We start from the raw sequence: 55,436 nt of genomic DNA, 5'->3' as shown, positions 1-55,436 counted from the left end.
CCCTGTCTCGAGGAGTACGAGGCAGTGCATGCCGCGGTATCTGCCGGTGCCGGACGCAGGGCTGGCGGACAACCATGCACGCTCAACTCACTGCTCGCGCGGTGGAGTGCTGTCGTGACAGAGCTGGAAGAGGGCTATTCATGGTGCGCGCCAGAGCTCAACAACGACACACGCGGTCGTGGACGGTCGAAGTACCCGTCAGCTGACCCGAAGACCGACCGCCAGCGTCAGTTCAAGGACCCGGTGTGGCGATGCGAGATCCGGAAACAGCTCCCGCAGCTGCGACATCCGGTACCGGACTGTCTGGGGATGGACGAACAACGCCGCCGCCACCTCGTCCCGCCTGCCCTGGTGCAGCAGCCACGCCCGCAACGTCTCCTCCAGCCGCCGTGCGGTCGCGACAGGCAAGGTCCGCAACGGTGCGAGGGCTCGGGCACGCAGGTCTGCGAACGCGTCCACGTCGGCGCTCAGCACCAGCTCGGGCAGGTGGTCCTCGGTGTCGCGAATATCAGAGGAGAGCGAGCGCGCGCGTATGGCTCGTGCGTACGAGGCGGACGCACGAGTCCATGGCCGGGCCGGGCCGACCACGGCGGTGCGGTCGGTCAGCTGCCGCAAGAGATGTGATCGGTCGGCATCGGGGACAAGCAGCACACCGGTGGCGTCCGGCAGATCGTCGAGGACGAGGGTGCTCGGGTCGAGCACGCGGTAGGCCGGCCGGGCCTGGGCGGCGGGCAGCAGGACCGCGGTCAGTGAAACCGGAGGCTGCCACCCGGCCCGTTGAACAGAGGCCAGCAGCACGTCCGGGCTCGCGCCGGCGAGGAGGTCGCGGGCCAGGTGTTCCAGGTGGCGCTCGTGGGCCCTGCCCCGGGCGGCCAGTTCGTCGGCGTGGCCCGCGGCGCTCGCGGCGGAGAGCTCGTCGATGTAGGCGAAGGTCAGCTCGGCGAACTTGGCGACCTCGGCGGCGGGCAGACCTGCGGGTACGGCACCCGCTGCCAGGCATCGCCAGGCCACGCGGGCGCCGACGCGGTAGGCGCTGAGGAGGGCGTCCATCGAACGGCCGTCGCGCACCTCGCCACGGCCCAGCTCGTAGGCTGCGTCACCGGCGTCGCCGCCTGTGGCGTTCCCGCTCGCGAGGTCCAGGTAGTGCCCCAGGGCGGTACGGACGGCTCGGCGGATGGTGCCGCCCATGCGGCCCGAAAGGGCGTTGGCGTAGGGAGGGACCTCGTCGATGATCGCCTGGACGACCTCGTCGGCGGTGGTCTTCAGCGCGGCCCGAAGTGCGGTGACCGTCGTCTCATCCAGGGCCAGTTCGCTGGCCCTCCGGATTGCATGGCTCACGTTTTGTTCCCTGCGAACAATTCAGCCGACCAGATTTACGTCCTGCGGTCAGGACTTTACGCCTTGAGGCGCAGCAAGCTGGAGTCATGACGAGTGCAGCCCTCCGCAGCAGGGCGTGGAAACTGCTGGAGATGGTCACGACGCCGCTGCTGCCGTCGGACTACCTCGACCTGGTCAGCCCGCTGCGTGCGGGCGCTGACCTGCGTGGGCGCATCGAGGCCGTGCACCCCGAGACGGGTGACGCCGCGACTATCGTGATCAGGCCGGGACGGGGCTGGCGCGGCCACACAGCCGGTCAGTACGTGCGGATCGGGGTCGACGTCGACGGGGTGCGCCTGTGGCGTGCCTACTCCATCACCTCGCCGACAAACCGCCAGGACGGCCGCGTCACGATCACCGTGAAGGCGATCCCGGACGGCAAGGTCAGCAACCACCTTGTCTGCAGGGCGAAACCGGGCACGCTGATCCAGCTCGACCAGCCGACCGGTGACTTCGTGCTGCCGCAGGCCAAGCCCGCCAAGGTGCTCTACCTGACGGCCGGCAGCGGCATCACGCCCGTGATGGGCATGCTGCGCGACATCGAGTTCGACGACGTCGTCATGGTCCACTGCGCGCCACAGCCGCAAGACGTGATCTTCCGCAACGAACTGCACGACCTGGTCGCCGACAAGAAGCTGCGGCTCACCGAGGTGCACACCGACACAGACGGCATGCTCGACATCGCCCGTCTCGACGAACTCGTCCCCGACTGGGCCGAGCGCGAGACCTGGGCTTGCGGGCCCGCAGGCCTGCTCGACGCCGCCGAAGAGCACTGGACCGAGCACGCCGTACAAGAGCGCCTGCACACCGAACGCTTCCGCCCCAGCATCGTCGTCGCCGGCGACGGCGGCGAGGTCACGTTCAGCACCACCGGCAAGACCGTCGACGCGGACGGCGCCACGCCGTTGCTGGACATCGGCGAGGAGGCCGGCGTGCTCATGCCCTCCGGGTGCCGCATGGGCATCTGCTTCGGCTGCATCACGCCGCTCAAGGCCGGCGCCATCCGCGACCTGCGCACCGGCGAGATCACCGAGGCCGAGCCGGGCGTCCTCATCCAGACCTGCGTGTCCGCCGCGGCGGGCCCCTGCGACATCGAACGGTAGGAGCACCTTGACCGCCATCGACCCCACCGCCCACCTGACCGCGGAGCAGATCGAGGAGCTTGGCCGCGAGCTGGACGCGATCCGCGACGAGGTGATCGCCAGCCGCGGCGAGAAAGACGCCGCCTATATCCGTAAGGTCATCTCGGCGCAGCGCAAGCTCGAGCTGGTCAGCAGGGGCGTGCTGCTGTTCTCGATCTTCCCGCCCGCGTGGCTGCTCGGCACCGCCGGTCTGTCCGTGGCGAAGATCATGGACAACATGGAGATCGGCCACAACGTCCTGCACGGCCAGTGGGACTGGATGCGAGACCCGAAGATTCACTCCACCACCTGGGAGTGGGATCACGTCTCGCCGTCCGAGCAGTGGAAGCACTCGCACAACGAGCTGCACCACACGTACACCAACGTGATCGGCAAGGACAACGACCTCGGCTACGGCATCATGCGCGTCGACGAGGACCAGAAGTGGCACCCGTTCCACCTCGGCCAGCCGCTGTGGAACTTCATCAACGCCTGCTTCTTCGAGTACGGCATCGCAGCGTACGACCTGGAGCTCGGCAAGAACCTGCACAAGCGCCGCAGCAAGAACCCGGAGTTCCGCGCGCGGGCCAGGGCCGTGGGCCGCAAGATCCGCAAGCAGGTGCTCAAGGACTACGTGATCCACCCGCTGCTGTCGGGCCCGTCGTTCCTCACCACGCTCGCCGCCACGTTCACCGCGAACCTGGTCCGCAACATCTGGTCCCACTCGGTGATCATGTGCGGGCACTTCCCCGAGGGCGTGCAGGTCTTCGAGCGCCGGTCGATCAAGGGCGAGACGCGCGGCCAGTGGTACCTGCGCCAGATGATGGGCTCGGCGAACATCAGCGGCAGCAGGGCCATGCACTTCATGACCGGCAACCTGTCGCACCAGATCGAGCACCACCTGTTCCCGGACCTGCCGAGCAACCGATACGCCGAGGTCGCGGTGAAGGTGCGCGCGCTGTTCGAAAAGTACGAGCTGGAGTACGTCACCGGGCCGCTGCCCAAGCAGGTGTTCTCCGCGTGGCGCAAGGTCTTCCGGCTCTCGCTGCCGAACAAGAAGCCCAAGGTCAAGACGCCGGACCGCGAGCAGGAGCTCGTCGCGGCCTGATTCCCGGTATTGGTTCAGGTCTTTCGGCCGTACCGGCGGCACCGCCGGTTTCGGTGAGATCCGTTGCGGACGGTGGGCGGCCGCGACATCAGACCGTACGACACGGGATCCGGGCAGCCCGGTGTCCGGCTGCGCTGCCTGGACGTGCGCCAAGAGCTCAAAGCGTTCCGGGTAACGTGCGTGAGCGGCAGCGACGAAGCTGCCGGGAAAACCGCAGGTCTCCGCCGTCTCAGGCTGCGGCCGTCGGGTTCGCTGATTCGGCGGCGCGGCGGTATTCGGCGTTGATGCGCTGGGCTTCTTCAAGTTGGTCTTCGAGGATGACGATGCGGCAGGCGGCCTCGATGGGCGTGCCCTGGTCGACGAGTTCGCGGGCGCGGGCCGCGATGCGCAGCTGGTAGCGGGAGTAGCGGCGGTGTCCGCCCGCGGAGCGCAGCGGGGTGATGAGGCGGGCTTCGCCGAGGGCGCGGAGGAAGCCCTGGGTGGTGCCGAGCATTTCGGCGGCGCGGCCCATGGTGTAGGCGGGGTAGTCGTCGTCATCGAGACGGCTGAACGAGTCGTCTGCTGTCATTGCACCTCTCTGTGGAACGCGTGGAGGGGCCCTGGTGCCATATGGCACCAGGGCCCCGAAGGAACTGCTACACCATCTGCCGGCCCTGGTACTGCACCGGCCTTCTGTTTCCGCAGACCCGACCGAGATGCTGTCGGGAGCGCGGGGATCGCGGTTGCCTGACCGGAGACCACCTCACTATCGATGTCCTGCGGTACCCGGGCTCAAGAATTCCGCCCGGGCGATCCTGATGGCGCGGGGCTCCTCCGTTCTTCCCTCTTGATCAACTGCTTACCAACGGGGGACTGCGTACTGCTGGTGATGCGAACTGCTCAGTGGCCTGCGACAGCACCACTCTTCGGCAGCCAGCCCCGTCACCCATCCTGCGTCTGCTCTGGCTTAGAACCCCACTGCCGAACCTCCCGATGCGCGCGCCCGCAGCCGACGCCTTCACCGAGGTGCTGCTCACTCACTTCACTGCTGGGTGCACTTACCGAACTGCGGTACTGCTCACGGCGGCCCCTGATCACTGCGGGCCACCTGGTCCGGTCGTCAGTCCCGTCGCCGTCCTGCAACAACCCTGGCTTCGGAACTCCACCACCGCACCGTCCTGCGAACTGCAACTGCGGGTACTGCTGCCCGGAAGTTCGTCTCTACCGGGTCCTGCTGATCTCGGTTACGAGAGAAACCATAACCACACCACCGCCCAATGTCTACTCCGGTCAACATAGATTTCCGCGCGTTTGGCAGTGAGGTAATCGACCTCGAACAGCGATGGAGGCGGGAGCGAGGCCGTCACCAAGCCGGGTTAGCGGCCGCAGGCCCGGGCACAAGCACCGGGCAGGCAGGACCGGGCATTGACGATCCAGAGATCAGGGGGACCTGATGGACATGATGAGCGTCAGCGTCGCAACCGCCCGCTCCGCGGCGCTCGTCGCCGACGCACGCGACAGCGCCCGCGATTTCCTTGAAGGTCTCGTACCGGCGATTGCATCCGAGGCTGCCGACACGGTGGTCCTGGTCGTTTCGGAGCTCGTCACCAACGCCCTGCGCCACGGCGGCGGCACCTGCACCCTGAACCTGACCGCGCACCCGGACAGCATCGAAGTGGCCGTGCACGACCGCAGCCCGCAGGCCCCGCGCATGCGCACCCCCGACCTGAACGGCGGCACCGGAGGCTTCGGCTGGCCTATGGTCAACCGCCTCGCCGGCGCCACCGCGGTGACCCACCAGGCGGCCGGCGGCAAGACCGTAAGCGTCCTTCTTGCCCGGTAGCGCCAAGGCGTCGGCGTCGACCGGGGCGACCGGCCAGCCTTAGAACTCCTAACGGGAATGACTCTCAAGACCTCGTTGCGACTTGGACGGTGGGTAGCGGCCGCGTGCGAGGATGCTGCTGTGCTGGATGAGATCGACGCGGTGGACTGGGACTCCATACCGGGCCATCCCGACTGCTATGAACCGGATCGTGCCGCCCGTGGTCTACGCGCCCCGGCCGAGGCAATCGAACCTGGTACAGGCGGCGGAGGCTGGCTCGCAGCTCGGCGGCGGTGGAATTGTTCATGGCCACAGCGCCGCGGTGTTCCCAGCGGCTGTGGTTGCGACCCCGCTGCTCCTGGACATCGCCCAGCGGGGTCACCCGGCGGCACAGGACACCGCGTTGGGGCTGCTCGATGAGGCTTTGTCGTGCTATCCGCATACCGGGTACACGCGGGTGGCGGCTCCTGACGGCACCGCGATCCCCATCTGCTGTGCCATCGCCCACCATCTGCGAGATCGCACCGATTTCCTTGTTGGGCTGGGCAAGAGGGGCAAGTCATTGCTGGCCGACGCGGCCGCGCACTGGCGCTTCGAGATCCGCGAGTGCGTCGCCGACAGCGGCGACACGGCCGCCTTCGGCATCTTGGCCGGCTGTCTCCCCGACGGCGTGCACGCGGTGGAAATGCATCTCGCTGGTGCCATCACCGTGCTGAGTGAACTCACCCTTGGGTACCGTCCGCGGAAGGCTCTCTCGAAGCATGCCTGCGGGTGTTCGCCCGGCATCCGGGCGAACTGCCGCCAGGTGCCGTGCTGTTTCCGGCGGAGTGCGGGGATCGCGCGCACTGACTGGCTCCAGTGCTTCAAGGACCTTCTGGTGCAGGGACCGGCTGCTGTCGTGACGCGGCAAGACGCCTCCAGCAGATCAGGGCGCATCCGAGGGTGAGGAAGGCTTCGTGGATGTCGTCGCGGATCTCCCAGCGGATCCGCAGGCGGCGAAACCAGTGCAGGTGGGCGAAGGCGCGCTCGACGACCCAGCGTTGAGTGCCCAGCCCGGAGCCGTGATCGGTGCCGCGTCGTGCGATCACGGGCTTCACACCGAGGTCCCAGACAAGGCGGCGGTACTTGTCGTGGTCGTAGCCACGGTCGGCAAGAACGAGGTCCGGGGCGGCGCCGGGGGCGGCCGCGCTTGCCGCGTACCGGTGGCACCGCTTCGAGCAGGGGGATGAGCTGGGTGACGTCGTCGCGGTTGCCGCCGGTCAAGGTGACCGCGAGGGGGATGCCGGTGGCCTCGGTGATCAGGTGATGCTTGCTGCCCGTCCAGCCCCGGTCAACAGGGCTTCGTCCGGTCTTGGCTCCCCCTTTAGCGCCCGGATGTGGGAGCCGTCGACGGCGGCCCGCGAGAAGTCCAGGGCGTTCACGCTGCGGAGCTTGGCGAGGAGGACGTCGTATAGGCGGGGCCACACGCCGGCTTCGGTCCACTCGGCCAGGCGGCGCCAGCAGGTCATGCCCGAGCCGAAACCGAGTTCCTGCGGCAGGTGTTCCCAGGCGATCCCGGTGTGCAGCACGAACAGGATGCCCTGGAACACCAGCCGGTCTGGATGCCGCATGCGTCCCGGATGTCGAACTCGACGCTCGACCTTGGGCAGTAGCGGCGCGATCACCGCCCACAACTCGTCATCCACTTCCCACGGCTTCGGCCGAGCCACCCCACACCCCCGGATCAACGGTCCCGGAGTGATTTAACCCCCTCGAAGATCATTTCGTTAGGAGTTCTTAGTCGTGCCGTTGGGGTGCACCCAACGCGACAGATGTGTCGCAGGCGTGGGGCCCATTTGGATGTGCCGGGTAACGATCACTCCGCTGATCTGGGGTTTTTGCGCTGGTTAGCATTGAAGCGTGCTTTCTTCTGACGATTCCCGCACGTGTTCATGTCACACCATTTGCGGGTGCGACTTTGGCTGGTGTCGAAGAAGGCGGCTTGGCAGGTTGGTGATGCACACAAGGCCAATTTTCCGTCTCGTTCGCCTGCGATGATGCTGATCGCGTCGGCGGCGATCACGCTGAGGGCATCTTCCACGCAGGAAGCCGAGCCAAGTAGCCATCGCCGCTTACCTTCGGGCGTCAGGATCGCTGCGGCCCGACCCTGAGCGCTGCAGTCATTGATGACTTGGACAGCAGATGCAGGGAGAGCGTCCTGGATCGCGGCCGCTGTCGCGGCGGCGTGAATCGACTCCCTCAGTTCCCGAGCGAGGTCGAGCTGGGCAGTGGTGCAGGAGTCCACGGCGAGGCCGTTCACTGCCAGCCAGTCGATGAGTCGGTGCGGCGTGGGAATGCGCTCCACGGCGTCGCCATGACGCTCCGACAGAGTCCCCGTGAAGCTGGTCGCCAGCACGTTACCGAGGCGGAAGTCAGGGAACGCAGCACGCATGGAACCACCTTAGCGGGTTGCGGCGCGGCTCGGAGAACTGCTAGAACCGCCTTAGCCGGTTCCACGATGCCCAGGAGGTCTCATGCCCCGTCTAACCAGCGACGTGCAAGCATTTGAAGCCCACGCAACTGACGCTGACCTCGACGATCTGCGTGCGCGACTAGCCGCGGCGCGACTACCGGAGGCTGAGACGGTCTATCGCGCCGCGCCCGACCCTCGCCGATGGGAACAGGGCGTTCCTCTCGCCGACCTCGTCGGTGTCGTGAACTACTGGCGCGCTGGGTACAACTGGCGGTCGTTCGAAGAGCGCCTAAACCGGATCGGCCAGTTCCGCACGACCATTGATGATCTGGGAATCCACTTCCTGCACCGCCGATCCGCGCGCGCAGATGCCACTCCTCTGATCTTGACGCACGGCTGGCCAGGCAGCATTGCCGAGTTCATCGATGTAGTAGACGAGCTGGCAGATCCGAAAGATGCAGACGCGCCAGCATTCCACGTCGTGGTCCCGTCGCTACCGGGCTTTGGTTACAGCGACAAGCCGGCCACCACCGGGTGGGGAACCGAAAAGATCGCGGCCGCATGGGTGGAACTGATGGGAAGGCTCGGCTACAGCAAGTTCGCAGCCCACGGCGGCGACTGGGGAGGTAATATCACCACGGTTCTCGGCGGCAGGTTCCCGGCGCACGTTCTCGGCATCCACACCACGTTCGCGGAGGCACCACCCGGGTTGACAACGGACGGGCTGACGGCGGTCGAGCGCCAGTGGACCGAGGAAACCCGCGATTTCTGGCGCCACCACGCGGCGTACGCGAAGCAGCAGGCGACCCGGCCGCAGACCATCGGCTACTCGCTCGTCGACTCACCGGTCGGGCTTCTTGCCTGGATCCTCGACAAGTTCGCCGAGTGGTCAGACACCGAAGATAGCCCGTTCGAGACGATTTCCAGAGACCGCGTCCTTGACGACGTCACCCTGTATTGGCTGACGCGGACCGGCGCATCGTCGGCCCGCATTTACTACGAAAGCCACAACTCGCTCGATCCCGAACTTCGGGTCGACGTCCCGTCAGCAATCACTATGTATCCCCGCGACATCGAGAAGTGTCCGCGCCCCTGGGCACAGGAGCGGTACCGAAAAATCGTCCGATGGAGGTCGCCCGAAATCGGGGGACATTTCCCGTCGCTGGAGGTTCCCGAGTATTTCGTCAAAGATCTGCAAGAGGGCCTCGCGGCAGTGCTGGCCGCTAATCGGTGAACGCGGCTGGGTGCCGGCAATCGATCACCGCCTGATCCGGCTCAAGGCGTTGCCGACGGCTTCCAAACCGAGTTCATCGAGACGGCAGAACGTGGTCAGACAGGGCGCGGCAAAGATAGCGTGGAGCATGTCGAGGTCTTTCGGATGGGCAGTGTAGGAAATTCCGTCCTGGAAGACCTCGACGCCTGCCCGCCAACACCCTCAACTGCGAAGAGCCAGTTGACGATCCCTACTAGCATGTGGCATCAGTCACATGGCGGGCGGACTAAAGAGACACAGTGTGGTGTAGGCGCAGTTTGCGAAGAGGGACGATGGCGACAACACCGGCTACCAATCTCTGCTCGTGCGACTCCCCGAGCAGGATGTCGGCATTGTTGTGCTCGCCAACGACGAATGCGCCGACCCGTACGCAACCGTGTCTGGCCTCGTCGCGACCCCAACATTTCTTCAGTAGGCACAGCGCATCCTGAGCGGACAATCAACGCCCTGAAGAACTTCCGGGCTGTGGCCACGAGGTTCGACCAAACGCGCCTACATCTTCCACGGCACCGTCACCGTCGCCTCGCTCCAACTCTGGCTCCGCCCCTGATCCGCCGACTGGCTACTCGTCCGAGCCGGTAGCCGACGGCGGTACCTCAACGACGAAGAACAGGAAGGTGGTTTTGGTCGAAAGTTCATGAAAGTCGTCGGGGAACAGCTCACTGGCGGCCGGGTCGGGCTGCGGCTCGCTGATGACGGCAAGGCGGAAACCGGCGATGGTGAAGGCATCAGTCATCACGTGCAATGGCCTGCGCCAGAACCTCATCGGGACGGACTGTCCGTTGAACGTCCAGTCGAAGGTATAGCTGGTGGTCGCAAAGTAGTCGGGCCGAGGATCCTGGATCGTGTAGGCCACGAAAGGGTGGTCCACCGACGCGATCAGCCGGCCGCCGGGCCTGAGCACTCGCCGCAACTCGGCCAGCGTCGGCCCCCAGTCCTCCAGGTAGTGAAGCACCAGCGACGCGACCACGTCGTCGAACGCACCGTCGGCGAACGGCAGGCGGTCGCTCAGGTCGACCACGTGCAGGGCCACGTCGTCACCGAGCCGCCGCCTTGCCAACGCCAGCATCCCTGCGCTGGCGTCGATGCCGGTGACGACCGCACCGCGGTCGCGTAGTTCAGCGGACAGGGGGCCCGAGCCGCAACCGGCGTCCAGGATCCGACGGCCGGCCACATCTCCGGCGAGGGCTAACATCGCGGGCCGCTCATAATACCCGTTCACGAGGTTGTTCTCGTTCTCCGCCGCGTACGCCTCGGCGAAGCTGTCGTAGTCATTCATCTGGTCCCGATCTGCAGACTGGGCGAGACTCTCAGGCACATCGGTTACTCGGTCCATCGTCGCAGCCTAGTAGTCACATGATCCGCCGGAAATGCCCTAACTACTGAGGGCAGGAAACTGGCACGGCTCGGCGGACGCCGGATTCCTTCGCTGTCCCTCAGGGGTGAAAGTGAACGTCTGGCGGAACGGGCCTTCGCCGTAACGCACGGCGAGAAGGAGCGAATGAACGACGAAGGCCGGTTCAGTCGACCGGCTGTCAGGCACGAGACGCCACGTAGCAGGTGGCCACAGGCTCTGCGCTTGCCTTCCACTCCGCCTCCAGAGGCCAAGACGACCAGTAGTGGTTCCGCGGCACCGCCTCGTCGGTCCAGCGCGTCGGAGCGCGGTCGAACGCTTCCTCACATGCGTCCAACGCCCGGTGCTCGGCCGCCGCCCTGCCCGGGTAGCTGCCGTCGCCGAGCGGCGTCTGCGCGAAGACCCGCGCGTCGTGCGGGCCGCTGCAGGTAACCCACACCACCAGCGCATTCGTGCGTGCGCCGGTGTTGAAGTCGATGCAGTCCCCTAGCTTGGTGTCCTCGTCGGCCATCACGGCCTTCCCCGCGTCCAAGACCATGTCCGACGACGTCGGCATGGCCGGCTTGGCGGACCCATGGGCGGCGAGTGCCAGCTCGGCGCGGATGCTTGTCACCGTGGCCAGCGCGCTTTCTTTTTCTTTGTCTTTCCGCAGGAGCGCCGAGAGGTCGGCCTCCGCCCTGGTGATCCGGCCCTTAGAGTCCACGGTCAGCGTCATAACCGCCGGGGCTCGGGTCGGGTCCACCTTCCAGACGGGAGCCAGCTCTTCCCTGAGGTCCGCCGGGAAAAGGAGACCCCATGCCGCATCGAGCCCGAACTCGGTGCGGTAACTGCGGCCGCCACCGGGCGTGCTCCGCTGCGCCGTGGCCTTCGCTGTGGTCACCGTCTCCAGCAGCGTGCCGCTGAGGGCCGCTTCCGTGCCGCGCAGCTTTGCAATCGAGTCGAGCCCCTCCACGTGATCGCAGTTGACTGCGTACCGCAGCCAGTACTTCGCCGATGCAGAGCGGTAGTGGACGGTCTGCGGGTCCACTGCGATGACCGCGCTCGAGTCCCTGCGCCCTTCCTCCGTCGCCCTTCCCAGCAGGGCATCCTTGACCCTGGCTGGGAGCGTCTTCGGCAGCGTCCAGTCGCGTTTGCCCGCCCCGCGTTTGCCCGCGAAGTTGAGGCTGCCCACAGTCGTCTGGACCGCATCCCCCTGCTTCGAGGTGAACGTCACCTTCTGCGTAAAGCCCGCGCTGCCCGCGTTTTGGGTCTGCTGCAGCGCCGCGTACGGCTGGGTGCCGAGCGGCTTGGAAAACACCGGATGTGCAGACGGCTTCGGTTCGTGGTCCGCCGGGCCGCGGGAGCAGGCGGTGAGCAGCAGCAGTACGGCAGCGGCAATGGCACGGAGGGCGGGGCGTCTGATCACCACGGTTCGACAAGTGAAGATCGCCTATGGTTGCCCGCCCGAAGGTCACAGGAGGATGAACTAAGGCCGGTCTTCAGTCGGGAGGGTGGGCAGGGTCATCCCCGCTCGGGCCGGGGACGTGGGCGCTTGACCTCGCGGTCACGGAGATCCACTGAGGCGTGCGTCACGGTAGGAATGGACCTGCTGCGCCGGGGAGTTGGCGACAAAGGACCGTTCTGCCGACCGAAGGTGATGTCCTCATGTCCAGCAACGCCGCCGCCCGTGCCAGGGACGTGCTCGTCCGCCCGTTCTCCGTCGGGAGCCTCACGATCGACAACCGGATCGCGATGGCGCCGATGACCCGTCAGTGCTCGCCCGGGGGCGTGCCGGGCCAGGACGTGGCGGAGTACTACGCCCGCCGCGCGGCGGGCGGGGTCGGCCTGATCGTCACCGAGGGCACGTACGTCGGCCACGACTCCGCGGGGACGAGCGACCGCGTGCCCCGGTTCCACGGCGGGGACGCGCTGGCGGGCTGGGCGAGGGTCGCGGACGTGGTCCACCGCGCGGGCGGGCGGATCGTGCCGCAGCTGTGGCACGTGGGCCTGGCCCGCAACGTCGGCGAGGCGCCGCGGATGGGCCCGTCGGGCATCCCTGTGGACGGGTCCGAGCCCGGCCGTGCGATGACGTCGCAGGACCTCGACGACGTCATCGAGGCGTTCGCCGCGGGCGGGGCCGCGGCCGAGGCGTACGGGTTCGACGGCATCGAACTCCACGGCGCCCACGGCTACCTCCTCGACCAGTTCCTCTGGGCCCACACCAACCACCGCACCGATGCGTACGGCGGGGACCTCGTGTCCCGCACCCGCTTCGCCGCGGACATCGTGGCGGCCTGCCGCACCGCCGTGTCACCGGACTTTCCGATCATCTTCCGTACGTCCCAGTGGAAGCTGGGCGACTACCAGGCCCGTCTCGCTGAGACCCCGCAGGAGCTCGACGCCCTCCTCACGCCCCTGTCCGAAGCCGGCGTGGACGTCTTCCACTGCTCCACCCGCCGTTACTGGCTGCCCGAGTTCGACGGCTCGGACCTCAACCTCGCGGGCTGGGCGAGGAAGCTCTCGGGCAAGCCCACGATCAGCGTCGGCTCGGTCGGCCTCGACAACGAGTTCACCGGCACACTCAAGGGCGAGACCAGCGGTGTCGCGGGCATCGACGCGCTCCTCGACCGCCTGGAGCGCGAAGAGTTCGACCTGATCGCGGTCGGCCGCGCGCTCCTGGGCGACCCCGACTGGGCGGTGAAGACCCTCACGGGCCGCACGGACGACCTCCGTCCGTTCACCAGGGACGACCTGACCACGCTGCGCTGAGTAGGCGTCCTACGTTTAAGGGGCGGGTCGGAGCCTGTCATTCGTAGGATCGGTGGGGCCCAGGGTGGGGGGTATGGCTCAGTAGGTGTCGCCTCCGCCCAGGGGCACAACTCACCTGGCACACCGACCTCATAGGCGGGTGGAGATGGATGCCGCCGCGCGCATATTCAGCAAGCTGGTGGCCTGGGATGGTCATTTCTGACGAGGCAGCTCAGGCGAGGCCGTACTCCAACCCCAAGGCGCTCGGCGCCGTTCGCGCCTTCTGTCCCGCCGCTTCCGGGGGCATCCTGGCGTGCCTCGCCGGAACCACGTACGGCGTTCTCCTGCGTGAAATTACGTATTCCTGGCCCTGGGCCGGAACTGGTGAAGTTTCGCCCTGAGGGGTCACGCGATTCGCGTGGTCACCGTACTTCCACAAGGAGAAGTCAACGATGAAGTTCAGTCAGGGGCGTGCAACTCGTGTGCTGCCACGGAAGCTCCATCGAGGACGGTCGGGCACCGACGCTGTCTCGATCGGCTCGCGGTCCTCGCGACGCCGCATGGGCGTGACCGTTCTCGCCGTCGCGCTCACCTCGCTGTCTGCCTCCCTTGCGTACCCGTCTCCGGCCTCGGCCTCGGTTGCGAAGACCGGCGCAGCGGCCCGGCACTGCATTGAAGACGTCGACGCCGGCAGAGTCCGCTGCTTCGGCAGCAGCCGAGGAGCTGACGCTGCCATCCCCGCGGACAGGGTGCGGCTGGGCAAGTTCTTCGACGGGAGGGACTACCAAGGGGCGTCCTTCAGCCTCTACGGGGCGAAGACCTGCAGGCACGACAACGGGGACGACTACTCGCCGTACACCCTCTCGAACGAGTGGACCAACCGTATCCGTTCGCTGATCCCCGAAGGCAACTGCTACCTCACCCTGCGCAGCGCACCCGACGGGCAAGGCGGCTCAAGCCCGGCCTACAAGACGGGAGCAGCGTCGCTGGGTGCCTGGGACCGATCCTCCAAGTCGGTCACGATCGGGTAGATGTGCGTGCCCGGGGGTGGGGCCCAGCGTCCTGCAGGTCCCCTTTGCATCGCCTGGGAACCGCGCAGGCTCCACGACCACAGGCCGGGTTCGCACGTCCGAACTGCCGATCATTCACACAGCCTCATCAACCGTGCGACACCCGGGAGTTGTCACCATCACGATCGGCAACGCCTGATCAGGACGCGACCGCAGGCACACGGCGACCACCGTGCCGGATACTGCTGCTTTACGCCGCCGATGGCCACGGGGGTTGACCCCTTCGATGCCCTTCTGCGTCCGACTTGCGCTCCCCCGGCCCGTAGCCGCGGGAGCGCAAGTCAAGCAAGAAAGGGTTTGCCCCCGCCGTGGACAAGTGCCATCAGGCTCGTACGGCTGCCCAAGCCTGTCTTGCGATAAATCTGTTCGAGGTGCTTATGCACTGTGCGACGGCTGATCGCCAGTGCGCGGGCGATCTCATGATCGGTGGCACCGTCGGCCACATGGGCGACGACTTCGCGCTCGCGCGGAGTGAGCGCCGGCAGGCGAGCGATTGCACGGTTGATCTGTTCGGTGCGGCGAGCGGCTGCCCGGCTGACAGCGGTCATCGCCTTCAGGCGCTCAGCGCGTGACACCGCTAGGGACAGGTGCGGGGTCACGAGGCCGACAATCTCACGGTCGCGCAGGGAGAATCCGCGCCGGGACCGGTTGAAGCTCAGCACTGTTACGTGGGATCTGGTCTCGCTGACCCTGCACAGGAGTTGATCGACTGCGGCTCTGGGGAGATAGAAGTCGACGTAGAGCGGCAGTCGGCGAAGGGCGCGCGCGTTGGCAAGGTCACTCAGTGCGGCGGCAGCACCGGGGGCCAGTCGGCCGGACTGATACGCGACCAGGCCCGGGTGCTGGTCGAAGACGGCGTGGAGCCCTGGCACAGTGCTGACATCGGCCTCACGCGGTTCGGTGGCCGACACCAGCAGCCGCCCGGCGGCGTGGTCGACGTGCGTGTAGGACGCCGATTCACACCCCACCAAAGTGCCCAGCGACGCGAGGATTTCGCTGGGCAGACCACCGTCGAAGGAACGCGAGCAATGCTCATGACTTGTGGATCGTCCGCGGGAAGGCATGCGGAGGGCGTACCTTCCCGATGATCCTGTGATGATCACCAAGTCAGGGTCCGCGTTGCAGCGCGGGTCAGGAAGGCACGCCCATGCTCAGCGTAGTCAATGAAGACGGTTCCACGTCCGCCGGATCCCTGATCGACGAGATCGTGCGGGAGGGCGCGAGGCGGATGCTCGCCGCCGCTCTGGAGGCGGAAGTAGACCAGTACATAGCCCATTTGGCCTCGGAGCGGGACGAACGTGGCCGACGTCTGGTGGTGCGTAACGGCCACCACCGCCCCCGCACGGTGACCACGGCCGCCGGCCGGATCGAGGTCCGTGCCCCGCGGGTGGACGACCGCCGCGTCGAGGAGGCGACAGGCGAACGGCAGCGGTTCTCCTCGAAGATCCTTCCGCCGTGGTGTCGCAAGTCCCCGAAGATCAGCGAGGTCCTGCCTCTCCTCTATCTGCACGGCTTGTCCGGCGGTGACTTCGTGCCCGCACTCGAGCAGTTCCTCGGCAGCTCGGCCGGTCTGTCGGCCGCAACGGTCAACCGGCTGACCAAGCAGTGGCAGGACGACCATGCAGCCTTTCAGCGCCGTGACCTGTCCGACAGCGACTACGTCTACGTGTGGGCCGACGGCGTCCATCCCAAGGTCCGCCTCGGACAAGCCCACTCCTGCGTCCTGGTCCTGATGGGCGTGCGCCTGGACGGCAGCAAGGAACTGATCGCGCTGGCCGAGGGGCTGCGGGAGTCCACGGAGTCGTGGGCCGACTTGCTGCGGGATTGCCGCAGACGCGGCATGAAGGATCCCGCGCTGGTCGTCGGGGACGGCGCGATGGGTCTGTGGCGGGCTCTGGCGGAGGTGTTTCCGCAGGCCAGACACCAAAGATGCTGGGTCCACAAAACCAGGAATGTGATCAACTCGCTGCCGAAGTCCGCGCAGCCCGGCGCCAAGAAGGCCCTGCAGGAGATCTGCAACGCCGAGGACCGCGACCATGCCGAGCAAGCGGCCCGCGCGTTCGAGAAGACCTACGGCACGAAATGGCCCAAGGCCGTCAGAAAGATCGCTGACGAACTGGACGAGCTGCTGGCGTTCTACGACTTCCCCGCCGAGCACTGGATCCATCTGCGGACCACGAATCCCATCGAGTCGACCTTCAGCACGGTGAAACTCCGGACGAAGGTGACCCGCGGCGCTGGCAGCCCGGCAGCTGCTCTTGCGATGGTGTTCAAGCTCGCCGAGGCCGCCCAGGCCCGCTGGCGGGCGGTCACCGCACCCCACCTGGTTGCCCTCGTCCGATCCGGCGCCCGCTTTGAAAACGGCCAACTGGTCGAACACTCCGACGAACAGGCAGCGGCCGCCTAGTGATCCGGGGCCGAGTCACGCGGTTCACTGAGAGATGATCCTCCCATGGCGGATGTGGTTTTCTTCGATCTGGACGGCACCCTGGTCGATCACCGAAGCGCGGTCCTGGAAACGATCGGTCAGATCGTCCAGACCGCGCCGAACGCAACGGCTCCACCGGAGGAACTGGTGACGTTGTGGTGGACGCTGGAGGCGCGGCACATGCGGGAATACCTGACTGGTCAGTACTCCTTCGCTGAGCACCATCGACGCAGGCTCCGTTCCTTCCTGCCGATGCTCGGTGAGCCGGTTCCTGACGATCCCGCCCTTCTGGACGCCTGGATCGCCGAGCGCTACCTCACCGTGTTCGAGAAGTCCTGGCGGTGCTATCCCGATGTCCAGCCATGTCTGGAGACCCTGAAACGGCTTCCCCGAGGACCTCGTCTGGCTGTTCTCACCAACGGGGACCCCGACCAGCAGCGCGCCAAACTCGCCCGCTTCGGCCTCCTCGAATACTTCGAAGCCATTCTGACCCCCACCGAGCTCGGAGCGGCCAAGCCCGCCGCCTACGCCGCCGCCTGCCGGCGGATGCAGACGGACCCCGCGCAGGCCGTCAACGTGGGCGACATGCTGAGCAGCGACGTGAACGCAGCCGCCCTTGCCGGGCTGACCGGCATCTGGCTGGACCGCGGCATCGACTTCGTCACCGGTGGACCATCGCCCACGGCAGACGACACGGTCCTTCGCATTGAACGGCTTACCGACCTCCCCGACCACCTATCACCCACGAACGCCTGACCAGCTTCTAAGGGCTTGATCCACAGGTCTTGACTATTACTCAAGGAACGCTCGTGCAGTGCGTAGACGATGTCCAAGGTCTTGCGCAGGTCCTGGGCCCTGAGGTCCGCCATTCCTGGGCACTTCCTCCGATTGCTCCGAATCAAGCCGACCCCGATGAGTACGGGAACTGCTGCAGTGACTTTCGTTTGAGGGGATTCCCGCCGCTCAGGTTTGCGGGTTACGACGGTATGCAGGGTCAAGTCGGTTGGACCAGGATCTATTGAGCCCACTGCCTGGCCTGCAGCACCTGAGGTGACGGCGCGGTCCACGCAAACACATGAGGTCGCTGAGGTTCAGTCGATGACCGATCTACGCCTGGCCCAGGCGACGCACACACTGAGGACACCTGCCCGACAGGACGCTTCGCCGCGTCGACCACGAAGTGGCCGTTGACGCGGGCGCCTGTGGGTGATGTGGGCGCCAGGGTGGATGCGGCCTGTCTCCACAAGCCATTGGTGGACGGCTGCGGTGACGTCCCCGCCTGCGGCGTCGACGCGGTGGGCGAGTCGGCAGCGTTGAAGCCGCCATGCTGGATGTTCTTTCCCAACTGCCGGCCGTACCCTGCACCACATGAGTCACTGACACGAGACAGCAGCGGTGACCGGGATCGAAGGGAATCTCCATGACCACAACAGCGAACACGCCGACGAGCATCACCGCCACAACAGCGTTGCTGGAGGAGGAACTTCCCCGCCTGGAAGAACACCAGCAGATGCTCGAGAAGGAACTCGCCTCGGTCACCGACCGGCTGGGCTCGGTACGGACCGCACTCGCCGCACTGCAGGCCCTGTCCACCACCGCCCACCTGCTCACGCCCGCCTCTGACGCGGAAACGGTGCCCCCGCCCGCCTCCTCGGCCGACGCCGAGACCGTCAGCGATTCTCCCGCACCCCCGGTGACGGCGCAGGAGAGCAACACATCCGACGGCACTCCTGCCGCGCCGGGAGGTTCCGGCACTGGCGCGTCAGCCGCCCGTCGCAAGGCGCCGGCGAAGAAGGCCGCAGCACAGAAGCAGAGCAGGCGTCCCGCGAAGAAATCGGCATCCGCGAAGCCCGCGAAAGCACCCAAGACAGCGAAGCCCGCAAAGACGACCACTGCGAAGAGCACCGCCCGCACTGTGGCCCCTGCAGAGAGCGGAGGCCTGACCGAGCAGGTCATGGCCGTTCTCTCAAAGTCCGGCGGCAAGGCGCTCCGCGCCCGTGATGTCGCCGAAGCCCTGGGCCGCGACGACACACTCAATGACATCAACACCGTCCGCAGCACACTCGACCGCCTCGTCGCCACATCACGGGCCCAGCGCGCCGGCCGAGGCCTCTACCAAGCACCCGCCAACTGATCCCCGACCACCTCATCCCAGTGAGGCGAGACAGGTACCGGGCAGGCTGGCGCAACCCGTCGAGAGGATCGCCGCAGGTTGCCGTGCCATGAAGTCAACGAACGCGGCCGGTGGAGGCCAGCGCCGGGAGCATACGAGACGGCCGCGAGGCAGCCTGCCGGAACAACTGACCGGCAAGGACACCAAGGGACGTTGCGTGACAGCGGCGCTGTGGACAAGCCGCAGCCCGCACCCCCGCGTTAGCTTGCTTTGAATGCGGCGACAGTCTGGGCGACGAAGCGCATGTGTTTATGCTGCCGCGCATCGTGCCCGGCGGGTGTCGGCGGTCTCTGAACCTGGGTTCTGGATCACTTTCCGTGCTCGGGCCACGGAGCGTCACCGAAACCGCGATCATGAACGGCCTCGCGCGCTGAGCAGGACCCGCTTGCGGAGCAGGTCGAAGTTGGCGCGGCCGAACATCTGCCTCTTCAGCATCTTGATCTTGTTGTTGTGGCCTTCGACGGCGCCGGAGCTGTAGCGGAGGCTGAGGCCGGCGACGACGGCGTCGAGGTCCTGGTCGAGTCCGGTGACGAAGGTGTGCAGAGCAGGCAGATCGTCGGCCCGGACGTTCGTGAGCCACTGGTCCAGGTGCTTGCCCTGTCGGTTGTTCATCAGCTCGGCGAACGCGCGAACGTGGTGCGCGGTGCGGTCGAGCGCGGGGCAGCGGACCAGGATTGCCTTGAGCTGCTGGGCCTGGTCGTCGGTGAGGCGGTCGGGATGGCGGGTGAGCCAGCTGGTCACGTTCCGCACGGACGGTGCCTTGCGGGGCGCGTCGTGCGGAAAACTCTCACGGAGCTTGGCCACGTAGACCTTCACGACGTTCTCGCCGCCGGGGTAGCCGCGCTCGCGGACTTCCTCGAACAGCCGGCGGGCGACGGTGCAGCCCTCGACCCACCGCTGGTGAAGGTAGGACTTGTAGGGGTCGAGGATGCTGGCCCGGCCGGCCCACCGGCCGACCAGAAGTTCGTCCGCGCTCCCCGCGTTGGCGAGGCGGCGGATGGTGTTGCGGGCCAGCCCGAGCTGTCGGCCGATCGCGCGCAGTCCGACTCCCTGGTCGAGGAGGGCGTGGACGGCCGCGTGCTGTTCCCGGACCCGATCGGAGAGCCGACCGGTGGTCCGCGGTCCTGCCGAAGAGAGCTGTTCGAGGTTGGTGTTCTTCATGGCTGCGATGACCGGCGCCGTGGTCGAGTGGTGCGGTTCCTGCAGCAGGGCGCGGTGCTGAACGACGGTCTTCTCAACGGCCTCGGCGAGGTTCGACCAGATATGCCACCGATCCGCGACGTGGATGGCGTTCGGGGCACCGAGCCGTCCTGCCTCGGCATAGGCGGCGGAACGATCCCGACAGATCACCTCGACGCCGGGATGATTGGCGAGCCAGCGGGCGACTGTCGACGTCGTCCGGTCCGGCAGCAGATCGACCGGCTGGCGCGTTTCGATGTCGATCAGGATCGTGCCGTAGTTGTGGCCCTTGCGCAGCGCGAACTCGTCCACCCCGAGCACCCGCGGCGTCGAGGTTCCGGGCTCCGGAAGGCGACGGATCAACCGCAGCAGCGTCGACCGGCTCACCCCGGCTGCCAGAGCGTGGGACAGGCGGGCACCGGCCCGGCCGGCCAGCATCACCGCCAGACGCTCCAGCACCGTCTGCAGCCCGGCGCTTCGCCGCCCGTACCGGACGGTCAGCCCGTCGACCTGCTCCACGAACGTCACCTGCCTGCAGAAGGGTTGACCACAGCGGAACCGACGCACCTGTAACTCGATCAGCACCGGGCGCCTGCCGACCGCGCTGTCGGCGAGCCGACGTACGTACCGGCTATGCACCCGAGCCGACAGCGATCCGCACGCCGGACACACTGCCCCCTCCGCGGCTGTCCGGGCCCGCACGGCTATCAACTCACCGTCAGGCACAACGCTTTCGATCACGACACCTTCGACCTGGTGAAACCACAGGTCCTGGAGGAGGACATCACCCACGGCCGTTCATGATCGCGGTTTCGGTGACGCTCCGTGGCCCGAGCACGGAAAGTGATCCAGAACCACGGTTCAACGAACGGCGACAGCGGGCACAAGCGCGCGCAGCATGGCCCACCCTCCGTAGACGAGCCCTGCAGCTGCAGCTGCGGCGAACACAGGCCAGGCTCGGGCAGCCTCGTCCCAGGCGGCGAGAATCATCTGGAGCAGCAGCACTGTGACGGCGATGGCAACAATGCCGGCCGCCGCGCACTCGCCCGTGCCCCGGGGCCTGCGGCGGCTGCAGTCGACGCCGAGCCATCAGCGTGCCGCCGTGGCGGACACCGACGGCTGCGGTGAGGCCGGCTGCGGTGGAGCGGACTCACCGACGCCGAAGACCGCAGAGCAGCCCTCGGGCACGCGGCCATCGAGTGGGGGCAGCGCGAAGAGCGGAGCGAGGGCCCGGAGCGCGGAGCGTACCGGGCCCGCCTGCCCCCACACCACCGCCACGCCCACGCCACCGCCCCCGAGGCCCCAGAAAAGAAAGACGCACTACACCCACCCACCCACAGCACCCCAATGCGCAGCGCCGGCCGAAGGTCGACCCCACACCACCGCTCTGAAGCGGGCCGGCCGTTGGCCGGCTGGGGCCGCCCCCGTCGGGAGCAGCGGCCGCGCAGCTTGTCGGCGATCGGCCCGCCGCCGGGCGGCCGTCGACGGGCTCTCTGAACGCCCCAACCTTCGGCGAACGCTGGGCCGACGAGTCCCTTCGACTGCTTTCCGTGACGTGGGATGCGCTCTGTGTGTTCGGTATGGCGTGAACTCCACTTGAGGCGGCCGGGCGAGTGGCAAAAGACTTGCCCTGTGCCAACGGGGGACTGGCGCTCCGGTGGGCTGGGTGGCGCATCAGTCAGGTTCGCGATTTGAGGAGACTTCCGAATGCCCGACGCCGGGCCTCGAGGCACCGCGCACCCGATCACGCTGGCCGACGGAACAACTACGCGGACCCGGGAGGTGACACCCGATGACCTCGGACCGATCCAGGCGCTCCACCACCGTTGCTCGCAGGGCAGCCGAGCCCTGCGTTACCACGCGGGTAAGCCCGAGCTGTCTCCGGCCGGCTGGCGGCTGCTGTCCGACCCGGAGCGCGGCACGACCTTGGTGACCACCACCGCCGAGTGCCGGGACCGGATCATCGCCATGACCAACGTCATGCGGACCGACCGGCCAGGGGTGGGCGAACTCGCCGTGCTGGTCGAGGATGAGTGGCAGTCCAAGGGACTGGGCACCGCGCTGGCAGCGCACGCGGCCGATATGGCCCGCCGCGCCGGCCACCACGCCCTGACCGCTGTGGTCGCCGCGATCAACACGCCGATGCTTCACGTCCTGGAGAGCCTGGACGCACCGCCCGTCCGCACCCCCGGGCCAGTCGTCGACGTTTACATACCGCTGTAGCAGAGCCCCCTAAGCCTCGATCCACCGTTCGGCTTCTGATGTTGATCGTTTGAAGTTGGCGGAAGGGCAGGTTGTTCAGCTGTTGGCTGGGCGTGGGCAGGTGGTATCCGCTGATCTGCCCAGCTTTTCCACGAGTCACGGATGGTGGCGGTGGTGGCCTTGGCGTGGAAGACGCCGGCCAGGGCTCCGGCAGCCCGCAGCAGGCTGTAGGCCATGGCCCACAGGGTCAGCCACGCGGCGTCGGCATTGAACCTCCCCGACGGCAGGTGGGCCAGAGGGGAGGCTTTGCTGTCCGCAAGGACTTGTTCGATGACGGCGTGGCGTGTTCCCGCTCGGCCTGCGCATCGGAGATCAGCTCGCCGGTGTCGGGATCAACGAACGCCCGGGGATAGCGGATGTGCTGCCACGCGGCCTCGTCAAGGGAGGCGATGGCCCGCTTGATGGAGGGATTCATCCCGGTCGTGATCGAGGAGTGGGTGCCGGCCCCGCGGCAGGCGGCGACCACGGCTGCGCCGTAGAACTGGCTGTCCGCGGGGTGCGAACTCCGGTGCAGTCGGCCTCGGCGGCAGTGGCCAGGGCCTCGCAGACGAACCGCTCGGCGCCACGGGAGTCGGCGGCCTTGCCCTGCCGCAACCGCACCGCGGCGATCACCGGCCGTGCGGTGGGAGTGCAGATCGTGGCCAGCAGCGGGTTCAGGGTGCGTACCGCCTCGAACCGGCCGACCTGGGCGCCCTGCTTGGCGGGGCCGAAGACTTGCTTGTGGGTGGAGTCGACATCGATAAAGGCGACCTGACCGGCGTCGGGCAGTAGCGGGGTGTAGGCGGCCAGTTCCCGCAGGAACTTCCGGTGCACCGCGTGCAGTTGGAGGGCGTGACCGTGGGTGAATGAGCGCAGGAGCGTGGCCAGCGTGGAGGGGGCGCGATGCTGTCAGCCCCGCGCACATCGCCGCCACCAGCGACATCACCTTCGCCGCCGGGTGCGCCCGGCCGCTGTTGCCCGAATCCTTGGTGCGTATCGCCACCGCGGCCAGGTCCGGCAACCGGGCCCGCTCTGCCAGCCCGGACCACCGGCACCAGACCCGCGTCTGCGACCAGATTCGCCTCGTCCAAACGGGCAGAGACCGCCGCAGCGCGGTGAGAGGATTTCACCGACGAGATGCCTCGCTGATCGTGCGTGGTGAAGCCTTCGACAAGCCCATAATCGCGGGTCACGAGGCATCTCTACGTCTCCACCCCACGTCAGCCAGGCGTCAGCCCGCGACATCATCGAGGCGCGGCGCGTACAGCGGGAGACCAGCCGTCAGCCGAGAGCGTCGAGCAACTCGCGCTCGCGTTGAGCGCCGAGGCCGGCACGTCTTGCCCGGTGCAGACCCTGCTCGCGTTCCCAGAGCAGCGTGTCGGCCAGCAGCTCCGCCCGGGGCCGATGACGCAGCCCTACGGCACGGGCCGCGGACCCGTCCCGGGCGGAAAACCCTTCCCAGCCCGGTTCGACCAGCCACATCGGCAGTGACTCGGCCCCCATGTACTCGGCCACGCCGTTCGTGAGCAGCCATGCCGAGTCGGCGGTGATCAGCGGACCGGTGTGCCTACCGACGGCGCGGGACAGCTCGATCCACTCACCGAACGGAACGACCGGACCGACAGCGTCGTATGTGCCGATGGTCCCCGCATCCGCGGCGTCGAGCAGCCAGGCGGTGAGGTCCCGTACGTCGATCGCCTGTGTCGGCATGGCCGGTGCGTCGGGAACCAGCATCGGCCCTTGCGGGTCGCGTGCGGCACGGGCCACCCAGTAGCCGGAGCGTCCGCTGTGATCCCCCGGGCCACCGATCAGGCCGGCGCGTGCGATGAGAAGGCGGTCGCCCACAACGGCCGTCGACGCCCGTTCGCAGGCGACCTTCGCCTCGCCGTACAACGCGCGGCCGACCTCGCTCCGGTCGGTCGGAGCAAGCAGGGCCGCGGACTCGTCCGCGGCCAGCCTGGCATGGGAGGCATAGGCGCTGACGGAGGAGACATAAGCCCAGTGCCTGGCCCGGCCGCCCAGTGCGTCAAGCGCCTCACGAACGAACCCTGGCTGCCATGACACCTCGATGACCGCATCCCATTCGCGCTCGAGCAGGGGTGCATACGCGGAAGGATCGCGCCGGTCGGCGGCCACCAGCGTCGATCCGCCCGAGACTTCTCCGCTTCCGCCGCGAGCCAGGCACGTCACCCGATGACCGCGCTCAATCGCCTGTCGCGACAGCTCCCGGCCCACCCGCGCTGTTCCGCCCAGAACCAAGATCTCCATCCCGACACCCAAACACCGCGAATACGAGTACCCAGGCGGGTTCGCCGACAGCGGACCCGGATTAGCCGTCAACTGGCCGGCGGCCCCCAGCCCCTGCCTGCGTTCGCCTCGTCAAAGCGTGTAGAGACTGCCGAAGCAGCGCGAAATGGTTTCACCCACGAGATGCCTCAGCCGCACCCAGCATCCGAGGGCGGGCGGTGACCTGGGCGATGATCACCACATAGATACGAGCCGGGCATGACGTGGCCTGCCCCGGGCGGCCAGGCTGCGAGGGTTCCTCCGGACTCGCCTCCCAGGTGAAGCAGCTCGACGGTGCGATGTGCTACGCCTGGGATCATCCACAGTCACCGACGCAATCAGCATCGTGAAGCTGGACCCCGGTGCCGCCCGCCTCCACATGGCAGGGCCTCATTCGATGCGAGCGGAAGCGTCCGACGCCATCAGGACGCCACGGCGCTGTCCCGGCAGTCGGGGCACAAGCCCCAGAAGGTCACGGCGGCCTCCTGGGTCTCGTACTCCTTCGGCAACTGTGGCTCCATGCAGGGAGCCGCACCCACTGTGCACTCGACGTCACGGATGGCGCCGCAGCGACGGCACACGAAGTGGTGGTGGTTGTCGTGGTTCTCGATCTCGTAGCGAGACGGATGGCCGGGAATCTGCGTGCAGCGGACCAAACCGGCGTCCGTGAGGGCGCGCAGTACGTTGTAGGTGGCCTGGAGGGACAGGCGGCCCGTGACTCGCTGGGCGCGCTCGCGCAGGGTTTCGGCGTCGAGGTGGCCGGGCGCCTCGCAGACAGCCATCAGCATGGCCATGCGCTGGGCAGTGACCCGCATGCCTGCCGTGCGCAGCCGTGTCGCGGCCAGCGCCATGGGTTCCTCGGCGGTCGTCATGCTGCCTCGCTCTTCAGGGCGTCCAGGCCATGCAGGTCGGCCTCGCCGATCCATGGTGTGTGCTGGTCGTCCAGGTCGGCTGTGTCCACGTCGACGGACAGCTCGAACCACACGCTCTTCCCCACGGCCCCGTACTCATAGCCCCACCGTGCGGCCAGCATGTCCACGAGCGCCAGTCCGCGCCCGTCCTCATCCTCGGGGCCGGAGTCGGTCGGGCAGGGAGGTTCCGAAGAGCCGTCGCTGACCTGGCATCGCAGACCGGACACCCGCTCGAGGGTGATGCGCAGCGGGCCGACCGCGTGACGCAGCGCGTTGCACACCAGCTCGCTCGCCAGCAGTTCGGCGGTCGGGACGAGCTCGCCCACACCCCATCGGGGCAAAACGTTACGTATCGCGGCCCTCGCCACACCGCACGCGGTCGGTGACCACGGCAGCGGCCAGGGCCCTGCCACGAATGATTCCACGCAGTTCGCGGCCAGGGGCGCGTCGACGGCCGCGGAGGGCGCGGGCAGAGCGGGGCCCTGAAGGCCGACGGAAGCCGTAGCGGCGATCGTTCCGCGCGGGCGAGAGGCTCGGGGGGCTGAGCGGTCCATGAGGGCATGCTTTCGGGGGGCGGTTGCAATCTCTCTTTCGACGGTACGGCTTTTCTGGAGTCAGTCAAGTCTTTGGAGTTCATCAACCTTCATGATTCTTACAAGCTACTGGGGAGGATCGCATCCGGCGGTGGGCTCCGGAATCCAGCCGAGCCCTGCACCCCCGGGAGAACGCGTCACATCGTCCGGCCGTCCGCTGTAGCGCTATCTGCGTAGCGCAACGGGAACTCCCGGCATACGCACCCTGCCCGGCATACGTGCCTTCGCCACCCGCATCCATGTCCTCGCCTGAGGCTACGCAGCCGCTGGAGGCACGTCCGCCGCGGATCACAATGGAGACCACCACCACCACCCTGGACGGCAAGAAGTCACCACCCTCTACGAGCGGGGACTTGCCCATGACCGCCACGAGATCGACCACCTCGAGGGGCGCCCTCCACGGCCCGGCATCCGGACCGGCGTCGCCCCCATCCCGGTCGAGGAGAATTGGGCACGCTGAGTGACGACTGACGCCCGGATCGGCCCCCCAGCAGCTGCCTGCGCCTTCGAGCCCATATACCTCTGTCGCGCGGTGTCCCCAACTCCCCGCCGGGTACACGGCGACGGGGTGGACGGCTGTTCCGCCCGGTGAGGCACACGAAGGAGAACCTGATGGACGGGATCGTACTGCTCAAGGAAGACCACAAGACTGTAGAGAAGCTGTTCAAGCAGTTCGAGAAAGCCGGCGAGAAGGCCCACGTCGAAAAGCGGAAGATCGCCGACCAGGTGATCGAGGAGCTCACCACGCATACCTGGATCGAGGAGAAGATCTTCTACCCGGCTGCTCGGGAAGCCGCCCCGGACGCCAAGGACCACGTCCTGGAGAGCGTGGAGGAGCACCATGTCGTGCTGTGGATGCTTTCCGAGCTCAAGGACCTCGATCCCGCCGACGAGCGGTTCGACGCCAAGATGACCGTTCTCATCGAGAACGTGCGCCATCACGTCGAGGAAGAGGAGAAGGAATGGTTTCCTGACGTTCGCAAGGCCTTGGGCCGCAACCGCCTCACTGAACTCGGCCAGCAGATGGAGAGGGCGAAGAAGAAGGCCCCAGGTGACCCCCTGGCCGTACCCAGCGCTGACCAGTAACCTCCCCCGCCCTCTTTGAGGAATCCACCGACCGACAGTCCCGGCAGCCCCGGCCCTCTCGTCACGCCTCAGCCGGCAGAGTCAACCCCGGTACAGATGCTCGTCCCTGCGTGTCGTATGACTTGCTCCGGGCGCTGTCCGGGCGCGTGGGAGAGGGCTCCGGGTGAGACCCCGCGCCGCCGTCGAGCCGCACACAGGCCCGGTCTGAGCGCCGAGACGACACCGGCGGCTGAACTCCGGTATCGCCGCCATCGTGCGCACCGCCGGCTCAGTCCTCTTCGTCAACGGGTGGCCGCGGACCATCCGCGGGTGCGCACGCAGCAGCGCGAGGCAGTGATCAATCCCAATCTACCGTCGGCGTACCCTCGCCTGCTGTGGCACGCGCGTGATGGAGGGTGGGGCCTGATCGGATACGAGCGCATCGTCGGACGCCACGCCGACTACTCCCCCGGCTCTCCCGACCTACCGCTCGTCGCCCGCGCCTGGTCGAGCTACAGAACACCCCATGCCCTGACATGCAGCTCAAGCGCGCCGAGGACAGATGGAGCGGATACTCCGGCCTGCCGGCGTTGAGAAGCTCGTCGGCGACCGGTGCTGCACACGGACCTCGGGCCGCACAACATGCTGATCACGACGCGCGGGCACCTCATCGACTGGGCATGGCCAACCCGCGGTGCAGCATGTTCGACGGCGTCGACGAACGTCAACTCGCCAAAGCACTCACGCTGGCCGCCGAGGGTCACCCACGAAGAAACCATGCAGTACATCGCCACCCTCAACACCGACGACCTCGACAAAGCCACCCGCCGCGGCTTCGACCCCACCGACCACATCCGCACCCCCCGCCTCACCGACTCACAAGACGGGGGACTCTTCGGCTTCCGGCTCTGCCTTCAACGGCCCTGGCACCTACCGAATGCGCGTCCACGCCCGCGGCCGACACATCAACCCCGACGGCGTCCAGGAAGACGACGAGCCCATCGCCGAGCACTACCGGATCCAGGTCTGGCCCACATCCTGAACGTCCGTAGCGGACGGCGCCCACTGACAACTCCGAGCAGCGTGACCACACCTCCAGGCTGGCGCACGGATCCTCATGGGCGGCCGGACGGTATAGGAGGAGGGGCGGACGATCAGGCTTCCCGGGAGTCTCTGGCAGCCATCCGCGTCAACGATCTCTGCAGCGGGTCCGTCGCGGAGGTCACGCGGTCTCAGGGGGTAGCGGGGAACCTGCCCCGCTCAAGGAGGCTCTCCATGCTGGTCCGAGAATCCTCGTTCACTGTCGACCTCGGCGAAAACGGCTACCTCATCGGCTTCACCGACGACTACGAGTACCCCCCGGGGAGGCCCTTCGGCTGGTGCTGCGGCCCGGCCACCGACGCCAACGCCGTCGTCCTCACCACCACCGACACGGGTCCCCTCGAGATGAGCATCCAGGTCCACGACGCCCCATCGGCCCCCGAGACCAGCGGCGGCTGGGAGCCCGTGGAGGAAATCAGCCTGCGAGCCGACACCCCCCTTCACTCGAATTTTGAATGCGTGTTCCCATTTCTGCAGTCGGGCTTGAGCCTGCTTTTGATGCGAACTGTAGATCGATAATGGCTAGTCGGACCGGCTCCGGGCCCTAAGACAGGGCTGATGCGTTCTCAGGTGGTGAGATGAAGTAGCTCGCACGCGTGGGCAGGTTGTGACCGGTAGTGGTCACGCGGACCGAACCGTACGCAGACGCAGCCACCGTGCACGAAGCAGGGTCAGAGCGCCCGGATAGGTCGCTCACCCGTTGGCTGTGGCCGTGCCGGTCATCGTCCCCGGCCGTTCGGGGGATACGCGGGCCGCATCCGGCGCGTTTCCCGCCCCGCCGGGCATCCCTTGGTGGAACGAAAGGGAGACATGATGCCGCTCTATCTATCGAGATTCAGCTATACACCGGAGACTTGGGCGAGGTTGATCGTCCACCCCGAGGACCGCGCAAAGGCCGCTCAGGCGTACATCGAGTCCGTCGGCGGGAAGCTCCACGGCTTCTGGTACGCCTTCGGCACGCACGACGGCTACAACCTGTGGGAGGCCCCCGACCACGTGTCCATGGCCGCGGTTGCGCTGGCGATTAGTGGAGGCGGCGCGCTTAGCTCGTTCGAGACGACAGTTCTCCTGACCGTGGATGAAACCATGGAGGCCCTGCGCAAGGCCGAACGAGTCCAGTACCGGGCGCCGGGCGCGTAGCGGTCCAGGCCGATGCGTTCTCTGGTGACGAGATGAGCGGTTCGCCCAGGTGTGGTCATTCGCGGGTGATCCGCCGGACTGGAAACGAACGCGACTCCTGTCGTTGCGGCGCTACGGCCGACGTTCCAGGACCTTGGCCACCGCGGCGTCGACCTCGGGTCGGCCCTAAGCGCCGGCCTTCCGGAACTTCTCCCGCAGCGGCGCTTCGCCCTCGAGCAGGGTTTGGTTTCCGGGCCGGAGCCTCAGCTGTTGGCCAGGGTGCGGCCGAGGAGGGGGAGCAGGCGGTCCCAGTGGAGCTGCAGTGCGGAGGGGTTGAAGGCGTCGGTGTCGGACATGGTGAAGCCGTGGATGGTGCCGGGGTAGATCTCGGAGGTGTAGCCGACACCCGCGGCGTCCAGGGCCTGGTTGAGCTCGCCGAGGGCCTCGGGCGTCATGTCGGTTTCGGCGTGGCCGAGGTGGACCTCGGCGGTGAGGCGGTGCAGGCTGTCGGGCCCGTCGGCGCCCACGGGGCCGTGGAATCCGGCGACGGCGGCCACCTGGTCGGGGTGGGCCGCGGCGGTGCGCATCGCCAGGAGGCCGCCTATGCAGTAGCCGGTCACGGCGACCGGTCCGGCGCCGACCTCGGGCTGGGTGGTGAGGAACCTGAGGTAGGCGTCGGCGTCGCGCAGGGTACGTTCGGCGGTGTGCTCCTCGATCAGGGGCATCAGCTGGGCGATGACCGCGGGCCGGACCTGTTCTCCGATGTGCTCGGGAAGTTCGATCAGCGGTGCCGGGCCGTGTCGGTAGAAGAAGTTGGGAACGAGCACGTAGTACCCGTGCCCGGCCAGTTCGCGGGCCATCTCCCGCAGCACGGGCCGGATGTCGAAGGCGTCCGCGTACATCAGCACCCCGGGGTGCCGCTCGCCGTGGTCGGGAAAGGCGGCGAAGGCGTCGGCCTGGCCGTCTGTGGTGGGAATCTGCAGCGCCTTGGTGGGAATAGCGGATCTTCCTTCCTTGGAGTTCACCGAAATAACGTTTGTTGCACTAACGTTTTCGGCGTGAGTGACCGTACATCGTTAGTCGGACTAACGCAATGAGTAGGATGGGCGCCATGATCAGAGTCGAAGCCGCGGACGTGCCCGACGACCGCGCGCTCAAGACGCCCGACAGGCTGCGTCGGCGGGCGAGCCGACTGTTGTCGCAGCTGACCATGCGGTCGGACCGGCTGATCACCGAGGGGCTGGCCCGGGCCAACGCCCGCAAGTGGCACTACGCCGTGCTCGCCTCACTGCAGGAGTACGGGCCGGGCAGCCAGGCGGAGCTGAGCAGGCGCTCCGGCATCTACCGCAGCGACATGGTCGGGGTGCTCAACGAACTGGCCGAGCGTGACCTCGTCGAGCGGGCGCCGGATCCCGATGACCGGCGCCGCAACATCATCACGATCTCCGCCCGAGGCCGCCGTAGCCTGCCCCGCCTCGACAAGGTCCTGGACGACCTCCACGACGAACTGCTCGCGCCGCTGAGCCCGGCCGAACGCGACCAGCTCGTGCAGTTGCTCACCCGCCTGCTGGACCACCACACCCGGACCTCCTGAGCCGCGTAGCGGCATCCGGCATCAACGCCGCCCGGGGCGCTGTTTCATGGGTGGTCGCCTGTGAAACACGGCGCCGCGCGGTGGTCCACCTGCAGCGATCATGTTTCATGAGTTGTTGCAAACGGCTGGATGCCTGAAACACCCTCACTGAAACGATCTGGGGTCGTGAGCGACGACTTCAAGCGCGTGGAAGCGCACGCCTGCCCGATGTCCACTTGCGCCTGATGGTGGCGAAGAAGGACTCGGCGAGCGCGTTGTCCCAGCACTGCCCGGTGCGGCCGACCGACAGCCGAACTCCGAACTGGTCTGCCAGGACGGCGAATTGGTGGCTGGTACTGGCAGCCGCATTAGGAATAGAAGATCAACGGATGGCTGGGGCGACGCTGTCGGCAGGCGGCCCTGAGGGCATCGGCAACAAGATCGGCCCGCAGATCGTCGGCCGTCGCCCAGCCGACCACGCGGCGCGACGCGATGCGATCCGCCACGTGCTGCATGGTGACCTTCTGATCCGTAGGATCGGGCAACCCCTCGCCAGGGACCCCGGCGGCCTCCTGATCTGCTCGCCGAGGTAAGCCCTCGGCAGTCGGTGTGTGCCGTCGTTGCCGTCAGCGTTGCCGGCCGTCATTCTTGGGTCGCCCGGACGCCTGTCCGATCCGTGCCACGCCTCCTCCTACGCCCTGGCGGCGGCGTTCGTGGGGACTGCGACATCAGCGCTACTCTGCGGCTCATGGCTGAGGCTTTCGTCACCGGTGGCGAACACCCGTCGTGCGGCATCTGTCCCTCACGCCGCTTCCCGCTGGGCGAGTTCGACGTGTTCGAGCGTCCCTCCGCCGACTGCCCTTTCAACCCTGAGGATGGGCACCGGTACACGGCGGCTGGGGTGCCCGTGTGCGTACACCCGGAGAAGGTCGGTCTGCCGCCTGGCCGGTACAAGACCGAGGGCGTGCCCTTCGCGGTGGAGCTGCGGTTGCCGGACAGCCCGGCAAAGCTGGACGCCTACCTGTACGAGGTGATGCACAGCGCAGCGCCCGGAGTGCTCGAACTGCTTATCGAGCAAGCTACCGAGGAGATCCCGCGGGTCTTCCCTGAGGTGGATGTACTCCAGGTGCTGCGCCGCGCGCTCAACTAACCGGCGGTGGCAAAGCCGGGGGCGAAACCTACGGCCGCCCTCAAAGATGCCCAGCGGCTCGTACTTCGCGACCACGACCGCCTTTCGCTTCACCGTCTCCTCCTTGCCGATCCAGAACCGCTCGTTCAGCGGCCCCCAGGCGGCTCGATAGACCTGGTGTGTGTAGTCGCCGTGATCCCAACCGCCGATCTGCTCACGATCGGTGGCGTGGACGAACCTGATTCCGGTCCGCTCCTGGACGCGGCTGAGCACGGTGAACTGCGCCGCGAGGGCGTGAATCATCTCGTCCACGGGGACGGAGACGGGAATCTCGGCGGCCTGCTCATCGCCATCGGTCATCTCATAGACGGCCGACTTGATGGCCATGGCCCGAAGCGCCTCAGGGAAGAGCGGCACGGTGTCCGTCTTCACATCGAAGCCGTCCACGAGAGCGTAGCCGGTGAAGCTCTGCCAGTCCTCGAAGAAGAGCGCAACGGGGGCAGCAACGGCTATAGCGGCCACCGCAGTTCTTGCCAGCGGGCTCACTACGCCCGCACATGCCGCGCCCTCCTGGAACAAGACCGTCAAGTGCAAGCAGAAGGACTGGGACGGCAGGGTGGTCCCCACCCGCGTCGGCAACAGCAAGCTGGGCTGGAACCACTTCTCCGGCAAGCACAACATCAAGAAGTGCCGGATCGTCAACGCCGCCATCGATGGCAAGCCCGACAAGAAGAACGGCGCCCGCCTCGAATACTGGGCCTACGCCTGGAACGGCAACCGCCGAGTGCAGGTCATCGTCATCGTCCAGTACGCCCGCAAAACTGCAGATGGCGTCTACGATGCCGGCCCCGGCCAGAAGATCGGAGTCATCACTGCCTACTGCAAGGGCCTCAACAAGTGCCCCAACTGGCTCAACCAGTGACATCGTCGACGAGTGACTTCCATGCATGAAGAGATCGCGGAGCAGCAGGCGGACATCACCCGCCTGCTGCTCCACCACATCCACGCCCCCCTCCCCGGTGGCCAATTCATCCGCGGCGTCCTGCCCGCACCCTCCCCCGTCGAGGCCATCCGCATCGTCACCAGCGCTCACAACGTCCACGCACCGAACGAGTCGACCGTCTGGGAGATCCCCCTTCGCTCAGCCGACGACCCCGAGGACTTGACCGGCCCGGATGACATCCTCGGCATCCTCCGCGCTCTGCACACCGGCACCCATATCTACTCCAGCGACCACTTCAGCACCGTGATGGGCATGCCCCTCATCCACGTCGACCCCGCGACGGTGACCCCCATTGAGCCCACCGCCGCCGACGACGCCCTCACCATCCTGCGCACCCTCATTGACCCCTACAGCGAAGAACAGCCCGACCCCCGCCTGCGCGGATTCCTCCTCCAGGCCCCAGAGCGGCTGCGCCTTTACCTCGACACAGCAGACAACCCTGACGTGACCGCCGCCGACGTACGGCCGTCGGGTGCTGTCACCGCACTGCTCGCAGCTCTCCCGTCCCTGATCACCGAGGAAGAACGCACGATGCATGATGACACCGACCCCCACTGCTCCCGCCTCGTTGACTTGACCCGCTGGTAACACCAGCCCAGAACAACGACAACCTGCGCGAGCTGCTGGACGCCTGCGAGCGGACTCCCCCGCGGCCGCGAGGGAGTCCCGGTTACGCGGCTGCACGAGCAGCATCCGTGTGCCGTCGGAGCGGGCAAATGATGCGCTACGTGATGGCCGAGTCTGATTCGGGAGACCGATTGGGCTTCGGCCCCCATGGTGCTGTGCAGCGCGGGGCCGAAGGGGTGCCGTCCTCGCTCCGACTCAGGTCACTGGATTCCGGCGGCTCTGGTCACCATGCGTTGATGACCGGCGAGTCGAGTTCGTACTGCCGCCAGGCCTCGTTGAGGCGCGCGAGCCGGTCCGCGGCGGCGATGCCGCGCAGGGACGCGACCTTGCCGTCGCTGACTTGGAACGCCACGGCGCCCACGACCCGGTCGTCGACCACGGCGAGGACGGCCGGGGAACCGTTGACCAGCGCGATATGGATCGCGGGCGAGCCGCCGGCCGGCCGCCGCTTCGCCGGCGTGGGCTTGAAGCCGGCCCGCACGTAGGAGGCGACCCGCTCGCGCGTCTTGTACCGCAGCAGCCGCTTGCCCAGTCCGGCGCCGTCCGAGACCGCCGTCACGTCGTCGGTGAGCAGCGCCACCAGCCGTTCGGTGCGCCCCGACGTGGCGGCGGCGAGGAGGGATTCCAGCGGGCCAGCGTCCAGGCCCGCTGCCCCACGCTCACGGAGGTGTCCAGGTGCGTCGCGTTGGTCAGCAGCAGCACCTCAATACCGATGCCCCGGACCAGTAGGAGGGCACTGACGCCCGACCCCAGCCACCTTGCCAGCAGAGCGGGAACACCCCGGAGCCTGGACCGGGCAAGCAGCCATGCCAGCAAGGCGCCGAGGAGGCAGAGCGCACCCACACCCCACAAACCGGCTACGACGAACCACAGCGGACGCTCGGTGGCCAGCGGACCGGCGGAGATGCTCAGCCCCACATCACCGCCGACGGCCCAGTAGAAATGCAACCCTGCGAACGCGGCCGCCCACAAGCATGCGATACACCCCCACAGCGTGGACGGTTTTGCGCCCGCTCCCTCCGGTTCGCGTTTCACCGCCGGCCCTCAAGGGCATCGTGCCTGTCAGCGCACGGCCCGTCTGCTTCCTGTGGCAACACGATGAACGCCGTGCCCTTGGTCAGGTCGATGCTGGAGCGGGGCGGCGCACCGTCGCTCTCGTCGTCCCGCCGCAGCAGCTCCACCCGCCGCTGCTCCAGCTCCACCATCTTGGTTCCATTCACGACCGCCGTGAATTCATCGAAGACCGTGTTCGACAACGACTGCCCCGTGCGCCTGCGTAGCCACGGGATCAAGCCCAGCCCCGTGAACCATCGCCACGCGCTCTCCACCAAGGTGAACAAGACCAGCAGACACACGAACGCCGGAAACGACATGGCCCACATCGCCACAGCTGGCCCCCCATCGTCCTCAACACAGTTGGCGGCCGGGAACGACGGAGGGTTCGGCGTCGTGCCCATCGGACCTGCGGACTGGGAGAACTCGGGACCCCAGACATCGCTCCGCGCATGGACCGCTCGCACAGACACGCGACACCCATCCCGACAGCGTCGCATGTCACCCGATAGGGGTGGCTCCCAATCTCGCGGGCAACGCGCTCAGCCCAGAGCGGCACAGGCCGCTCGGTCCCCTCCACCGCCGTCGTTGGACTCGTTTCGCTGATTGCCATGGGATCACTGTTCTGGATCCGCAGCGCGCAAGGATCCGGCCAGCGCATGATCCGCTCCCCCATGCGGCGGAGGCACCGCCATGGAGATCCACCTCATGGCGGAGTGCCGTGGGAGCAGGCCGGCTTCGGTAGACCGTCGGTCACGCCGCCCGCGGTCAGGCCGGACACGCACTCGTCGTGGCCGCCGCTCAGTCCGACGTAACACGCCATCCGGACGGCCTCCCCTATTCCACAAGAACGTCCCGCCCGGACACGCGATCTAACGGTTCCGGAGCGGAGGCGTACCGCCGCCTACGCCGGCCTGACCGATTCGAGAAGATCGACGCAGCGGCCGAGAAGGGCGACGAGCGATTCCCGCTCCTCCTGGGTGAACTCGGCCGCGAGGGCACGCTCGACCCGGATGGCGCGGGCGTCCGCATCGGCCATGACGGCCTTGCCCTCCTCGGTCAGGCGGGCCTCCAAGACGTTCTTGTGCCACTCATGCTGGGTGCGCTCGATAAGGCCGTGCGCCTGAAGGTTCTTCAGCACCGTGTTCATCGTCGGAGGCGTGACCCCGCACGCCCGTGCCAGCCCGGCCGCCGAGATGCCGGGACGCTCGGAGAGGAACAGCAGGGCGGCGTACTGCGCGACGGTCAGACCGGCCGGCTTGAGCGCAGCGTGCTTGGTGGTACTGAGGGCCTGTTCGGCGCGCTTGATATGCGAGCCGAGGCGCTCGGCGGCGGGCATGGACGTCATCCACGCATCGTAGCGACCATGCAGGCATTAGTACCTTGACGAGCATAAGAGCTCTAACTAATGTTCGTACTCAATCAACTTTCGGGAGAGGAACAACCATGCCCCGCCCCATCCGGCATCGCCGTTTGGCCGCCGCGACCATCGCCCTGGCGACCGCTCTGTCTCTCGCCCCGGCCGCGCAGGCCGCGCCCCGGGCTCTCGGAGAGGTCCAGGACACCACCGACACCCGGATCCGTACCGCCTACGCGCTCCCCGACGACCGGGCCTATCCGGAGGGCATCGCCGCCGACCCGCGGACCGGGGACCTCTACGTGGGTTCGTACAGCACCGGCGCGGTCTACCGGATCACCCCCAGCCACCGCACCGCCGAGGTGTTCCTGCCCGCCGACACGGACGGCCGGTCCACAGCCAACGGTTTGAAGGTGGACCGGGCCGGGCGGCTGTGGGTCACCGACTCCACGGCGGGTGTCGCGGTGTACGACATCCGGGAACGCAGGCTGCTCGCCCGTTTCGACGTGCAGGGTGAGGAAGGGCTCTTCGTCAACGACCTCGCCATCGCCCCGGATGGCAGCGCGTATCTGACCGACAGCGTGCGCGCCGTCATCTACCGCGTCACCCCGGCCCAGCTGGCGTACACGATGGCGGGCAGCGGACGCTCCACGCTCACCGCCCGCTTCGACCTCTCCGCGGCGATCGGCCCGCCCGCCCGGGACACGTACACCCTCAACGGCATCGTCACCGACCCGTCGGGCCGCTACCTGCTGACACCGGACATGAGCGGCGGCCACCTCTACCGCGTCGACCTCGCATCCGGCGAAATCCGCCGGGTCGCGCTGCGCGGCGGCACGATGCAGGCCGCCGACGGCCTCGAACTGCGCCACGGCACACTGTGGGTGGCCCACAACACCAGCAACACGATCACCCGCTGGCATCTTTCCCCCGACGGCACCAAGGCCCGTCTGGAGCGCCGGGTCACCGACGATGCGCTCCAGATCCCCACCACCCTGGTCCGCCGGGGCGGACACCTGCTGGTGGTCCGCTCCCAGTTCGACAAGGGTGGCCCGATGGGCCCGGGGAACCCACACACGCCGTTCTCCGTCGCGGCGGTGCACGGAATCTGACCGGACCGGCGTCGCGGAACCCGAAAGGACCTGACCCCGCCGGGAGAGGCCAGGCGCGGAGGTCAGCGACGAGGACGGTCGCGTGTCCGCGTGGGTCGGATCGACGGCCAGGGCGCGGGACCGCAGTCATCGTGAGGTCACGGGCGGCTTCGCCAAGGTCGCCGATCAGACGGTCCTCCAGGCGGTATCCGCCGTCCTCGTGCGGCTCGTACGCGCCGTCGGAGGCCAGGAAGCAGACGGCAGTCCTCGACGGGGCGGGTCACAGCTTCGATCGCGGGATGCCCGACCTGGTACATGAGTTCGTCGTCCGTGTGCGGTACCGGTCGACATCGGCCCGCTCAGCGGCATAGGCGCCACACCGCACGAAGCCTCCGCGTCACCACGACGCGCGGCGGCTGTGGCCCGCCTCCAGCAGCGCGTGGACGGTGGCGTGCGTGGTCCGGGTGCGGTCGGCGAACCGGTGGCCGGTCGGCCACGGCGAGCCGGACGTCTCCTCCACCGGGACGAGTGCGGGCTCGGGCTCAGTTACCTCTGGGACCAGGACGCGCAGGCAGCGGCGGTGCTGCGCGACGGTTCTCTCGGCTGCCTCGCTGAGGTTGTGCCAGAGATGCCACCGGTCCGCCACCTGGACGGCCTGCGGAGCCCCGGCGGTGGCGCCTTCGGCGAAGAACGGCGCGCGGTCACGGCAGACGACTTCGACGCCAGGCCGCTGGGCCAGCCACGCGGCCTGCGTCGATGCCTCCCGGTCGGGCAGCAGGTCGACGGGCGCCGTGTCTCGATGTCGACGAGAACCGTGCCGTACTTGCGGCCCCTGCGCGTGGCGTACTCGTCGACGCCGACCAGCCGCGGGGCCGGTGTCTCCGGTTCGGGCAACGCGTAGACGAGCCGCAGCGCCGTACTCCGGCTGACGGACACCCCGAGGCACCTCGTGAACCGGCTGCCGGCAGGGCCTGCGCGGATGCTGAAACAGCCGACCGTGCCGGTCGGCACGGACGAGGAACCGGTGAACTCGCGGACGATGTTCGACACTCACCGAAGTGGAGTCCATGGTCGGCGCTCAGGAGCGGCCGCCGCGTTTCGGTAGGGAATGAGCCGCATTCAGCCGCGCGCGAGGCCGGGTTGGCCCCGCACGACGACCTTTGGTCAGCAGAGTCCCTTGAAGCGGTCCCAGCTGGCGGTGGCGATCTTTACGGTGGAGCGGAACGTGCCGGTGCCGGGGGCTGAGTGTGAGTGTGCCGGCTGCCCGGCGGGCATGGGTGTAGTGAGCTTGGGGTGGGCGGCGACGAGGCGCAGGGACGGCGCGATGACGTCGTCGTGGGAGATGCGGGATGTGACGGGCCCGCGAGCTGGTTGAAGACCTCGAGTCGGTCCATGGGGTGCTGTGCGGCGACGGGCCGACCGCGGACTCGGCGTCGATGTCGACCAGGCCGACCCCCGCCCGCTGCACTTGCCGGGGCACACTCGGGCGTGTGCGCTGCGCCGTGCCCACAGTGGCCTGATCGTCAGAGGGCTCCGGCAATCAGGCCCGCCGTGTCCTCTGCTCTTCGAGATCAATCTCACCGAAAGGGGGTCGTCGGGGTATTCGCCGCCGCTCGGCCTCTGAACACGGAGGCGATGAAAGGGCTCTCCGCCACGCGCTGTGGCCGTCGGTGAGGACCGGGGATTCGGGGCGGATAGGTGAGCTCGTCGGCAGGATGTGCGGGCGTGGAGCGCTGTCACCCGAGTCGGAGACGCAAAATGGGCTGTGGCTGGTGTCGATGAGGCATCTGGCATGGAAAAGGGATTGGTTCGATGGCAACTGGGACTGACACGAAAATGACTCACGGTTGAGCCGGTCAGGCAGTGATGGGTTCGAAGCGAATGGTCAGGCCGAGGCTGTTGGCTTCCTTGAGCATGCGGCGCATGGCACGTTCGGGATCGCGGCGGGTGAAGTGGTCAGGGCCGAGGTCACGATAGGGGCTCTTGTCGTGCAGGACGTGCCAGATGGCGATGGCGAGTTTGTGCATCACGGCGACGAGTGCTCGTTTGCCGCCGCGTCTGGCCGCGAGACGTCGGAAGAAGACGCCGAGGTAGGAGTCCTTCTTCTTGATCGCGACCATGGCGGCGATTCCGAGCAGGCGCTTGAGATTGCTGTTGCCGGGGCGGGTTCGGCCGGACTTGGTGACCCCGGCCGACTCGTTCTGTCCGGGACAGACCCCGATCCAGGAGGCCAGGTGGTGGGCGGAGGCGAACTGGGCCATGTCGCCACCGGTCTCGGCAATGATGATCTCGGCGCCGAGGCGGCCGATCCCTGGGATGGTCTGCAGGACTGCCATGTCCCGCTCGCGGTCGGCAAGCAGCTGGGCGATGCGGCTGTCGAAGGCAGCGATGACGTTCTTCCAGCGGTCGATCTCGTCGAGGTAGTGCCGGACCATGAAGGCGTGGTGGTCGGTGAACTGACCGTCCAGGGCGTTCACGAGGGCGGGGATCTTGTTGCGAGCCTTTCCTCGGGTGAGGTCCGCAAGTCGGGACGGATCGCGTTCGCCGGAGATGAGGGCTTCCAGGATGGCCCGGCCGCTGACGCCGGTGATGTCGCTGAGGACGGCCGAGAGCTTCATGCCGGTGTCCTCGAGTTCTTTCTCCAGCCGCTGGGACTCCCAGCCCGCGGCCCTGACCAACTCGGTGCGGCGACGCGTCAGATCGCGCAGTTCGCGGATGTCGCGTTGCGGGACGAAGGAGGCCATCACCATCCCGGAGGCGCCGGCCCGGGCCAGGAAGGCCGCGTCGCTCGGATCGGTCTTGCGGCCCCGGATGCCCTTGAGATGGGCGGGATTGACCAGCATCAGGTTCAGGTGCGGCTGCAACAGGTAGTAGACGCCGCGCCAGTAGTCCGAGGTCGCCTCCATGACCACCACCTCGACCTGGTGATCGAGGAGCCAGGCCAAAAGGCGCCGTACTTCGACGGTGGTGGTGCCGAATCGCTCCGTCTCCAGCGACCAGCTGCCAGCCCGCTTCGTGGATGGCACGCGGACGCAGGCAAGCAGGAACCGCTTGCCTAAATCCACTCCCGCGGACCGCAGATGGATGACATCGTCCTTCACATCCTGGAGCCGGGGCATCGTTGTCTCCTCCCGCGTGGTGTCCGTGCTCAGCGGGTGCCCCGGAGGGGCCAAGGGAGGAGTCGGAGTCTGACACACGTGCTCCGGCAGCGGAAATCCGATGCCTGGCAACAATCCGTGGTCCCCTGGTCGGCCCCCATCGCCATCCTGTAAAACGAGCTCGCTCGCATCACAGGCCCATCGGCTGACCGGGACGCCCGGCCCCATTTTCCCGTACTCGAGGTGATCAGCGCAGCGATCTCGCCCACCTGTGAAGTGGTTCAACGCCGACAAGGGCTTCGGCTTCATTCAGCAGGACGATGGCGGGCCGGACGTGTTCGTCCACTTCTCCGAGATCCAGAGCAACGGCTTCAAGGAGCTGCGGGAGGGTGACAAGGTCGAGTACGAAGTCACCCAGGGGCCCAAGGGGCTGCAGGCGGAGCAGGTCTATCGTCAGTAGCGTCTGCAGCAGGCTCACGGCCGCCACAACATCCTGCGTCACGCATGCTGTTCGGGACCGCCACCAGGGTGTCGCCCCGCATGGGCGACCAGCGTCTGGGCCATCGAAGGCGCGGCGTATCGAGGCGCCGGTGCGGTACTGGCGCCTCGTGCGTCAGCCGCCCGTCCGGAGCATCGCTGCCACCAGCGGCCCCGCCGATTTGCCTCCGCGCCCGCCCTGTTGCACCACCGCCGCCGCGGCCAGATCGCCGCGCCACGCGGTGAACCAGCCGTTGGGCTTCTTCTGGCCCTCGACCTCGGCCGAGCCCGTCTTGCCTCCGATATCCGAGCCCAGGCCTGCCATGGCCTCGGCGGCGGAGCCCGACGTCGCGGTGTAGCTCAGCAGTTCATGCAGCTGCGTCTGCGCGGACGCGTCCAGCTTGCGCTGGGCCGTCGCAAGCGTCCGGTAGTCGAAGTTGGGTGGGACCAGATATGGCTGCCGGAAGATGCCGGTCTTAGCTGTGGAGGTGATGGACGCGACATTGAGCGGGTTCATCCGTACCCCGCCCTGCCCGATGAGCGATGCCGCCATCTGCGCATTGCTCTGCACCGGCACCGCGCCGTCGAAGCTCGACACCCCTGTCGACCAGTTGTTCAGGCCCAGCCCGAAGACCTGCTGGGCCTGCTTGGTCAGATCGTCGTCGTCGAGCTTCTCGGCCTGCGTGATGAAGGCGGTGTTGCAGGAGGCCGCGAAGCTCGAACGGAACGTACCGTTCTTGATCTCGAACTTCTCCACGTTCTGGAACTTCCAGCCGCCGTACGACGCGTACTTGGGGCATGGATGCTGCTTGTCGATCGACGCGAGGTCCTTCTCCAGCAGCATCGACGCGGTCACGATCTTCATCGTGGAGCCGGGTGCCAGGGACCCCTGGAGCGCCGTGTTGAAGCCATGGCTCGAATTGGCCGCCGCGAGGATCTCGCCCGTCGACGGCTTCATGACGACGACCGATGCCCGCTCGCGTTCGCCCACCTCGTGCTCGGCGGCCGCCTGCGCGGTCGCGCTGAGCGTGGTCCGCAGTGTTCCGGGTATGCCCTTGGACAGCGTCAGCAGCGTCTTTCCGGGGCGCGGGTCCTCGCTCTTCTCCGTGCCCGTCTCCCTCTTCTTCGCGCTGTCCCCGCGGACCACTCGCAGCTCGACCCCCGCGGTACCCCCGGCCCTTCTGCCGTACTTCTCCCGCAGGCCGTCCAGGACAGTGCCGAGCGAGGGGTACTTCGCCGTGGTGAGCTCCACGCCGTTCCGGTCCACTGCCTTGACCGGCGGGTCCCCGGCCTCGCCCGTGACCAGCGTGTCGCCCTCTTTCAGGTCCGGGTGCACCACCGACGGCCGCCAGCCGACCATTGGCTTGCCGTCCTCGGCCCGGACAACCGTGAGCTCGGAGTCGTAGGTGAGGGACTTGCTCCTCCCCTTGTACGAGACCGTGGCCGAGACCCTGAACGTCACCTTCGCCCCGGACGCCTTGCCGCGGGTCAGCGTCACCTCGTCGATATGTGCGTCCTGGCGATACCCGGACAGCGCGGCCCGTGCCGCCGCTGTCCGGTCCGTGAACGCTGCGGCGTTCGCGGCGTCGCCCCGCTGCCAGGCGGTGAGGAAACCGTCGGCCGTCGCCCGGGACTCCGCGGCTGTCACCGGGCGTGCTTTGAGTGTCTTCGCAGTGCCGTCGGGCGTGCTGTCCTCGCCCGCTGCGTCGCCGCTGTACATGCTGTGCGCGGCGAACCCCGCACCGCCCACGACCACGGCGACCACCCCGCCGATCACGGCGGGCTTCGTTCTGCTGCGCGCGGCGCGCCTTCTCTTGCCCACAAGTCCTCCGCTGTTCTCCGCTCCCCCAGGCTCCTCCACTGAGGCCCCACCCTAGGGGCGGCGGGGGCGGGGTCCACCAGTCAGCCCCAGCCCGCACCACGGCCACCGGGTCGGCTTCGCGCTGGCAGGCCGCACCATCATCTGCCCCGTCGTCGCGCAAGGTGTGACGTTAACGGCGCCTCCCGCGCAGTTAGAAAGGAACCCGACTGCGCAAGGTCGGGTGGGTTGCCCGTTCCCCCCGTGCGGGCATCCACGCAAGGGGCAGGCCGGGCGTCCCCCCGTCGTCTGCCTGCCCCTTGCTCTGCTACGTGGTGTGGCAGGAGCGCGGGCCCGCTACCCCGCGGGAGCTCCCATGTCACATTGGCTGGCTGCGCCCGTCGGCGTCGCCGCGGTCGGAGGGCGAGTGTGGGTGTGCTGGTTGCGGAGCGGTATCTGCTGGACGAGCCGCTGGGGGCGCGGTGCCATGGGCGAGGTCTGGCGCGGAACCGACCAGGCGCTGGGCCGCCCGGTGGCGGTGAAGCTGCTCCGCGCGGACGAGGGCGACGCGGCGGCGTCCGAGCGGTTCCGGATGGAGGCGCAGTCTGCGGCCCGCGCCGACGACGCTTCCTACACCCTCACCACAACCGGCAAGATCCTGGGCACCGGCTCCTACCTGGCACCCGAACGCGCCGTGGGACGCCCCGCCGTGCCCGCCTCGGACGTCTACGCACTGGGCTGTGTGCTGTACGAACTGCTCACCGGCCGCCCCCGTTCCTCGGCGAGAACACACCGGCCGTCGTCCAGCAGCACGTCAACGCCGCCTCTGTCCCACCCGACCACCTGCGCCCCGAGATACCGCGATCACTGGCTGACCTGCTCCTCCACGTGCTGGCCAAGGACCCGGCGCAACGCCCGACAGCCGAGCAGGCAGCGGGCTGGCTCGCCGCCGTGGAAGGGCACTCGGACCAGGCGCCGCCGGCGCCCCAGGCCTTCCCTCCGGCCCCCCAGCCCCGGCGCACCCGCTTCGACCGCGGGACACAGACGGACGCGCACGGCCCCACCCTCGGACCCCTGGCCACTTCGCTACGCACCCACGCACGCGTCACGTCCCTCGCTACACGAGCTCGTTAGTGACCGAGCCAGCCGACCCAGCTCCCCAGGGGTACCGACGGAAGTCTGTGACCTGCGGTTTCGCTCAGAATCTCGCTATATGGGTCCCAGGATGGAGTACGGGGATTCTCGGTACGGGACAGCCCCCTCGGACCATGTGCCAGCAACTTGCTGACACCCTCAGATCAATCGCAGCACACCGCCGCGGCGGGGACCGGGCGGGAGCGGCGCCACTGCTCAGTCCGCCCCAGGAACGCCTCGGCCACCCCGCATCCACCAGCCGATGTGCCTCCACGCCGCCCACCCTGGACTACCCGCAAGCGGCGCCTGGCATGATGCGCTCTCACGCACGCATATGCCCATGGGGGGGCCATGTACATCCGCATCACCCTCGCTGCCGCGACGGTTCTCATGCTCACCAGCTGCGCTGGCTCGAATAGCGCCGAGGATATCGCCAGCCCGGTCAGCAGCCGACCGACTGCCCACGACAAGGCGAGCGACGCCGCGGCGCTGGAGAAAGCCGTGCGCGACTACACCGCCGCTGTCTACAGCTCTGATCCGGACACTGCGTTTGGATTGTCGTCCGAGCGCTGCCGGACGAGGACTTCCAAAGCGAGGTACGACGTGCTCATCGAGCTGATGGCAGAAGACGCCGGCCATCGCACAGTTCAGTCATTCACCTTGGAAAAGATGTCCGGAGACGCCGCGCACGTCTCCTACAGCATCGGCCTGCCCAACCTGGACCCAACCAATGAACCCTGGACTCGCGAAGGAGGCAAGTGGCTCTTCGACGGCTGCACATCCGTGCCCGCATCATGACCTCTGAAGGCGAGCGTGGACGCCGACTCTCAGCACGACGCCAGCCAGCTGGCCGCTAAGTCACAGCCGAGCATCGAGGCCCCGGAACGTCAAAATTGGCTAACGCACCGGTCCTGACCAGCGATGTTCTTCGTCATCCAAGTCAGTCGTCGTGTCACAGAAGGCAGCCGCATACGGTTCCGCGTCGGCGAACCCAGCCGCCGCGGGCCAGGTTCCCGTACCTCTAACCCGGCTCGTCGACGGCTGGCCTCGTGGTGGAGAGTGGGTGCAGTCCGATGAGCAACGCGGCGCCGCCGTGGCTGATGTCCACCGCCCACAAGACCTCTTCGGACAGCGCGAGCACGTCTGAGATCAGCTCCAGCAGGGCGGGCTCGTCGTTGAGGACTCGGCGCGAGAGCAGACGCTCTCTCTTGGCGTCCATCACCATGCAGTGATGATGTTCCTTGCCGATGTCCACTCCGGCCCAGATCTGAGGCACGGTCACCTCCGCCAGCTCGTCGTCACAGATCGTCCTCGCGGTGCCCTCCTGAGCGGGAGGGCACCGCAAGTCCCTCTGAGCTACTGCGAGTTGTACGCCTTGATGCTCACCGCCGGGCCGTGGGAATGTCGTGCCACCGCAGCGGCTGCAGCGCCGGTCACCTGTACCACGGCAGTGCCGTGGGCCGGCACCGCCGTCAGGCCGCCGACCGCCGTCACCTCGACGGCCTGCTGGGTGACACCCTTGGGCGGCTGGTCCCAGACGACGTAGGCGACCCGCACGAAAACCGGCTGGCCATCCTCGTTGGTGAGCCTCACCCTCGAGAAACGCTCGAACCTGGAGATCTCACGGCCCTCGCTGTCCAAGGCCTGAGTCGTCACGTCGTGCACTCCGGCGGGAATCCGGGCTGTGGCCGTACTCCGCACCGTCACATCGACATCTGCCACGTCATGCTCACCAGGACCGGAGAACCGCAGGATGTCCACACTCGTCCCGTACGGCGCCACAAGAGTGCCCCGGTCACTTCCGTACACCGTGCTCACCTTGACCTGAGGCAGCGCCTGATGATTCTTGTCGAGCGCGCTGAAGGACAGGACCGGGACCACCGACCGTCCAGAGGTGTTCGTGATCTCCAGCTGCTGATTGATCGTCTCGTCCTGACCGGAGTCCCCCACATAGCGGAAGGACAACGCCCTGGAAAGCGCGGCGCTCCCAGATCCGGCTCCAGCGCCGGCCACGTTGCAGCCCAACAACAATGCTCCTGCCACAGCCACCACCATCCCAGCGGTAGCCAGTCTTCGCCGTTTCACCCTCACGACCTGCACCCCTCCCCATCGGTCAATGTCTGCCGGACGCTATCTGATTCCCCTTCAACTCCATCCGGCACCACCCCACCTCGACATCTGCCCGTAAGCCAGCCGCGTTGGTCTTCGACTTCGGCGTAACAGTGCGCGCGGCGCTGGTGAGTTGCCAGCGTTGGGCGGTCTCCAGCTTCAGGAAGTCCACCCTGGTGCGCAGATGGGCCTGCCGCGGTGGCCATTGATGGCCGCTCCCTCGTGTTCTGGGGCGACCAGCACATCACGCTCGGCGACAGACTCGTTGCCGAGGGGCACTCGCTGTTCGGTACAGCGCTTCTCGACGAACGGAAGATGATCGGATCCATGCTAGCTCTTGAGTAACCGTCGCGGGACGACCTTGATGACTGGTTGCCCATTGCGCCCTACTCGGTTTCGGGGGTTTGGGAGACGATCTCGGTTACCCCCGTGCGGGTCGGCCCCCCCTTTGTCGGCCTCCACAGGTAGCACCACGACATACCCGCAGCGTTGTGTGCCCGGGTGAGGGGTGGGCTGGCCAGCGAGTGCGGTGTGGCAGCGGTGTTCATGGGCGTTGTGCGTTCCGCAGCCGCCCGACCTGCTTGTTGATCAGATCGGGCGGGAACGATGAGCTGCCGCCGACGTTCAGCATCCTGAACGTCACGATGGTGTTTCCGGTCCGCACCACGGTGATCTGCTCGTTCCGGTCCCCTGGCTGCTCGGGCCCCATGGGGATGATCTCTCGGAATCGCACGGCTTCGTCCCCGATCTGTGGGGCCTGTTCCGTCTTGAGGGTTGTCTTGAAGTTCCCGACCCAGCCCTGGCCCTCATACGAGCGGCAGGAGCCAAGTGCCTGCTTGAGCTGTACGAAGGCCTGCCGGGCCTTCCCGTCCTCGTAGGCCGCGAGAGTGGAACCGCCTGGCCAGATGTCGCCCTTCCAGTTGAAAACCTGAAGTACGACGGCGGATGCGCGCTTTCCGCTGCGAATGTCGAGCATGGTCTGGCAGGCGGGAACCGATACCGGTGGGAAGGAACGCTGGTCGCTCTTCCGTTCAGGCTCCTGTACCGCTATCCCGCCCTCGCTCGCCTGGGGCACCTCGCCCTCCTTGAAGGTGAGCGTCTTCAGCTGTGCCATCGTCAGGGGCTTTGCCGCCACTGTGGCTGATGCGGTTGCCCGTGGCGCTTCCTCCGTTGTCCGCGCATCCTGTTTGGCGGAACACCCGGACGTGATGAGGGCCCCGGCAATCAGCGTGATGGTTGCCGGCCACGGCGCACGGAAATGCATGTGTGTTCCCCCAGGACTGTGCGGATGAGGAAGCCGACGCTAGTCGGGGCAGGCAGCCCATGACCAGGGGAACTTGAACACCCACGTCAGCCGCACCATGCGCGAGCTGATCGCCGCCCGATTATGGCTGACCGTCTACCAACTGCCGACGTACGCACCGGAGTCAACCCGGTTGAGGGGGTGTGGTCGCTCCTGAAGAGGTCCTTGGCCAATCTCACCAAGCACAGCCTCGAACAGCTCACCGCGTTGGTGAAGACCCGGTTCAAACAGATGCAGTACCGACCTGGTCTCATCGACGGCCTCATGACCAAGACCGGGCTCGCCCTTCAACCACCGTAACCCAGCCATTGAAGATCTCTGGAGGCCCGTCCCGGACATGATCTCCCTCTGACATCACTGTGCCTGACGACATGAGTGGGCCGCCCAGTCCTCAGGGCCACAATGAAGGCGGTCGCCGCCAAGCCGGATCACTTCTTGACGCGCGAAGTCCCATAGAGCTCGGCGGTGAGGTCGGCCAGCTCCGGCGCAGACGCGTCCGTGAGTTCGGTGGCGGCCACGGTGCTGTGGTCGGCCCAGACGCAGACCACGTGCGGAGTCCTCGTCACGGTGCCCTCGTACACGTCCTTGAATGTGTACAGGCTCTTCCGGCACTTCATCACGGCGTCATTGAAGCCCTCCAGGGCAAACGTCTTGGGGCCGCCGACCCACTTCGTGTGGCCGAAGCTGAAAGGGAGCTGCTCGCTCCTCTCGATCGAGCGGAACATGCGGGCGACCGCTTTGTCGGGGTCAGGTATCCGGCCCTGGAGCCCTCTGAAGACCAGGTAGCGGGCACCTTCCGCGTTAACGTCGCCCAGCACGTAGTCGGCGCCCGTGCCGGTCGCTTTCTCGACGATCCTGTTGGCGTCATTCGGTTCGATACCGATGCCCCAGACCTCCGTCTGGGCCGCATAGCAGTCCGCGTCGGAGGGCTGACCCGCACAGTCCACGATCCCGACATAGGTGTTCCCGTATCTGCGGTGCTCCTTGTACTCGCCGACCAGCCGCGGCGGGGCAAGCTTGTACCCCCTTGTGTCGGCTCCCTCGGACGCCGCCGTACAGCCCGAGCCCACGAGCACGAGGAGCGCCCCCACGCCCACCGCGATCAGGGCTGTTTGCAGTCGTCCGGTACGCATAGGCTGTGTTCCTCCATCGTCGGTTCAGGCCGTTCGACCACCGTGAGCCGCAGAAGGTTGCCCTGAGGCACCCGGCGTACGTACAAGCGCAGCAATGCCGAATCTCGAACCGACGCTCGCGCACGAAGCCGCGCTGCCATCGCACTAAACCGCGCCCGTCGGAAGCAGCGGTCCACGACGGCGAACGCCGGATTTCATGAGGTGGCCTCGCTGTCTACTCTGCGGTGGAGCAGTACTGAAGGGTGGAATGAGCGGAGCGACGCCGTCGCGGTCATGCTCGACGACAACCTTCTCGATTTTCCGGACGCCGTTCATACCGGCGAGCGACTGGGGAGCGGACATGAGCGGCTTTTGGGGCGCGGGGAGTCAAGGGCAGATCCTCATCAATCAGGCCGTTGCCCTCTCCGGTTCCACAGACTTCGAATTCGATGGGGTGTGATGGTCGCGCAGTCGGTTCAGCGCCGGGTAGATCGTGGCCCTGCCACAGCGCGGCCCTGCCGCTCAGGGTGTGAAGTGCGCGGCGCGGACACGGTGCAGCCACGCCTCGACGGGGGTCTCGTCCGGCTGGTCCGGCAGGACGCTCCTCGTTCCGTCGAACCGCTCCTCGAAGCGCTGCAGGAGGGGAAGCGCCGCCATCGTGTCCGCCGCGACCTGATCGCCGAAGGCGTGGTAGGCCTCGGGGTCCTCCACGCGGACGTTGAGCCGGCCGGTGGCGTACAGCTCGAAGCCCTGGTGGCACAGACGCATGAGGTGCCGGGCGTGCTTTGCGGTCCGTTTGCGGGTGTCCGCCGAGAAGGATCCGTCGCCCCGGTCGTACAGCCGCTTGAACTGCTGGGTGGCGTAGCCGAGGTAGGCGTCGCGGACGCGCTTGGCGGACAGCAGGGACCTTCGCAGCTGAATGAGTTCGTCACCCAAGGCAGTGCGCACTTCGTAGAGGTCGTCGGGGAGCCAGACGAGTTCCGTGACGGTGGGGTTGCCGCGCAGGGCGAGGTGGCACCACTTCGCTGCCTCGTGCACGGTCCGGTCCGGTGCCGTGGTGACATGTGATTCGGCTGGGCGGTGCAGGCCGTGGAGTGCGGACGTGTCCACAGCGAAGAGGCCGAGGCGGTCGACGTCGGATCCCGGCCCGGCCAGTCCGTAGGCAGTGGAGCCGACTATCCCCGAGAGAAGTACGTTCATGGTGCGATGTCTCCGGCCAGGACGAGTGCGGGCGCAGTGAACGCTACGGCAACAGTCCGGCACGATGTCACGGGTTTTTGGCGCGGCTCTGTCTCCCAGCAGCGAGACCAAGGGGCAGGGTCACCCGCACGGGCCAGGAGTTCTCAGAGATGACGAAGGGCCACACGCATCACAGCAGCAGACGTGCCGAAGACCCTCTGGCCCAACGCTGGCAGTGGGGCTGATTGCTGAGCCCGCGCCACTTGAAGAAGTTGGCGAAGCGCCGGCACTGCCTACACCGGTTACTTCTGCAGGGCCGGGCACTGTTCGAGCCGCTCGCCATCCACGGTGGCCTTGGGCTCCAGTGAGGCGGGCACGTCGAACCGGTAGCACGTGGGCCCCGGCTCGTAGCCGACCACGACGCGGGTCGCCTCCTGCTCGCGTTCCACGTGCCATTGCGTCCCGGCTGCGTGCTCGATCTCCTCATCGGTCAGTCGGCCGTCCTGCACCGCCTGCCGGAGGCGGTACTCGGTCAGCCCCACCTTCTTGGCCAGGCGCTCCTGCGCCGACGGCTGCGGTCTGTCGAAGAACCCAGGTACGGCGTAGGCGACGAACAGGCCGACGCCGATCAGCAGCCCAAGGAGGGCGGTTACGGCCAGGGCAGCGCACCCGGCCGTGGTCGGCCGGGTGCGCTTGGTGGATTCCTGGGTCATGTCGTCAAGATCCCTTGTAACCGATCTCGCCGAGCCGCTTGCGCATCACAACTGGTGAAGTTCCCGCCCATCGACTCCTGGTTGTGCATACCGGACATGGCCGAGCGCCGCGCCGGCACCGCCCCTCACGGGCCCGTGCACCGCCCGTCGTGCCCCTCGACGCAACCGATCCGGTCGTCGTTTCCTCTATCTCGGCGGGACCGGCGCTTTGCGGAGTTCGCCAGGCGTCCGGCCCGGATCTGGACATCGGGAGATGGGACCACGATGACATCACGTCGGCTCGTCGGCACAGGTATAGGTACACGTTCAGGAACGGGAAGAACTGCGAGCAGGGTGCTCGCCGCTGCTCTTCTGGTGGGCGCCTACCTGACGGCTGCGAGCGCGCCTGCGATAGCGTCGGCTGGGACGGACGCCGCCCCTGCATCCACCGCGATCTTCAACGACCGGGTTCGCGTCGTCACCGAGACCTACGACTTGGGCGACGAGGCCTTCAGCGACCCCACCAGCGGCACCGTCAGTGAGATACGCGCGGTGGTGCGCCGCCCGAGCACCGTGCGGAGACGACTCCCCGTGGTGATCGTTTCCCACGGATCGTGGTACGGGTGCACCGATCCTGAGGCCCAGAAGTGGCCCTGCGAGAACGGCACGCCCTACCCCAGCTACCGCGGTTACGACTACTTCGCGAAGGCACTCGCACAACGCGGCTTCGTGGTCGTCTCGCTCAGCGCGGATGCCATCAACATGACGTCCTTCGACTACGGGGACCGCGCCCGACTGATCAACGAGCACCTGCGCCTGTGGCAGCAGTTGTCCCAGGGTGAGGGTGTTCTGGCCAAGAGCCTGCCCGCGTTGAGCAGCCATGTGGACATGCAGCGCGTCGGAACCGTGGGGCACTCGCGGGGCGGCAAGGGCGTGATGTGGCAGGCCTCCGACAAGCACCGGGACGAGGTACCCGACGGTGTTCGCATCGGGGCGGTCCTGGCCCTCGCGCCCGTGAAGTTCGACGACCCGGAGGGGGACAACAGCGACACCCTGGTCACGGACACTCCCGTGGCTGTAGTGACCACCGGCTGCGACGGCGCGGTGGGCGAACAGGGTCAGCGGTACCTCGACGACGCCAAGGGACACTCCTCCGCACCGGCCTACTCCGTCTCGCTGCACGACGGAAACCACAACTTTTTCAACACCCAATGGAGTCCCCCAGCCCCACTAGGCGAGGACGACAGCACCTGCCCCACACGCGAACTGGCCCCCACGACTCAACAGGACGCCTTCACCACATACGCCACGGCATTCTTCGAGAAGCACCTCAACGACAACCCCAAGGGCGAGTGCCTGCTCACGGGCAGGCAGCCTCTCACCGGCGTGAAGTCAACGACCCGCGTGGTCGAACCGGTAACGAACTGACCCACAGGGGGTACCCCGGGAACGGCCGGTACGGGCGCGTCGCGGACAGGCACGCGGGCCGCCAGCCGGACAGCTCTCCCGTCATGACGCCGAGGTGAGCGTCCTCCTCGGCTTCGACCAGGACCTAGCCGCCCAGGCTACCCGCGTCAGCAACCGCATACGCGGACTGCTCACCCAGTTCCACCCCTCTCTGGAACAAGGCCCCCGCGACGGTCCGTACGAACGTCACCGTCGCAGGGGGCCCGAGACCGAAGGCTGCGTCGAGCCCCCGCGCCCGCCGCACCATGCATGCCCACGTAGGGTTATCTGGCGCGCCGGAAGGCAAGTCGCCTCGGCGAGCCGCTGCCCACGAGACGAGGTGACTACGGACTTGGCCATCGGAGCAGGATCGGATCCGGAGACTCATCCCGGGTCGGACACCGCGGCAGGCGGGCGCACTACCCCACCTTCATCCTTGCCGACGCGCCGGTGGCTGCGCCGCGTGGTCGCGGTCGTCGTTACGGTCTGCGCCTTGGTGAGCGCGGTGCGGCTGGCCGGACCTGCTGCCACGGGACCGACGGGGGAGCCACTCGGGGTTGTGCGACAGCTGTCCTTCCTCCGGGCGCAGTTGAACGGCAAGGCTGGTGACGAGGCACAACAGCAGTTCCCGGAGGGGTACTTCTTCATTCACGCGCTGTACGGCCTGAGCTGGGTCGAAATCGGGCTGCGCGATCCGGCCGGCAAGCGGGCGGCCGCCCTGCGGGAAGCCCGTTGGGCGCTGCGTCAGTTGGACTCGCCGGCCGGCCGCGCTCCGTTCAGCGCCAACCTCGTCCCACGCCATGGTGTCTTCTACCGTGGCTGGAGCAACTGGCTGCGCGGCGGGATACTGGGCCTCCAGACGGCTGGGCAACGCCAGCCCAGCGAACTGCGCCGATTCGCCGACGATTCCGCCGCCCTCGGTGCCGCATTCGAGGGATCGGCGTCGCCTTTCCTGCACGCCTACCCCGGGCAGGCGTGGCCGGTGGACTCCACCGTCGCGATGGCGTCCCTGCGGCTGCACGACACGCTGCTGCCGCCTCGGTTCAGTAAGACAGTCCAGCGCTGGCTGCATGGAGTACGGCAGCGTCTCGACCCGCGCACCGGACTGCTCCCGCACCGTGTCGACGCCGCCACCGGTGAACCGGTGGAGGTGGCCAGAGGCAGCTCGCAGAGCCTGATCCAGCGGTTCCTTCCCGACGTGGATCCCGTCTTCGCCGACGAGCAGTACCGACGCTTCCGCGACCAGTACGTGACCTGGCCACTCGGCCTCGGACCGGCCGTGCGGGAGTACCCCGACGGCATGGACGGCCCGGCCGACGTCGACTCCGGCCCCCTTCCGCTCGGCGTAAGCCTGTCGGCGAGCGTGGTCACCATCGGCGCGGCCCAGATCCACCACGACGCCCCGCTCGCTGCGGCGCTGGCCCAATCCTCCGAGTTCGTCGGCCTGCCGGTCGACACCCCGTGGACCAAGCGCTATGCCTTCGGCCTGCTTCCCATCGGCGATGCGTTCTTGGCGTGGTCCAAGGCGGCACGTCCCTCGGTGGCGCGCGCCGCTTCGCCCCCGCCGTCAACCGTCTCGCCATGGTGGCCGACGCCGCTGCTGTCCATTCTGGTCGTCGTCGGCGCGGCGCCGTGGCTGCCCGCACTGCTGCGGCGCCGCCAGCGCCGCCGCACCGGAATCCGGGGCCTCTAGCCTCGGGCTTTCGTGTGACTGGGCGTCCGATGGGTGATCAGAAACGCGAAGAACGCTCCTGACCTGCAACGATGCGACTTGTCTAGGATCCAGGTCGTCGCGTGGAAAGAAGTACTCCTCGGGTGAAGAAGCATATCGGGTCCTACCCGCGTGTCCGTATCGAGGGCGGCTGTCGTTGGGTGGTCTCGCAGGCCGGTGGTGTACTGCTGGTCGAGGCCGTCCGCAAGACCGGCCTGGACGGAGCGATGTGCGGTGCTCGCGCCCGGGCGGCGTCCTCGGGCGGTGCAAGATCCGGGCAAAATCCTACTGGACCTGGCGCTCGCGGTCGCGCTCGGCGGGGACTGTCTGGCCGACGCAGGCATGCTGCGGGGCCGAGTCGGCCGTGTTCGGGACGGTGGCCTCCGACCCGACCGTCTCCCGGCTCATCGACGCCCTCGCCGCAGCCGGTCCGAACGCTCTGACCGCGATCCGGTCTGCCCGGGCCGAAGTCCGCGAGCACGTCTGGAAGTTGGCCGGGCCCTCGTCTCCGAACGCCGCAGGTCAGGTGATCGTGGACCTGGACGCGGTTGTGACCTGAAAGAAGACCTACGGTCACCATCCCGTGCTGGGGTTCGTCGATCACGGCAGTGGTGGGACAGGCGAGCCGGTGGCCGCGCTGCTGCGGCAGGGAAACGCGGGCAGCAACACTGCCGCCGACCACTGCCACCCAACTCGCCCTGGCCCAGCTGCCCAAGCGCGCGGGGCCGGTCCACCTTGATCCGCACCGACTCCGGCGGCGGCACCCACGAGTTCGTCGCCTGGCTCGCGAAGCGGGGCCGGTGGCTGCCGTACTCGGTCGGGATGACCATCACCGACGCCATTCACCAGGCCGTGCTGATGGTCCCGGCCTCCGCCTGGACGCCCGTCATGCGGGGGTTTTCTGGCGAGGCGAGATCCCCCCGGTACGGCGCTTCAGCATTCGGAACGCGGCGACGGCCAGCAAGGCGCCGATGGCGAGAGTGAAGGCGGTCGCGGTGAGCTGAAGGGGCCAGTAGTGGGAGAGGGGATGGTAGTCGCGGTAGTAGCTGACGGCGTCGAGCTCGTCGTACGTGGCGCGGCACTGCTGCAAGCTGCCGCTGTCGCATGGGTCGGGCAGCCGGCCGCCGGTGGAGGTGAGGACGCCCTCGTCGACCGTCAGCCCTGTGCCTGCCGGGCCGTCGGGCGTCAGCCTGCTGACACGGGTCACGCTGGGCCACAGGTGGGGCAGTGCCAGGTGGATGATGCCGAACACGCCGGCTGTGGTGACGACGGAGGTGATGAGCGCTGGCAGGGAGCGGCGCCAGACGAGGCCGACCAGGGCGCCGACGGCGAGGCCGACCAGGGCCAGGGCGACGGTGGTGGGGCCGCCTGCGAAGAAGTTCGAGCTGTCATACCAGGGCTTGGCCGTGTGGATTGAGCGGCCCCGCCCGGCGGACCAGGCGAGGTGATACAGCCCGACCAGCAGGCCGGTGCCGACGGCGATGAGCGCGGCCGGGACGGCGAGCTTGGCGGCGAGCCAGCGAGCCGGGGACACCGACTGGGTCCAGGCCAGTCGGGCAGTGCCCGTCTCCAGCTCCCGGCTGGTCAGCGTGGCGCCGGCCCAGGCGGCGACGAGGAAGGGGACGGCGAGGACAGCGACCATGGCGTACTGATAGACGTCCCTGTAACGCAGGATCGCGAGCTGGTCGTAGGCGCACGTCGCCGCCATGCCACATGCGTCGTACTGCCGCCATGCCGCCGCAGCGGCGTCGGTGAACGGGCCGCCCAGCCACAGCAGCCCGGCCGAGACCACGAGCACGAGCCCTGCCCAGGCACACAGCGCCGGGCGGTGCAGGCGCAGCAGCCACCGGGTCTGGCGGGGCGCGGCGGAAGGACGCCGGATGGGTGCGGGGGCGGTGGAGGCAAGGCCGGTCATGCGGTCGTCTCCTGGGACTCGGCGGGGATGCGTATGGGGTCGAGCGTCAGTGGGGGCGCTGCCGGGCTGCGCAGGTGGGCGAGAACCAACTCCTCCAGGGAGGGCTCACTGGTCTGCCAGTCGTCGGGCAGGGGGCCCGCGGGGCGGATGAGGGCGGTGAGCTGGCGGCCGGTGGTACGGGAGACCACCACGGTGTTCGGGCCCAGGTCGCAGACAGTGCCGGTGGGGGTCTCACGTGCGGGGCCGGTGA

The 55,436-nt window shown here is 67.6% G+C and carries 52 protein-coding genes and 8 pseudogenes (1 of these 60 cut by a window edge); 27 read left to right on the top strand and 33 right to left on the bottom strand.

Going from position 1 to position 55,436, the window contains the following annotated elements:
- Positions 1-198 precede the first annotated feature (198 nt).
- Positions 199-1,338, bottom strand: a complete 1,140-nt coding sequence (locus ACQEVG_RS18300; RefSeq protein ID WP_432984534.1) for a PucR family transcriptional regulator — start codon at positions 1,336-1,338, stop codon at positions 199-201.
- Between the two features lie 86 nt (positions 1,339-1,424).
- Between ACQEVG_RS18300 and ACQEVG_RS18295 the strand changes: the two genes are divergently transcribed.
- Both ACQEVG_RS18295 and ACQEVG_RS18290 read left to right on the top strand, forming a co-directional pair.
- Positions 1,425-2,480 (top strand): ferredoxin reductase, encoded by a 1,056-nt coding sequence (locus ACQEVG_RS18295; RefSeq protein ID WP_432984531.1) that lies wholly within the window; start codon positions 1,425-1,427, stop codon positions 2,478-2,480.
- Positions 2,481-2,487: 7 nt separating this feature from the next.
- Entirely contained in the window at positions 2,488-3,606 is a 1,119-nt protein-coding gene (locus tag ACQEVG_RS18290) for a fatty acid desaturase family protein (RefSeq protein WP_432984528.1), read from the top strand.
- A 229-nt stretch (positions 3,607-3,835) separates the two neighbouring features.
- Here the strand turns inward: ACQEVG_RS18290 and ACQEVG_RS18285 are convergent, their stop codons facing one another.
- Positions 3,836-4,174 (bottom strand): MerR family transcriptional regulator, encoded by a 339-nt coding sequence (locus ACQEVG_RS18285; protein ID WP_432984525.1) that lies wholly within the window; start codon positions 4,172-4,174, stop codon positions 3,836-3,838.
- An 864-nt stretch (positions 4,175-5,038) separates the two neighbouring features.
- Here ACQEVG_RS18285 and ACQEVG_RS18280 point away from each other — a divergent pair.
- Complete coding sequence (locus ACQEVG_RS18280) at positions 5,039-5,428, top strand: ATP-binding protein (protein ID WP_432984522.1); 390 nt, start codon at positions 5,039-5,041, stop codon at positions 5,426-5,428.
- 178 nt (positions 5,429-5,606) lie between these two features.
- A complete protein-coding gene (locus ACQEVG_RS18275; protein ID WP_432984519.1) occupies positions 5,607-6,353 on the top strand; it encodes a hypothetical protein in 747 nt (248 codons plus the stop codon).
- Here ACQEVG_RS18275 and ACQEVG_RS18270 read toward each other — a convergent pair.
- Both ACQEVG_RS18270 and ACQEVG_RS18265 read right to left on the bottom strand, forming a co-directional pair.
- Positions 6,271-7,116, bottom strand: a pseudogene (locus ACQEVG_RS18270) (IS5 family transposase). The gene ACQEVG_RS18275 and the pseudogene ACQEVG_RS18270 overlap by 83 nt on opposite strands.
- A gap of 146 nt (positions 7,117-7,262) precedes the next feature.
- Positions 7,263-7,838 (bottom strand): CGNR zinc finger domain-containing protein, encoded by a 576-nt coding sequence (locus tag ACQEVG_RS18265; protein WP_432984516.1) that lies wholly within the window; start codon positions 7,836-7,838, stop codon positions 7,263-7,265.
- Positions 7,839-7,920: 82 nt separating this feature from the next.
- On the opposite strand from ACQEVG_RS18265, the gene ACQEVG_RS18260 reads away from it, so the two are divergent.
- Together ACQEVG_RS18260 and ACQEVG_RS18255 are read left to right on the top strand one after the other, a co-directional pair.
- Positions 7,921-9,093, top strand: a complete 1,173-nt coding sequence (locus ACQEVG_RS18260) for an epoxide hydrolase family protein (RefSeq protein WP_432984513.1) — start codon at positions 7,921-7,923, stop codon at positions 9,091-9,093.
- Positions 9,094-9,561: 468 nt separating this feature from the next.
- Positions 9,562-9,682 (top strand): annotated as a pseudogene (locus tag ACQEVG_RS18255) (IS5/IS1182 family transposase); the annotation flags it as partial.
- 12 nt (positions 9,683-9,694) lie between these two features.
- Here the strand turns inward: ACQEVG_RS18255 and ACQEVG_RS18250 are convergent.
- Together ACQEVG_RS18250 and ACQEVG_RS18245 are read right to left on the bottom strand one after the other, a co-directional pair.
- A complete protein-coding gene (locus ACQEVG_RS18250; RefSeq protein WP_432984510.1) occupies positions 9,695-10,468 on the bottom strand; it encodes a class I SAM-dependent methyltransferase in 774 nt (257 codons plus the stop codon).
- Between the two features lie 199 nt (positions 10,469-10,667).
- Positions 10,668-11,894 (bottom strand): hypothetical protein, encoded by a 1,227-nt coding sequence (locus tag ACQEVG_RS18245; protein ID WP_432984507.1) that lies wholly within the window; start codon positions 11,892-11,894, stop codon positions 10,668-10,670.
- Positions 11,895-12,130: 236 nt separating this feature from the next.
- Here ACQEVG_RS18245 and ACQEVG_RS18240 point away from each other — a divergent pair, with 236 nt between their 5' ends.
- Positions 12,131-13,234 carry an NADH:flavin oxidoreductase gene (locus tag ACQEVG_RS18240; RefSeq protein ID WP_432984504.1) on the top strand — a complete coding sequence of 368 codons (1,104 nt, stop codon included), beginning with the start codon at positions 12,131-12,133 and terminating at the stop codon, positions 13,232-13,234.
- Between the two features lie 539 nt (positions 13,235-13,773).
- Positions 13,774-14,244, top strand: coding sequence for a hypothetical protein (locus tag ACQEVG_RS18235; RefSeq protein WP_432984501.1), 471 nt, complete (start codon positions 13,774-13,776; stop codon positions 14,242-14,244).
- Between the two features lie 320 nt (positions 14,245-14,564).
- Here the strand turns inward: ACQEVG_RS18235 and ACQEVG_RS18230 are convergent, their stop codons facing one another.
- Entirely contained in the window at positions 14,565-15,386 is an 822-nt protein-coding gene (locus tag ACQEVG_RS18230) for a response regulator transcription factor (protein ID WP_432984498.1), read from the bottom strand.
- Between the two features lie 44 nt (positions 15,387-15,430).
- Here ACQEVG_RS18230 and ACQEVG_RS18225 point away from each other — a divergent pair, with 44 nt between their 5' ends.
- Positions 15,431-16,690: an IS256 family transposase gene (locus tag ACQEVG_RS18225; RefSeq protein ID WP_432984495.1), complete on the top strand. Its 1,260-nt coding sequence runs from the start codon at positions 15,431-15,433 to the stop codon at positions 16,688-16,690.
- A 45-nt stretch (positions 16,691-16,735) separates the two neighbouring features.
- Complete coding sequence (locus ACQEVG_RS18220; protein ID WP_432984492.1) at positions 16,736-17,467, top strand: HAD family hydrolase; 732 nt, start codon at positions 16,736-16,738, stop codon at positions 17,465-17,467.
- Positions 17,468-17,913: 446 nt separating this feature from the next.
- Here ACQEVG_RS18220 and ACQEVG_RS18215 read toward each other — a convergent pair.
- Positions 17,914-18,038 (bottom strand): annotated as a pseudogene (locus ACQEVG_RS18215) (helix-turn-helix domain containing protein); the annotation flags it as partial.
- Positions 18,039-18,131: 93 nt separating this feature from the next.
- Between ACQEVG_RS18215 and ACQEVG_RS18210 the strand changes: the two are divergent.
- A complete protein-coding gene (locus tag ACQEVG_RS18210) occupies positions 18,132-18,845 on the top strand; it encodes a hypothetical protein (protein WP_432984489.1) in 714 nt (237 codons plus the stop codon).
- Positions 18,846-19,235: 390 nt separating this feature from the next.
- Here ACQEVG_RS18210 and ACQEVG_RS18205 read toward each other — a convergent pair whose 3' ends face one another.
- Positions 19,236-20,789, bottom strand: coding sequence for an ISL3 family transposase (locus ACQEVG_RS18205; RefSeq protein WP_432985474.1), 1,554 nt, complete (start codon positions 20,787-20,789; stop codon positions 19,236-19,238).
- Positions 20,790-21,770: 981 nt separating this feature from the next.
- Here ACQEVG_RS18205 and ACQEVG_RS18200 point away from each other — a divergent pair.
- Positions 21,771-22,286 carry an N-acetyltransferase family protein gene (locus ACQEVG_RS18200; RefSeq protein WP_432984486.1) on the top strand — a complete coding sequence of 172 codons (516 nt, stop codon included), beginning with the start codon at positions 21,771-21,773 and terminating at the stop codon, positions 22,284-22,286.
- A gap of 226 nt (positions 22,287-22,512) precedes the next feature.
- On the opposite strand, the gene ACQEVG_RS18195 is transcribed toward ACQEVG_RS18200, so the two are convergent.
- The 5 genes from ACQEVG_RS18195 to ACQEVG_RS18175 form a co-directional block, all read right to left on the bottom strand.
- Positions 22,513-22,740 (bottom strand): hypothetical protein, encoded by a 228-nt coding sequence (locus ACQEVG_RS18195; protein WP_432984483.1) that lies wholly within the window; start codon positions 22,738-22,740, stop codon positions 22,513-22,515.
- On the bottom strand, positions 22,737-23,138 hold the full coding sequence (locus ACQEVG_RS18190; protein ID WP_432984481.1) for a hypothetical protein: 402 nt from the start codon (positions 23,136-23,138) through the stop codon (positions 22,737-22,739). The genes ACQEVG_RS18195 and ACQEVG_RS18190 overlap by 4 nt, the downstream gene beginning before the upstream one ends.
- Positions 23,139-23,585: 447 nt before the next feature.
- On the bottom strand, positions 23,586-24,572 hold the full coding sequence (locus ACQEVG_RS18185) for an NAD-dependent epimerase/dehydratase family protein (protein ID WP_432984478.1): 987 nt from the start codon (positions 24,570-24,572) through the stop codon (positions 23,586-23,588).
- 440 nt (positions 24,573-25,012) lie between these two features.
- Entirely contained in the window at positions 25,013-25,462 is a 450-nt protein-coding gene (locus tag ACQEVG_RS18180) for a Fur family transcriptional regulator (protein WP_432984475.1), read from the bottom strand.
- Positions 25,459-26,055 (bottom strand): ATP-binding protein, encoded by a 597-nt coding sequence (locus ACQEVG_RS18175; protein WP_432984472.1) that lies wholly within the window; start codon positions 26,053-26,055, stop codon positions 25,459-25,461. The genes ACQEVG_RS18180 and ACQEVG_RS18175 overlap by 4 nt, the downstream gene beginning before the upstream one ends.
- Before the next feature lie 651 nt (positions 26,056-26,706).
- Between ACQEVG_RS18175 and ACQEVG_RS18170 the strand changes: the two genes are divergently transcribed.
- The 3 genes from ACQEVG_RS18170 (at position 26,707) to ACQEVG_RS18160 (ending at position 29,400) form a co-directional block, all read left to right on the top strand.
- Positions 26,707-27,180 (top strand): hemerythrin domain-containing protein, encoded by a 474-nt coding sequence (locus ACQEVG_RS18170; protein ID WP_432984469.1) that lies wholly within the window; start codon positions 26,707-26,709, stop codon positions 27,178-27,180.
- 1,254 nt (positions 27,181-28,434) lie between these two features.
- A complete protein-coding gene (locus ACQEVG_RS18165) occupies positions 28,435-28,779 on the top strand; it encodes a hypothetical protein (RefSeq protein ID WP_432984466.1) in 345 nt (114 codons plus the stop codon).
- A gap of 294 nt (positions 28,780-29,073) precedes the next feature.
- Positions 29,074-29,400: a GYD domain-containing protein gene (locus tag ACQEVG_RS18160; RefSeq protein WP_432984463.1), complete on the top strand. Its 327-nt coding sequence runs from the start codon at positions 29,074-29,076 to the stop codon at positions 29,398-29,400.
- A 242-nt stretch (positions 29,401-29,642) separates the two neighbouring features.
- On the opposite strand, the gene ACQEVG_RS18155 is transcribed toward ACQEVG_RS18160, so the two are convergent.
- Complete coding sequence (locus ACQEVG_RS18155; protein ID WP_432985471.1) at positions 29,643-30,377, bottom strand: dienelactone hydrolase family protein; 735 nt, start codon at positions 30,375-30,377, stop codon at positions 29,643-29,645.
- A gap of 113 nt (positions 30,378-30,490) precedes the next feature.
- Between ACQEVG_RS18155 and ACQEVG_RS18150 the strand changes: the two genes are divergently transcribed.
- Positions 30,491-30,973: a MarR family winged helix-turn-helix transcriptional regulator gene (locus ACQEVG_RS18150; RefSeq protein ID WP_432984460.1), complete on the top strand. Its 483-nt coding sequence runs from the start codon at positions 30,491-30,493 to the stop codon at positions 30,971-30,973.
- Between the two features lie 178 nt (positions 30,974-31,151).
- Here the strand turns inward: ACQEVG_RS18150 and ACQEVG_RS18145 are convergent, their stop codons facing one another.
- From ACQEVG_RS18145 to ACQEVG_RS18135, 3 genes are all read right to left on the bottom strand, one after another.
- Positions 31,152-31,262, bottom strand: coding sequence for a hypothetical protein (locus ACQEVG_RS18145; RefSeq protein ID WP_432985468.1), 111 nt, complete (start codon positions 31,260-31,262; stop codon positions 31,152-31,154).
- A 58-nt stretch (positions 31,263-31,320) separates the two neighbouring features.
- A complete protein-coding gene (locus ACQEVG_RS18140) occupies positions 31,321-31,458 on the bottom strand; it encodes a hypothetical protein (protein WP_432984457.1) in 138 nt (45 codons plus the stop codon).
- Positions 31,459-31,754: 296 nt separating this feature from the next.
- Positions 31,755-32,603: a hypothetical protein gene (locus tag ACQEVG_RS18135; RefSeq protein ID WP_432984454.1), complete on the bottom strand. Its 849-nt coding sequence runs from the start codon at positions 32,601-32,603 to the stop codon at positions 31,755-31,757.
- 94 nt (positions 32,604-32,697) lie between these two features.
- Here ACQEVG_RS18135 and ACQEVG_RS18130 point away from each other — a divergent pair, with 94 nt between their 5' ends.
- Together ACQEVG_RS18130 and ACQEVG_RS18125 are read left to right on the top strand one after the other, a co-directional pair.
- Positions 32,698-33,003 carry a hypothetical protein gene (locus tag ACQEVG_RS18130; protein ID WP_432984451.1) on the top strand — a complete coding sequence of 102 codons (306 nt, stop codon included), beginning with the start codon at positions 32,698-32,700 and terminating at the stop codon, positions 33,001-33,003.
- 12 nt (positions 33,004-33,015) lie between these two features.
- Positions 33,016-33,672, top strand: coding sequence for a hypothetical protein (locus ACQEVG_RS18125; protein WP_432984448.1), 657 nt, complete (start codon positions 33,016-33,018; stop codon positions 33,670-33,672).
- Positions 33,673-33,934: 262 nt separating this feature from the next.
- Here the strand turns inward: ACQEVG_RS18125 and ACQEVG_RS18120 are convergent.
- The 4 genes and pseudogenes from ACQEVG_RS18120 to ACQEVG_RS18105 all read right to left on the bottom strand — a co-directional run.
- Positions 33,935-34,339, bottom strand: a pseudogene (locus ACQEVG_RS18120) (RNA polymerase subunit sigma-70); the annotation flags it as partial.
- Positions 34,267-34,629, bottom strand: coding sequence for a DUF3995 domain-containing protein (locus ACQEVG_RS18115; protein WP_432985465.1), 363 nt, complete (start codon positions 34,627-34,629; stop codon positions 34,267-34,269). The gene ACQEVG_RS18115 and the pseudogene ACQEVG_RS18120, both read right to left, overlap by 73 nt.
- Before the next feature lie 113 nt (positions 34,630-34,742).
- On the bottom strand, positions 34,743-35,168 hold the full coding sequence (locus ACQEVG_RS18110) for a DUF6191 domain-containing protein (protein ID WP_432984445.1): 426 nt from the start codon (positions 35,166-35,168) through the stop codon (positions 34,743-34,745).
- 500 nt (positions 35,169-35,668) lie between these two features.
- Positions 35,669-36,112 (bottom strand): MarR family winged helix-turn-helix transcriptional regulator, encoded by a 444-nt coding sequence (locus ACQEVG_RS18105; protein WP_432984442.1) that lies wholly within the window; start codon positions 36,110-36,112, stop codon positions 35,669-35,671.
- A gap of 98 nt (positions 36,113-36,210) precedes the next feature.
- Between ACQEVG_RS18105 and ACQEVG_RS18100 the strand changes: the two genes are divergently transcribed.
- Positions 36,211-37,233: an SMP-30/gluconolactonase/LRE family protein gene (locus ACQEVG_RS18100; RefSeq protein ID WP_432984439.1), complete on the top strand. Its 1,023-nt coding sequence runs from the start codon at positions 36,211-36,213 to the stop codon at positions 37,231-37,233.
- Between the two features lie 376 nt (positions 37,234-37,609).
- Here ACQEVG_RS18100 and ACQEVG_RS18095 read toward each other — a convergent pair whose 3' ends face one another.
- Positions 37,610-37,951, bottom strand: a complete 342-nt coding sequence (locus ACQEVG_RS18095; protein ID WP_432985462.1) for a transposase — start codon at positions 37,949-37,951, stop codon at positions 37,610-37,612.
- On the opposite strand from ACQEVG_RS18095, the gene ACQEVG_RS18090 reads away from it, so the two are divergent.
- Positions 37,841-38,113, top strand: a complete 273-nt coding sequence (locus ACQEVG_RS18090; RefSeq protein ID WP_432985507.1) for a hypothetical protein — start codon at positions 37,841-37,843, stop codon at positions 38,111-38,113. The genes ACQEVG_RS18095 and ACQEVG_RS18090 overlap by 111 nt on opposite strands.
- A gap of 955 nt (positions 38,114-39,068) precedes the next feature.
- Here the strand turns inward: ACQEVG_RS18090 and ACQEVG_RS18085 are convergent.
- Positions 39,069-40,331 (bottom strand): IS110 family transposase, encoded by a 1,263-nt coding sequence (locus ACQEVG_RS18085; RefSeq protein WP_432984436.1) that lies wholly within the window; start codon positions 40,329-40,331, stop codon positions 39,069-39,071.
- Positions 40,332-40,581: 250 nt separating this feature from the next.
- Here ACQEVG_RS18085 and ACQEVG_RS18080 point away from each other — a divergent pair, with 250 nt between their 5' ends.
- Complete coding sequence (locus ACQEVG_RS18080) at positions 40,582-40,770, top strand: cold-shock protein (RefSeq protein WP_432984433.1); 189 nt, start codon at positions 40,582-40,584, stop codon at positions 40,768-40,770.
- A gap of 153 nt (positions 40,771-40,923) precedes the next feature.
- On the opposite strand, the gene ACQEVG_RS18075 is transcribed toward ACQEVG_RS18080, so the two are convergent.
- Positions 40,924-42,609 carry a penicillin-binding transpeptidase domain-containing protein gene (locus ACQEVG_RS18075; protein WP_432984430.1) on the bottom strand — a complete coding sequence of 562 codons (1,686 nt, stop codon included), beginning with the start codon at positions 42,607-42,609 and terminating at the stop codon, positions 40,924-40,926.
- A gap of 1,461 nt (positions 42,610-44,070) precedes the next feature.
- Here ACQEVG_RS18075 and ACQEVG_RS18070 point away from each other — a divergent pair.
- Positions 44,071-44,517 carry a hypothetical protein gene (locus ACQEVG_RS18070; protein ID WP_432984427.1) on the top strand — a complete coding sequence of 149 codons (447 nt, stop codon included), beginning with the start codon at positions 44,071-44,073 and terminating at the stop codon, positions 44,515-44,517.
- Positions 44,518-44,785: 268 nt separating this feature from the next.
- Here ACQEVG_RS18070 and ACQEVG_RS18065 read toward each other — a convergent pair.
- From ACQEVG_RS18065 to ACQEVG_RS18055, 3 genes and pseudogenes are all read right to left on the bottom strand, one after another.
- Positions 44,786-44,995 (bottom strand): annotated as a pseudogene (locus ACQEVG_RS18065) (IS110 family transposase); the annotation flags it as partial.
- Positions 44,996-45,075: 80 nt separating this feature from the next.
- Complete coding sequence (locus ACQEVG_RS18060) at positions 45,076-45,762, bottom strand: hypothetical protein (protein ID WP_432984424.1); 687 nt, start codon at positions 45,760-45,762, stop codon at positions 45,076-45,078.
- Between the two features lie 610 nt (positions 45,763-46,372).
- Positions 46,373-46,942 carry a hypothetical protein gene (locus tag ACQEVG_RS18055; RefSeq protein ID WP_432984421.1) on the bottom strand — a complete coding sequence of 190 codons (570 nt, stop codon included), beginning with the start codon at positions 46,940-46,942 and terminating at the stop codon, positions 46,373-46,375.
- A 220-nt stretch (positions 46,943-47,162) separates the two neighbouring features.
- Between ACQEVG_RS18055 and ACQEVG_RS18050 the strand changes: the two are divergent.
- Positions 47,163-47,431 (top strand): annotated as a pseudogene (locus ACQEVG_RS18050) (transposase); the annotation flags it as partial.
- Positions 47,432-47,559: 128 nt separating this feature from the next.
- Here the strand turns inward: ACQEVG_RS18050 and ACQEVG_RS18045 are convergent.
- The 3 genes from ACQEVG_RS18045 to ACQEVG_RS18035 form a co-directional block, all read right to left on the bottom strand.
- Entirely contained in the window at positions 47,560-48,264 is a 705-nt protein-coding gene (locus tag ACQEVG_RS18045) for a hypothetical protein (RefSeq protein WP_432984418.1), read from the bottom strand.
- Between the two features lie 501 nt (positions 48,265-48,765).
- Positions 48,766-49,443 (bottom strand): nucleotidyltransferase domain-containing protein, encoded by a 678-nt coding sequence (locus ACQEVG_RS18040; RefSeq protein WP_432984415.1) that lies wholly within the window; start codon positions 49,441-49,443, stop codon positions 48,766-48,768.
- A 281-nt stretch (positions 49,444-49,724) separates the two neighbouring features.
- A complete protein-coding gene (locus ACQEVG_RS18035) occupies positions 49,725-50,135 on the bottom strand; it encodes a hypothetical protein (protein WP_432984412.1) in 411 nt (136 codons plus the stop codon).
- Positions 50,136-50,468: 333 nt separating this feature from the next.
- On the opposite strand from ACQEVG_RS18035, the gene ACQEVG_RS18030 reads away from it, so the two are divergent.
- The 4 genes and pseudogenes from ACQEVG_RS18030 to ACQEVG_RS18015 form a co-directional block, all read left to right on the top strand.
- Positions 50,469-51,542 carry an alpha/beta hydrolase family protein gene (locus ACQEVG_RS18030; protein ID WP_432984409.1) on the top strand — a complete coding sequence of 358 codons (1,074 nt, stop codon included), beginning with the start codon at positions 50,469-50,471 and terminating at the stop codon, positions 51,540-51,542.
- An 88-nt stretch (positions 51,543-51,630) separates the two neighbouring features.
- A pseudogene (locus ACQEVG_RS18025) lies at positions 51,631-51,750 on the top strand (IS110 family transposase); the annotation flags it as partial.
- Between the two features lie 246 nt (positions 51,751-51,996).
- The gene (locus tag ACQEVG_RS18020) at positions 51,997-53,253 is read left to right on the top strand and encodes a hypothetical protein (protein WP_432984406.1); all 1,257 of its coding nucleotides are present in this window, start codon (positions 51,997-51,999) and stop codon (positions 53,251-53,253) included.
- A 122-nt stretch (positions 53,254-53,375) separates the two neighbouring features.
- Positions 53,376-54,216: pseudogene (locus ACQEVG_RS18015) on the top strand (transposase); the annotation flags it as partial.
- On the opposite strand, the gene ACQEVG_RS18010 reads toward ACQEVG_RS18015, so the two are convergent.
- Together ACQEVG_RS18010 and ACQEVG_RS18005 are read right to left on the bottom strand one after the other, a co-directional pair.
- Complete coding sequence (locus tag ACQEVG_RS18010; RefSeq protein WP_432984403.1) at positions 54,158-55,186, bottom strand: ABC transporter permease; 1,029 nt, start codon at positions 55,184-55,186, stop codon at positions 54,158-54,160. The pseudogene ACQEVG_RS18015 and the gene ACQEVG_RS18010 sit on opposite strands and share 59 nt — an antisense overlap.
- A protein-coding gene (locus ACQEVG_RS18005; protein ID WP_432984400.1) for an ABC transporter ATP-binding protein crosses the window boundary here: on the bottom strand, positions 55,183-55,436 show its final stretch. 673 nt of this gene lie beyond the right edge of the window; 254 of the gene's 927 nt are visible here — the last part of the coding sequence; its start codon lies beyond the right edge, outside the window; its stop codon occupies positions 55,183-55,185. Before ACQEVG_RS18005 ends, ACQEVG_RS18010 begins: the two co-directional genes overlap by 4 nt.

The sequence above is a fragment of the Streptomyces sp. CA-135486 genome, assembly GCF_050936555.1.
Taxonomy (GTDB): Bacteria; Actinomycetota; Actinomycetes; order Streptomycetales; family Streptomycetaceae; genus Streptomyces.
Note: the sequence above shows the minus strand (reverse complement) of the source record. Positions and strands in the feature narration are given on the sequence as shown.

What these genes read in the sequence shown, in the direction of transcription:
- ACQEVG_RS18295 (WP_432984531.1), top strand. Translation starts at nt 1,425, where the DNA reads ATGACGAGTGCAGCCCTCCGCAGCAGGGCGTGGAAACTGCTGGAGATG.
- ACQEVG_RS18285 (WP_432984525.1), bottom strand. Translation starts at nt 4,174, where the DNA reads ATGACAGCAGACGACTCGTTCAGCCGTCTCGATGACGACGACTACCCC.
- ACQEVG_RS18280 (WP_432984522.1), top strand. Translation starts at nt 5,039, where the DNA reads ATGGACATGATGAGCGTCAGCGTCGCAACCGCCCGCTCCGCGGCGCTC.
- ACQEVG_RS18275 (WP_432984519.1), top strand. Translation starts at nt 5,607, where the DNA reads ATGAACCGGATCGTGCCGCCCGTGGTCTACGCGCCCCGGCCGAGGCAA.
- ACQEVG_RS18265 (WP_432984516.1), bottom strand. Translation starts at nt 7,838, where the DNA reads ATGCGTGCTGCGTTCCCTGACTTCCGCCTCGGTAACGTGCTGGCGACC.
- ACQEVG_RS18260 (WP_432984513.1), top strand. Translation starts at nt 7,921, where the DNA reads ATGCCCCGTCTAACCAGCGACGTGCAAGCATTTGAAGCCCACGCAACT.
- ACQEVG_RS18250 (WP_432984510.1), bottom strand. Translation starts at nt 10,468, where the DNA reads ATGGACCGAGTAACCGATGTGCCTGAGAGTCTCGCCCAGTCTGCAGAT.
- ACQEVG_RS18240 (WP_432984504.1), top strand. Translation starts at nt 12,131, where the DNA reads ATGTCCAGCAACGCCGCCGCCCGTGCCAGGGACGTGCTCGTCCGCCCG.
- ACQEVG_RS18235 (WP_432984501.1), top strand. Translation starts at nt 13,774, where the DNA reads ATGGGCGTGACCGTTCTCGCCGTCGCGCTCACCTCGCTGTCTGCCTCC.
- ACQEVG_RS18225 (WP_432984495.1), top strand. Translation starts at nt 15,431, where the DNA reads ATGCTCAGCGTAGTCAATGAAGACGGTTCCACGTCCGCCGGATCCCTG.
- ACQEVG_RS18220 (WP_432984492.1), top strand. Translation starts at nt 16,736, where the DNA reads ATGGCGGATGTGGTTTTCTTCGATCTGGACGGCACCCTGGTCGATCAC.
- ACQEVG_RS18210 (WP_432984489.1), top strand. Translation starts at nt 18,132, where the DNA reads ATGACCACAACAGCGAACACGCCGACGAGCATCACCGCCACAACAGCG.
- ACQEVG_RS18200 (WP_432984486.1), top strand. Translation starts at nt 21,771, where the DNA reads ATGCCCGACGCCGGGCCTCGAGGCACCGCGCACCCGATCACGCTGGCC.
- ACQEVG_RS18195 (WP_432984483.1), bottom strand. Translation starts at nt 22,740, where the DNA reads ATGAATCCCTCCATCAAGCGGGCCATCGCCTCCCTTGACGAGGCCGCG.
- ACQEVG_RS18185 (WP_432984478.1), bottom strand. Translation starts at nt 24,572, where the DNA reads ATGGAGATCTTGGTTCTGGGCGGAACAGCGCGGGTGGGCCGGGAGCTG.
- ACQEVG_RS18180 (WP_432984475.1), bottom strand. Translation starts at nt 25,462, where the DNA reads ATGACGACCGCCGAGGAACCCATGGCGCTGGCCGCGACACGGCTGCGC.
- ACQEVG_RS18175 (WP_432984472.1), bottom strand. Translation starts at nt 26,055, where the DNA reads ATGGACCGCTCAGCCCCCCGAGCCTCTCGCCCGCGCGGAACGATCGCC.
- ACQEVG_RS18170 (WP_432984469.1), top strand. Translation starts at nt 26,707, where the DNA reads ATGGACGGGATCGTACTGCTCAAGGAAGACCACAAGACTGTAGAGAAG.
- ACQEVG_RS18165 (WP_432984466.1), top strand. Translation starts at nt 28,435, where the DNA reads ATGCTGGTCCGAGAATCCTCGTTCACTGTCGACCTCGGCGAAAACGGC.
- ACQEVG_RS18160 (WP_432984463.1), top strand. Translation starts at nt 29,074, where the DNA reads ATGCCGCTCTATCTATCGAGATTCAGCTATACACCGGAGACTTGGGCG.
- ACQEVG_RS18150 (WP_432984460.1), top strand. Translation starts at nt 30,491, where the DNA reads ATGATCAGAGTCGAAGCCGCGGACGTGCCCGACGACCGCGCGCTCAAG.
- ACQEVG_RS18110 (WP_432984445.1), bottom strand. Translation starts at nt 35,168, where the DNA reads ATGGGCACGACGCCGAACCCTCCGTCGTTCCCGGCCGCCAACTGTGTT.
- ACQEVG_RS18105 (WP_432984442.1), bottom strand. Translation starts at nt 36,112, where the DNA reads ATGACGTCCATGCCCGCCGCCGAGCGCCTCGGCTCGCATATCAAGCGC.
- ACQEVG_RS18100 (WP_432984439.1), top strand. Translation starts at nt 36,211, where the DNA reads ATGCCCCGCCCCATCCGGCATCGCCGTTTGGCCGCCGCGACCATCGCC.
- ACQEVG_RS18090 (WP_432985507.1), top strand. Translation starts at nt 37,841, where the DNA reads ATGCCACCGGTCCGCCACCTGGACGGCCTGCGGAGCCCCGGCGGTGGC.
- ACQEVG_RS18085 (WP_432984436.1), bottom strand. Translation starts at nt 40,331, where the DNA reads ATGCCCCGGCTCCAGGATGTGAAGGACGATGTCATCCATCTGCGGTCC.
- ACQEVG_RS18070 (WP_432984427.1), top strand. Translation starts at nt 44,071, where the DNA reads ATGTACATCCGCATCACCCTCGCTGCCGCGACGGTTCTCATGCTCACC.
- ACQEVG_RS18055 (WP_432984421.1), bottom strand. Translation starts at nt 46,942, where the DNA reads ATGGCACAGCTGAAGACGCTCACCTTCAAGGAGGGCGAGGTGCCCCAG.
- ACQEVG_RS18045 (WP_432984418.1), bottom strand. Translation starts at nt 48,264, where the DNA reads ATGCGTACCGGACGACTGCAAACAGCCCTGATCGCGGTGGGCGTGGGG.
- ACQEVG_RS18040 (WP_432984415.1), bottom strand. Translation starts at nt 49,443, where the DNA reads ATGAACGTACTTCTCTCGGGGATAGTCGGCTCCACTGCCTACGGACTG.
- ACQEVG_RS18035 (WP_432984412.1), bottom strand. Translation starts at nt 50,135, where the DNA reads ATGACCCAGGAATCCACCAAGCGCACCCGGCCGACCACGGCCGGGTGC.
- ACQEVG_RS18010 (WP_432984403.1), bottom strand. Translation starts at nt 55,186, where the DNA reads ATGACCGGCCTTGCCTCCACCGCCCCCGCACCCATCCGGCGTCCTTCC.